Genomic DNA, 57671 nt, shown 5'->3' with positions numbered 1-57671 from the left:
GAGCAGAAGGGCTATGGCCTCATCGTCATCGTGGAGCACGCGTCGCTCTTGATTACCCTGTACGCGCACAACCGCGACCTGCGCGTGAAGACGGGGCAGAAGGTGCGGCGCGGGCAGGTCATCGCCACGGTGGGCGAGTCCGGCCGCACGTCCGGCCCGCACGTGCACTTCGAGGTGCGCGTGGACGGCAAGCCGGCGGATCCGCTGGAGTACCTGGGCGTGATGCCGTCCGCGAACGACTAGGTCGCCTCGGGCGCCGGAGGCGTCGCGCGGGGCGGGTAGCTTCCGGCGCTGCGGGCGCGCTCGCGCACCAGGGCGAGGATGTTCTCGCAGGTGGGCATGGGCCTGCCCACGAGCTGGCCCAGCTCCACCACGGCGCCCAGCAGCGCGTCGATCTCCATGGGGCGCCCGCGCTCCAGGTCCTGGAGCATGGACGTCTTGTGCGCGCCGACCTGGCCCGCGCCCTGGATGCGTTGGTCCACGTCGATGAGGAAGCGGGTGCCCAGCGTCTCCGCGACCGCCTGTGCCTCCACCATCATCGCGCGCGCCACGGCGCGCAGGTCCGGCTGGCGGGACAGGACGTCGAGCGTCGCACCGGTGAGCGCCGACAGCGGGTTGAAGGCGAGGTTCCCCCAGAGCTTCACCCAGATTTCATCGCGGATGCGCGGGCGCACGGGGGACTTGAGCCCGGCCTTCATCATGAGCTGTGAGAGGGCCTGCACGCGCGGGCTCTTGCTGCCGTCCGGTTCGCCCAGCGTCACGCGGTCGTTGTACGTGTGCACGATGACGCCAGGGGAGACGACCTCCGCGGCGGGATACACCACCGTGGCGATGACGCGCTCCTGAGGCAGCGTGCGCAGGAGCACGCCGCCCGGATCCACGCTCTCGATGTGGCGGCCCGCGTAGGGGCCTTCGAGTCCGTGGAAGTACCAGTAGGGCACGCCGTTGATGCCGGTGACGAGCGCCGTCTCCGGGCCCAGCAGCCGGGCAATCCGCGGCGCGGCGGCGGGCAGCGCGTGGGCCTTGAGCGTGAGGAACACGTAGTCCTGCGGGCCCGCGTCGTCAGGCGAGTCCGTGCAATGCGGACGCACCGTGACGGTCTCACCGCCGCTGGTGAGCGTGACGCCGTTCGCGCGCATCGCGTCCAGGTGGGCGCCTCGCGCGATGAAGGTGACGTCCGCGCCAGCCTGGAGCAGCTTGACGCCGAGGAACCCGCCGATGGCGCCCGCGCCGAAGATGGCGATCTTCATGACGTGAGCCCCAGCCGCTCCGCGAGCCCGATGCGCTGCACCTTGCCGGTGGGGCCCTTGGGCAGCTCCGCGAGGAGGACGATGAGGCGGGGCACCTTGAAGTCCGCCACGCGCGCCGCGACGAAGTCCCGCAGCTCGCGCTCGGTGGGCGTGTGGCCTTCGCGCGGGACGACGGCGGCGGCCACGTCCTCGCCGAGCTTCGGGTGGGGCAGGGCGAACGTCACGGCCTGCTGCACGGCGGGATGATCCAGCAACACGGTGTCCACCTCCAGCGGGCTGACCTTCTCACCGCCGCGATTGATCAGCTCCTTCAGCCTGCCGGTGAGGCGCAGATAGCCCTGCGCGTCGAGCGTGCCCTGGTCGCCCGTGCGGAACCACCCATGGGTGAAGGCGCGAGCGTTGGCCTCGGGGTTGTTCACGTAGCCGGACATGACGTTGGGACCCCGGATGACCACCTCGCCGAGCGCACCCGGGGGCAGCAGCGTGCCCGCGTCGTCCATGATGGCGACCTCGGGCCCGGCGGCGAGCCCCACCGAGCCCGCGTACCGGGGACGCGGGGGCAGCGGGTTGGAGGCCATCTGGTGCGCGGCCTCCGTCATGCCGTAGCTCTCGATGACGGGCACGCCGAAGACGCGCTCCAGTTCCTCCATCACCTGCGGTGGCAGCGACGCGGAGGAGGACCGGATGAAGCGCAGCCGGTGGTCCTTCAGGCTGTCCGTGTTGCGGCGGGCTCGCTCCACCAGGGACTGATGCATGGTGGGGACGGCCGTGTACCAGGTGGGGCGGACCTCCTCGAACCAGGAGAAGAAGCGCAGGGCGTTGAAGCCCGGCGAGCACACCACGCGGCCTCCCGCCCCCAGGCTGGACAGCACCGCCGCCACGAGCCCGTGGATGTGGAACAGCGGCATGATGTTGAGGCACGCATCCGTGGGCCCCAGCCCCAGCTGCGCGCCGATGTGCCGCGCGGAGGCGCAGAGGTTCGCGTGCGTCAGCGGGACCATCTTGGGCCGCGCCGTCGTGCCCGACGTGTGCAGCACCAGCGCGACGTCGTCCGCGACGGCGGGGCCGGGACGGTTCGCTGGACCTGAGAGCTCCGGCCCGGCCTTGAGCGTGAAGTGCCCCGCGGGGCCCTCCGGCGCCGGGCTCAGTTCGATGAGCGGGAGGCCGCGTGCGCGCGCGACCTCGCGGGCCGGTCCCTCCGCGCCTTCGAGCACGACGAGTGCACGGGCCTGGAGATCCTCCAGGTAGAACGCGAGCTCGTCCGAGCGGTAGGCCGGATTGAGCGGCGCGGTCGTCGCGGCGCTGGCCACGGCGACGAAGGCCGCCGCCATCTCCGGCCCGTTGGGCAACACCAGCGCGATGCGGTCGCCGTGTCCCAGGCCCCACGCGTTCAGTTGCTCGCGGGTCCTCGCGACGAGCTCCCGCAGGGCGCCGTACGTCATGCCCTGCCTGCCGGGCGCACCGAGCGCCACGTCGTCCGCCCGTCCGCGTGCAAGCAGTGCTTCGAGGGTGTCCATCCGCTCCATGCCGGGCTCCACGTCCTCGGGGTCTTCTTCCGAATATGGCCGTGGATCCGCGGGGGCAACCGCTTTGTGCGCGGGCCGTCCTGCTATATCGGCCTGCCGGGAGGCATCACCATGTCGCGGAAAATGGCGCTCATCACCGGCGCGTCGGCGGGACTCGGGGTTCACTTCGCGGAGCAGTTCGCGAAGGATGGACACGACGTCATCCTCGTGGCGCGCGGCGTGGCGAAGCTGGAGGAGCTGGCCCGCAGGTTGGAGCAGGCGCACGGAGTGAAGGCGCACGTGCTGCCGGCGGACCTGGGACAGCCCTCCGCGCCCGAGCAGCTCTTCGCGCGCGTGCAGGAGCTGGGGCTCGCGGTGGACTTCCTCGTCAACAACGCGGGGTTCGGCTCCTCCGGGGCGTTCCTGGAGCAGGACCTGGGGCGCGAGGCGGAGATGGTGGAGGTCAACTGCACCGCGCTCCTGAAGCTCACGCACCTGTTCGCGCGGCCCATGCGCGAGCGCAAGCAGGGGCGCATCCTCAACATCGCGTCCACGGCGGGCTTCCAGCCGGGGCCGTACATGGCCACGTACTACGCGACGAAGGCATTCGTGCTGTCGTTCACGGAAGCACTCGCGTTCGAGCTGGAGGGCACCGGCGTCACCGTGACGTGCCACTGCCCGGGCGCTACCAGGACGGAGTTCACCGCGCGCGCCGGCAACGCGGAGTCGCGGCTGTTCAAACGGGCCGGCGTGGCGGAGGCGCCCGAGGTGGCGAACCACGCCTACGCGGCGATGATGAAGGGGCAGGTCCTCTCCATCCACGGTGTCCTCAACCGGCTGGCAGCCTTCTCGCTGCGGTTCAGCCCCCGTGCCGCGGCGCGTTTCATCGCGGCGAAGCTCAACCAGCAGGCCTGAGCGGGCAGGGAAGCGGGCGCGGAACCCCTGGGCGCGGGCCGGGAGGAGGGTAGAGTGTCGGGCGTGTTTCGCCCCCCCTGGCTTCTCATCTCGTGCCTCGTGTCGCTCGCGTCACCTGCTCTCGCGCAGGAGGGGCCGGCCGCGGAAGTGACGCCGTCCACGGTGGCGGTGGTGCCCCTGGCGGCCAACGCGGCGGGGAAGGATGCCGCGCTGGGCATCACGTCGCTCATCGCGGGCCGGCTCGCGGAGTCGCCCCGGCTGCGCGTGCTGTCCCAGCGTGAGCTCCAGGTGAAGGTCGGCGCCGGGCGTCAGCAGGAGCTGGTGGGCGACAGCCCTTGCGAGAAGGGGGACTGCGTCCAGGCCCTGTCCTCGCTGACGGGCGCACGCTACGTGCTCACGGGCCGCGTGGACCGCTTCGGAGGGCAGTACCTCTTCACGGCCAGCCTCGTGGACACGACGGATGGCCGCACCCTTGCCCGGCCTCGCGCGGAGGCCTCCGAGGACGGCGAGCTGTTGCGCACGGTCGTCGCCGTCTCCGACGAGCTGAGCGTCGCGCTCGAGTCCCCCGGCGAGGTCGTCACCGCGCGGCCGCTCCTGGGTGGCGGCGCGGTCGCGTCGTCGCCGGGGGGCGGGCTGACGCTGGGGCTGCGCTTCAACAACAGCTTCATCGACAAGCTGGCGTCGTTGAACCCGGGCCTGGATCTGGAAGTGGGCTACTGGTTCCACCCGGAGTGGCAGGGCTTCGTCCAGGTGGGCTTCTCGCTGGTGCGCGCCGGCGGCACCGAAGAGGGCAAGGTCAGCGTGCTGCCCAGTATCGTGGGGGCACGGCACTACCACCGCCTGGAGAAGACCCTGCGGCCCTACTGGGGCTTCGGCCTGGGCGTGCAGCTTGCGTTCGGCGACTACGGCATCTTCCAGAACACGGGCCCGCTGCCGTCCGTGGTGGGCTTCGTGGGGTTGGAGTACCTGCTGGTGGGCCACGTGGCCTTCCAGATGGAGCTGGGGACGAACCTCGCGCAGGCAGTGCTGGGGCTCGCCGACGACGGCGCGGGCGACGGCCTCAATTTCGACGTCAACGCCGGCATCGCGTACCACTTCTGAAACCTCCGGAGCCTCTCATGTCCTCGCGTCTGCGCGCCCTGCCGCTCCTCGCCCTGCTGGCCTCCGGGGCCTGCACCGAAACGCCGAAGATGGATCCGAAGGACCAGGCGGAGGGGCTCTACCTCCGGGGCAACTCGGAGTACCTCCAGGGCAAGTTCGACGCCGCGCTCAAGTCCTTCGACGAGATGAAGGCCCTGGCGCCCGGGGACCCGCGCCTGCCCGCCGCGAGGGGCGAGGTGCTCCTGTCGATGAGCCGGCTGGAGGAATCCGAGAAGGAGTTCGCGGCCGCGCTGCGATTGGATCCGAAGCGCTCCACCAACTGGAGCCGGCTGGGGTTCATCCAGGCGCAGTTGGGCAAGAAGGACGAAGCGCGGCAGTCGCTGCAGAAGGCGCTGGCGCTGCATCCGAAGGACTTCAACGCGCTGGAGCAACTGGGCGAACTGGCCGAGGAGCGCGGCGACCACGACGAGGCGGTGCGCGACTTCACCCTGGCGGCCGAAGCCGCGCCGGAGGCGTCGAAGTCCGACCTGCTGGTGCGCGCGGTGGACGTGCTGACGAAACAGGGGCGGCAGGACGAGGTGCTCGGGGTCTTGCGCAAGGCGACGGGGCAGGGCGTGCGGACGCCGGAGGTGCTGACGGCGCTGGGCGACGCGGAGGTGCGCGCGGGCCGGTTGACGGAAGCGGCGGCGGCGTACGAAGAGGCCGCGAAGAAATCGCCCAAGGACCCGACGCTGTGGGAGCTGGTGGCGGAGATCCAGCTCAAGCTGGGCAAGCGTGACGAAGCGCTGAAGGCTTATGCCGAGTCGCTGAAGGTGAAGGACCGCGCTGTCGTCCACGTGGCGCTCGCGAAGGCACACCTGACGGTGGATGACCGCGCGGCGGCGGAAGCGGAGCTGCAGAAGGCCCTGGATACGGTGTCGGGGGCGGATGTGAGCGAGATGCAGGAACTCGCGGACCTGCTCTCGGCGATGGGGCGCAAGCAGGACGCCCTGCGCATCCTGACGAGCCTGGGCTCGGAGCCGGGGCACGCGAAGAACACGGAGCTGCAGTTGGCCACCGCGAGGCTCGCGCGTGACCTGAAGGACACGGCCACGGTCCAGGCCGCCTGCGCCCGCGTGGCCACGGCGGCGACGGATGGTGGCGTGGTGAAGTGCCCGTAGGCATGCGTCGTGGGTGGCTGTGCCTGCTGCTGTCGTTCCTGCTGACCGGCTGCGCGTCGGTCCGGGTCGTGCGTCTGGAGACGGGGAGCGCTGAGCCCGTCATCGTGACGCCCCGGGTGGACGACGAGGCTCCGCTGGAGGACGCGGAGCTGGAGCCGGATGAGTTCGAGAGAACGGTCGCGGTGCTCGCGCGGGATGTCCGGCCGTTCTCGCATCCGCTGCGGGAGGCTCGGGCGTTGTTCGGCGTGCCGGAGCGCAGTGGCGTGTTCGGGTATGAAGCGCGCACGCATCGGATCCGCCCTCTGGGGGAAGCAGAAGCACGGGAGCTGCACCTGCTGGACGATGCGTCGGCGGAGCTGACGCGTGCCTATGGGCGCTGGTGCGAGCGAAAGAAGCAGGGACGGGACTGTCTCTCGCTGCTGGAAGAAGGACCGATTCTTGGAAGCGACGGCCGCTATTCCCTGGCGCTGGCACTGGCGATGGACTCGGTGTGGGATGAGACGGCGGAGGCCCTTCGCGGCGTGGTGAATCCGCGAGCGGTGCTGGCCACGGTGACGGCTTCCGTCACGGTGTACCTGCTGCTGTGGTCGTTGCCGGAGCCCGTGTCCAAGGGCCTCGCGGCGCTGATGACCGCGACCGCCATCGCGTACCTGGGCGTGGACACGGTGTGGGGGCTGCTGGATGGGTGGTTGACGTTGGTGAAGCAGGCCGACCGCGCGATGACGTTCGACGAGCTGCGCGAAGCAGGGGAGGGCTACGGGAAGGTGCTGGGCAAGAACGCCGCGCGGGTCTTCGTGATGCTGGCCACGGCGGCGCTGGGCAACACGGTGGGGCTCGCGGCGAAGGCACCGGGGCTCCCGGGCTCCGCGCAGGCGGCGCTCGCGGTGGAGGCCCAGGCGGGCTACGCCTACGCGGGAATTGGAGGCGTGCGGTCCGTTGCCATGACCGCGGATGGCTTCACCATCGCCCTCGCGCCCAACGCGGTCGCCATGTCTTCACGAGGTGACAGCCAGAAGCACCACCTGGCGACCCTGCGGAACAGTGTGTCCACGCAGCGTGGCGGACCGTGGACGCCTCGCTTCCAGCGCATCTTCAAGAAGGCCGGGATGGAGCTGAAGGATCCGGAGAACGTCGTCGAAGTCCCGGGACATCGCGGCCCCCATTCGCAGCGGTACCATCAGCGCGTCTACGACCGATTGGAAGACGCAACGCGAGGGTGTCGGAGCATCGAGCAGTGCCGTGAGTTTCTCGTCGCCGAACTCAGGAAGCTGGCGCAAGAGGCCACCACGGAAGGCTCAAGCCTCCACAAGCTGCTCATGCGAAGCGAGTGATTCCGGAGCCATCCATGCCACGTCGCTACTTCCGGCTTCTCGATGACGTCACCCTCCCAGGACGATGGGAGCTGGGCATTCCCCTGGATGGTCATGGGTATGAGGTGGACGACCCTTGGATGTTCAGGGCGGGCCAGCCTGTCCCTTCACAACAAACGCTGAGCATTCCCGTGGAGCAGCCGGGAACGTCCCTCGACTTCTCCCTTGCTGGCTTCAGTACGCCCATTGTCAGTGCGCGGGTCGCAGTTGTTATTTCAGAGCTGGCAGCGCAGGACATCCAACTCGTGTCCGTGAACGTCGAGGGGCATGCGGAGCCGCACTTCATCCTCGTGGCGACCCGGCTCATTCGCTGCATTGATGACGCAGCATCCGAGGAGGTGATCCGGTGGACGCCTCAAGATGGCCGGCCGGATCGGGTGGGGCAGTATCGCGATGTCGAGGGCTTGCGCATTGATCCGACGCGGGTCGGGGATGCGAAGGTGTTCCGGACGTGGGGATGGTCCATCGCCCTCATCGTCTCCGAGGACATCAAGCTCGCCCTGGAGCGCATCCGCGCCACGGGAATACGGTTCACTGAAGTCTGATTGTCACGGCGTCACGAAGCTCCGAGGGGGACGACACATGCTGCGCCTGTGCGGTCTGCTGGTCCTGGGCCTGATGCTGGCGTGCTCGGAGTTGCCGCCTCCACCTGCTCCCCGGGCCTGGCCGCGCTCCCAGAACTCAGACCTTGGCACCGTGACGTCGGTGGAACGTGTGCACATCACCCGGGGCTTCGGGGTTTTTCGCGGCGCGACGCAGGAACCGACCACCGTCCACGAGGGGCTGTTGATCAGGCTCAGGGGCCTGAGTCCGCTGGAGTTCATGCCCACGGCCCTCATGCCACCCGCGCTGATGCTGGGGGAGAGCCAGGCACTGCTGCTGTCCATTCCGTATCAGGACTTTGAAGGCGGGGACTTCGTGCTCCTCACCGAGGCGCCACCGCCCGGCACCGAAGTGGGGCTGTGGCTGACCTCCGAGCGCTCACTGGCCCCGGCTGGACACCGGGGCGTGAACATCCGCACGCCTCCCGCCGAGGCACCCGTCGCTTCCTACCTCTCGCTGGAAGTACTCCGGGAGCAGCACGCCGGGCGCATGCGCATGGACGGCGTCTCCGCGCCCGAACTCTGCGCCAGCATCCAGATCGCTTGTGGCTTCGCGGAAACCACCCACGGCCGCATCGACTGCGGCCTGTGTCCCCGGGGGCAGACCTGCACCGCGGACAACACCTGCTGCACACCCGGGACCTGCGCCTCGCTGGGGCGCTCCTGCGGTACCGTGGTGCCGGACGGCTGCGGCCACTCGCTCGACTGCGGGGCCTGCCCCGTCCCTTGAGGCCTCCCGCCCGGGCCCACCCTGCCCGGGCGGTGTCACCGCTCCTTACGTCCTGCCGCCCTGCAGCTTCCGGTACACGCCCACCACCTGCCCCAGGATCATCGTGGAGCGGAAGTCCGAGCGGTTCACGTAGATGGGCTGCATCGTCGCGTTCGCCGGCTGGAAGCGGATGCGGTCCTGCTCCGGGTAGTAACGCTTCACCGTGGCCTCGTCCTCGATGAGCGCCACGACGATCTCACCCGGCTGCGCCGACGGCGTCTTCTTCACGAAGAGGTAGTCCCCGTCGTGGATGCCGTCGTCGATCATCGACTGGCCCTTGACCCTCAGCGCGAACACCTCCCGGCCGTTCACCCCGCCCAGCAGGAAGCTGTCGATCTTGACCGAGTCCTCCATGTGCTCCTGGGCCAGCGCCGGCGCACCCGCCGCCACCTTGCCCAGCAGGGGGATCTCCACCATGCCGGACTCCCGGCTCTTCATGCCGAGGCCCAACAGCAGCCTTGCCCGCTTGGTGGGCACCAGCGAGCGGCTCTGCTGCTCGCCGCGGGTCAGGTAGCCCTTGCGCTCCAGGGCCTTCAGGTGGTCGTTCACCCCGTTGGTCGAGCGGATGTCCATGTGCTCCCCAATCTCCCGGATGGTCGGGGGGAAGCCTCGGACCTCCGTCTCCTTCACGATGAAGGTCAGGATTTCGCGCTGGCGCTCCGTGAGCTCTTCCATGGCCGCACTCCTTCGCTCGGTCGCCCGCCTGCTCTGGCGGTGATGGGCAACAGAATTTCAGTGTCCCATGCTCCCTGAACATACGTGTAGAGTCAATCTGTTCAGTACCCCCACCCATACCCGCCGTGCTGCCTCGGGCCCGTCGTTCTCGCAGCTTGAGGAGGCGCGTTGATCTCGGCGTACACTTGGCGCCGCCGTGTCCGACCTCCGCCACACGCTGCTCTTCGTCGATGACGAGGCTGACGTCCTGGACATCCTCAACCGGATGTTCCAGCGACGCTACCGCGTCCTCACCGCCCCTCACGGCAAGGCAGCCCTGGAAATCCTGCGTACCGAGCCCGTGGACGTCCTCGTCACGGACCAGCGCATGCCGGAGATGACCGGCATCGACCTGGTCAACGCCGCGCGCTCGGAGGGCATCGAAGTCACGACGCTGCTCCTGACGGCGTACACGGATCCGCAGGACATCATCGCGGCCATCAACCAGGGCCAGGTGTACCGCTACGTCACCAAGCCCTGGGACGTGAACGACCTGCTCATCACCGTGAAGAACGCGGTGGAGTTCGCCCAGCTCAAGAAGGACAAGGAGAAGCTCATCCGCCAGCTGCACCAGCGGGTGGAGGCCCTCTTCGTCCTCTACGAGGTCAGCCGCGCCAGCGCGAACGACCCGGCCAGCTACGACGCCATCATCGACCGCGTGCTCACCGCCGTGGCCCGCGTGCTGCCGTATGACTGCGGCGCGGCCCTCATCGCGCCGGACGGCCAGCGCGGGGCCACGCTGCGGCTGCGCTGCGTGGGCAACGTGGGCGAGGAGGCCCTGCTGGGCGTCAAGGAGTCCATGCTCGGCGCGTACCGCAAGAGCAGCGGCCTGACGCTCCCGGAGGACCGGGTCATCACCCGCGTCACCGGCACCACCACGAAGGACTCCGCGTCCCCCGTCGTCTACCCCAACCAGCTCACGGTGAACCTCACCGCCGCGGGGAGGCCCGTGGGCATGCTGTCGCTGTTCTCCCACCGCGCGGATGCGTTCACGGAGGACGACGGGCTGCTCCTGGACGTGCTCGCCAACCAGACGGCGGACGCCATCCAGTCCCTGCGCAGCGCGGAGGAAGAGGCCCGCCACCGCATGGAGCGCATGGTCGCGTCCATGGCGGACGGCGTGGTGCTCACCGACGAGAAGAACGACATCGTGGTGATGAACCCCGCGGCCCGCCGCATCCTGCGCGCGGGGGAGGAAGGGCAGGGCCCCTCCAACCGCCTCCTGGAGGAGCGCCTGGGCTTCCAGCCGTTCCAGTTGGTGCGCAACCTGGAGTACAGCGGCCACCAGGTGCTGCGCGAGGACGTGAAGCTCTTCGACCGCACCGTGCAGACCACCGTGACGCCCGTCAACGACGCGCGCGGCACCCTGCGCGGCGTGTGCGTGGTCTTGCGCGACATCACCGACCAGAAGCGGCTGGAGGAGCGCAAGGACACCTTCGTCTCCATGGTGAGCCACGAGCTGCGCACGCCGCTCACCTCCATCACCGGCGCGCTGGACCTGGTCCTCAACCGGATGGCCGGGGACATCAACGAGCGGCAGCACCGCTACCTGTCGTTGGCGAAGGACTCCGCGGAGAAGCTCAACAGCATCGTGGACGACCTGCTGGACCTGTCGAAGTACGCGCAGGGCCGGCTGAAGATGAGCTTCGAGCGCATCTACCTGGAGGAGCTGGTCCAGCGCGTGGTGGAGAAGTACGGGCCCGCCTTCGCGGAGAAGCGCATCCGCGTCGTCCCCATGCTGCCGCAGCACCCGCTGCGCGCCATGGTGGACCCCAACCGCGTGAACCAGGTGCTCAACAACCTGCTCAACAACGCGGTGAAGTTCACGCCCGAGGGCGGCGAGGTGCGCGTGGAGCTGCGCGCCACGTCCAGCCTGCCCGGCTACGTGGTGCTGTCCTGCTGGAACAGCGGCGACCCCATCCCGGAAGAGAGCCTGGAGCGCATCTTCGACCGCTTCGAGCAGGCCCGCACGCAGGCGAACCGCACCGTGCGCGGCACCGGCCTGGGCCTGCCCATCTGCCGCAACATCGTGGAGGCCCACGGCGGCCGCATCTGGTCCGAGCCCTCGCACGACGGCGTGCGCTTCATCGCCGTGCTGCCCACGGAGCCGCCCCAGGACGTGCTGTCGCAGGCGGCCGTGGACACGCTGCTGCCGTCGCCGCAGCCCATCCGCGCGGACTCGCGCGGCAAGGTGCTCATCATCGAGGGCGAGCCCGAGGTGGGCCACATCATGAAGGCCCTGCTGGGCGCCCGGGGCTACCGCGTGCGCCTGGCGGGCTCCGCGGAGGAGGGGCTGTCCGCCGCGCGCAACATGCACCCGGACGTGCTGCTGGTGTCGGTGCGGCTGCCGGATGTGGACGGCCTGCGGCTGGCCGAGATCCTGCGGCATGATCCGGAGACGCGCCGCGCGCCGCTGCTGCTCACCTCCGCGTTCGACGAGCGCCAGCGCGCCTTCCGGGCCGGCGCGGACGCGTTCCTCGTGCGGCCGCTGGCGGGCGACAAGCTCCTGGCCACGGTGGACTCGCTGGCGCGCGGGCGGGCCGGGGCGCAGCACGGGCGCGTGCTGGTGGTGGACGACGACGTGAAGATCGCCTTCATCTGCCGCGAGGTGCTGGAGGGGCTGGGCTTCGAGGTCGGCGTCGCGCACAGCGTGGAGGAGGGCCGCCGTTCGCTGCGCGAGCGCAGGCCGGACGCGGTGCTGCTGGACGTCACGCTGCCGGACGGCGACGGGTTCGCGTTCCTGGAGGAGATCAAGGCCGAGCGCGCCAGCGGCCACATCTCCGTCATCTTCATCTCCGCGCGCACGGAGACGTCGTCCAAGGTCCGCGCGCTGAAGCTGGGCGGGGACGACTACATCACCAAGCCCTTCGACGCGCTGGAGCTGGGCGCGCGTGTGGAGAGCATGCTGCGGCGCAAGGAGCAGGAGCTGTCCTCGTCGCCCACCACGCAGCTGCCCGGGTCCACCGCCATCGAGCGCGAGGTGCAGCGCCGGCTGGGCGCGCGCCAGCCGTTCGCGTTCTGCTACCTGGACCTGGACAACCTCAAGGCCTACAACGACTACTACGGCTTCGCGAAGGCAGACGGCGTGGTGCGCCAGACGGGCGACCTCATGCGGGAGATCTTCCAGCAGGAAGGCGCCCCGGGGGACTTCCTGGGCCACGTGGCCGGCGACGACTTCGTGTTCATCACCTCCGTGGAGTCCGTGGACCGCGTGTGCCAGCGGGCCATCGAAGCGTTCGACCGGATCATCCCGCTCTACTACGACCGGCACGACCGGGAGCGCGGCCACATCGAGGCGGAGGACCGCTTCGGGGAGAAGCGCCAGTTCCCCATCATGAGCGTGTCCGTGGTGGCGGTGATGACGGACGGCGTGGCGCATGACCACGCGGAGCTGGCGCGCCGGGCCGCGGACATGAAGAAGCGGGCCAAGGCGATTCCTGGCTCCGTCTTCCTGCGCAGCGACTTAGAGCGCGTGGTCCGGTCCGTCACCGGATGAGGCTCTACCAGCAGCTCATCCTCTTCATGCTCGCCGCGACGGTGCTGCCCCTGGCCATCGTGGGTTTCCTGCTGTTGTCGCGCTCGGAGCAGGCGCTCGCGCAGCGCATCGATGATCAGCAGCGCGCGCTCGCCACGGCCACCGCGGAGGCGGTGGAGGCGAACCTGATGGAGGTGGTCAACGGCCTGGCCCGCTCCGCGGAGCTGTTGCCCTGGGAGCGCGCCACGCCGGACGAGGTGCGCGGCATGCTGCTGCTCCTCTACGGCCAGTCCACCACGGTGAGCGCGGTCATCCAGGCGGACGCGCACGGCAAGCCCCTGGGGCCGGCCGTGTTCCGGAGCGCCGAGCCGCTCGAGCGCCACCCCGCCTTCGACGCCGCGAACGTCCCGCAGCTGGCGAACGCGGTGCCGGTGGAGCAGTTCCGGGACGGGGGCAAGGGACAGGCGGCGCTGGGCACCGCGTACGTGCACCCGGGTTCGGGCGCGGCCGCCGTGGCGGTGGCGGTGAAGCTGGGGGCCTCGGAGGAGGCGCCGTACGCCATCGCGGAGCTCGTCTTCACGCAGCTGGAGGCGCTGCTCGCGCGGCGCGCGGACGATGGGCAGCAGCTGGACGTGGTGGACAGCGAGGGGCGCATCCTGGCCAGCTCACAGCCCTCGCGGCGCATGGCTGCGCTGGAGCCGGAGCTGCGCGAGGCGCAGGCCTCCGCGCAGGGGACGGACACCGGGCGCAGCTTCCAGCTGAAGGACCCCGCGCGCCGGGCGAGCGTGGCCTGGGTGAACACGCTGGAGATGGGCGTCGTCGTGACCGAGGACGAGGCCCTGGCGCTGACGCCGGTGCGGGAGCTGCGCACCACGGTGCTCGCGTCCGTGGCGGGCGCGCTGCTGGTGCTGCTGGCGCTGGGCGCGCTCTTCACCCGGCGCCTGGACCGGCGGCTCGCGCAGGTGGTGCAGGGCGCGGAGGCCTATGGCCGCGGCGAGCTGGAGCGCCGCCTGCCGGTGGAGGGCCACGACGAATTGAGCGAGCTTGCGTCCACCTTCAACCGAATGGGCGAGGAGCTGGAGGCGTCTCGCGCTCGGCTGATGAGCTGGAACGACGACCTGCGCGTCCGGGTGGAGGAGGCCACGGCGGACCTGCGGGCGGCGCAGCTCCAACTGGTGGAGGCGCAGAAGCTGGCGGCGGTGGGCCAGCTGGGCGCGGGCGTGGCGCATGAAATCAACAACCCGCTGGCCGGCATCCTGGGCAACGTGCAGCTCCTGCTGCTGGACCGGGGCGCGGACGACACGGACTTCGAGACGCTGCGGAAGATTGAACAGAGCGCCAAGCGCTGCAAGGACATCACCCAGAACCTGCTGCGCTTCTCCCAGCAGCGCGAGCGTCCGGACCTGCGGCCCGTGGACCTGAACGCGGTGGTGCGCGACGCGCTGAGCCTCACGGAGAACCAGACGCGCGGAGAGGGCGTCGACCTGGTGACGGAGCTGAGCGCGGAGGTGCCTCGCGTGAAGGCGGACCCCGGGCACCTGTCACAGGTGGTGCTGGCGCTGCTGTCCAACGCGCGTACGGCGATGCTGAAGACACCCGTGAAGCGGCTCACGCTGCGCACCGGGGAGCGCGATGGCATGTGCACCCTGGAGGTGGAGGACACCGGCAAGGGCATCGCGGAGAACATCCGGCCGCGCATCTTCGAGCCCTTCTTCACCACGAAGGACGTCTGGTCCAATGTGGGCCTGGGCCTGAGCGTCGCGTGGCGCATCATCACGGAGGCCGGGGGGACGCTGGAGGTCCGCTCGGAGGCAGGGCAGGGGGCCCGGTTCACCATCGTGCTGCCCCGGGCATAGAATCCACCGTGTTGTGCTAGCTAGGGCCCCCGCATGGCCGCTCCCTCCTCCCGCAAACGACAGGTGCCGTTCCTCGTCGGGCTCGTGCTCATCCTGGCCGCGCTGCCGGTGGGTTGGTTCGTCTTCCTGAGGGAGACGCCCGCGCCGCTGCCGCCCGCCGCGCCGCCTCGCGCCGTCGTCGCGGCCGCGGAGGCGAAGAAGGTCGTGGAGCTGGTGCTGAGCCAGTTCGACGGCAACGTGGAGGTGCGGCACGGTGAAGGCGCCTGGGAGCCCGCGCGCAAGGACATGCCGTTGCGGCCCACGGACGTGGTGCGCACCGGCCGCGGATCCTGGGCGGTGGTGCTCAACGGCGAATCCGTGGAGCTGCGCATGGAGTCCGACACGGAGATCTCCGTGGAGCAGCTGTCGAACGAGCTGTCGAAGGTGCTCCTGAGCAGCGGTCTGGCCACCGCCACCGTCCGGGGCCGCCCCAACGTCCGCCACACCTTCATCCTGAAGGCGAAGAACGGCGACGCGGAGGCCAGCACCTCCCAGGGTACCTTCACCATGAGCAACAACGGCAAGGGCACCGTGAGCGTGGGCACCCGCGAGGGTGACGTGAAGCTGACCGGCAAGGAGGGCAAGTTCGTCATCGTCCGCGCCGGCCAGCGGTCCATCGTCCGGCCCGGCCAGGCCCCCACCGAGCCCGCGCCCATCCCCAGCACCGTGTTCGTGAAGATGGACTGGCCCAAGGCCAAGAAGCAGCGGGAAGCGAAGCTCGTCGTGACCGGCCACACGGAGCCGGGGACCCGGGTGATGATGAACGGCGCTGTCGTGGCCACGGACGCGGACGGAGGGTTCACGCTCGACCTCGACCTCAAGGAAGGCGGCAACCCCGTCCGGGTGACCGCCGTGGGGGTGGGCGGTACGCCCCAGGAGGAGAAGCGCGAGCTGATCCTGGACACGAAACCCCCGATCGAGGTCGATGCCGGGACGCTCTGGTAGGGCCACCGGGGGCCACCGCACTGATCCGTCGGGCGGGACTCCAGGTCCTGTGCTGGAGGGCCCACCTCCTGGGTGGGGCAGAGAGGGGCCGCCGGCTCCGGCCCCGATGGGGGCCGCCTTCCTGCCGCCAGTGGCAGCAAAGTGGTGCAGTCCCGGTGGAGGGCCCTGTAGAGTCGGGACGCCCTGGAACGTCTCCTGCTCACCGCGCTGGTGTTGGTCTGTGCCCCGGTCTGGGCGGCTTCGGTGGAGCTGCTCGGCCCGGACGTGCCCGTGCCTCCGGAGGGCTTCACGGTCGCGGCGGTGCGCCGGAACGCCGGGGGCCAACCGGGGGCGTTCACCCCGTCCTCGGTGACGGCGGAGGGCGCGGAGCTCAAGCCCGGACCCGAGGCGCCTCCCCTGCGCACCTGGGTCGTGGTGCCGAAGCCCAAGGTGCGCGAGGTGGTGGTGCGCGTGAAGGGCGACGGCGAGGAGGCCCAGGCCCGCTATGCCGTGGGGCCGCCCGCGAGCCACATGGAGCTGTCGCTGGAGCCCGCGCTTCCGGTGAAGGGGCGCGACAAGCAGGCGACGCTCACGGTGCGGCGGCTGCGGCCGGACGGCACTCCGGACGACAGCGGCGCGCCCCCCGTACTGCGCGCGAGCACCGGGCAGGTGGAGGGGCTCCAGCACACGGGACCGGGCACGTACACCGCGCGCTATGTGCTGCCTCCGACGCGCCTGCCCGAGGTGGCCATCCTGGTGGCCCTGTCCGCGTGGCCGCATCCTCAGTCGGTGCACGGGACGTATGGGCGACTGCTGGTGCCACTGGCGTCGTCGGTGAACCTGCCTGGCCGCAGCGAGCCCGGGGGAGAGGTGTCGCTGGAGGTGGCGGGGAAGCGCTTCGGGCCCGTGCCGGTGGCCGCGGACGGACGCTTCGTGCTGCCGCTGGTGGTGCCTCCGGGCCATCCCATCGCGCGGGGCGAAGTGAAGGACGATTCGGGCCACGTGGAGCGCATCGCCATCGACCTCCAGCTGCCGCCCACGGATGGCCTGGCGTGCGTGCTCAACCCGCAGCGGCTTCCAGCGGACGGCGTGTCCCAGGCCCGGCTGTTGTGCGCGACGAGCGATCCGAAGGGGCTCCCCGTGGCGGATGCGCGCGTCACGGTGAAGGCGAAGCATGGCCGGCTGGAAGGGCCCCAGCGGGATACGAACGGCATGCTGGAGTGGCGCTACACGGCGCCGGGCACGCTCGCGGAGGATGAGCGCATTGAAGCGGCGTGGCCGCAGCGGGGCCCGGGCTCGCGCGAGTCGCTGCCGATGCAGCTGGTGCAGGGTGCCGTGCGCGACGTGACGGTGTCGCTGTCCGAGCCGATGGTGCACGCGGGCACGACGGCGCGCGTGGTGGTGACGGCGCGCGATGCGGCAGGGCAGCCCCGCGCGGAGGCGAAGGTGGTGCTGTCGTCACCCGTGGGGACGGTGGGCCCGGCGGTGGAGTCCCCGCCGGGGACCTTCACGCTGCCGTGGACCGCGCCGCAGGAGATGCCCGGGCCGAGCACGGACGTGACGGTGCGGGCCTACGGTCCGATGGGCACGGAGCCCGCGCGGCTCGCGGTGTGGCGGCGGGAGCAGACGCTGGTCGCGGGCGTGGTGGACCTCGCGGGATGGCCGGTGCCCCGGCAGCCGCTCCGGGTGGACGGCGTGGAGAAGGTGACGGGGGAGGACGGGACGGTGGACGTGGGCTCGATCTGGACCCCCAAGGTGCGCGTGTCGCACGGCGTGTGGCCGGGGCTCGACGTCACGGTGTACTCGCTGGGGGCGCAGCGGCTCGTGTTCCCGCTGTCCCCGCCGCTGGTGCCCGAGCCTGTCGTGAAGCGGGTGGAGCTGGCGCCGCCGCTGCCGGTCAACGTGCGGGTGCGCGTGGAGGGCGCGCGGGTGACGTGCTGGGTGGAGGACTCGAGCGGCCAGGTGCTGAAGGACCGGCCGGTGCACGTCGCGCTGTCCGAAGGCGAGCGGAGTGACGAGTCGGTGCAGGACGGGCTCACGCGCTTCACGGTGCGGGGTGCCCGGGGGCTCGTGAGCGTGTCCGTGGCGGACGTGCGCACCGGCGTGACGGCGGTGGAAGAGGTGCGGCCTTGAGGTCCCCGCGCCCGGCGCATCGCGAGGTGCAAGCGGCCGGGAGCGGCCGGGACGGGGCACCTGCATGCGGCGAGGCGGCTGGATCCACCGCAGTGGTCGCGTCCGGGGCAGGTGACATCCGAACAGGACCGCTTCCGCGCCAGGATGTGCTCACGGGCTTGCCCGTGCCCAGCACGCCGACGCGCGATGTCCGGGCAGGAGCACGGGCGTGGCGGATGGCGGCAGGCCACGTCCTCGTGCTCGTCCTGCTCCTGCTGTCGTCCGGGGCGTCCGCGCAGGCGCTGTCCGCTGACCTGCCCGCGCAGGCTTCGACCATCGCGGGGCGTGTCTGTGTCGACGTGGACGGCGATGGCCTCTGTGGACCCGATGAGCCCGGGCTCGCGGATGTGCGGCTGGTGCTGGCCACGGGTCGTGAGGTGCGCACCGATGCGTTCGGCCGCTACCACCTCACCGGCGTGGACTCGCGCGTGCCGGACCTGACCGATGGCCCGCACCTGCGCCCCGGACGCCATGCGCTGAAGGTGGATCCGCGCAGCCTGCCGCCCGCCAGTCAGGTGGTCCCCCGGACCGCGACCGTGGAGGTGCCTTGGGGCGCCGCTGTCCTCCAGGACTTCGCCGTGCGGCCTCCGCCCACGCGCCCGTCCGCGCCCGCTCTCTCCGCCCCCAGTCGTCCCCCCGAGGCCCGCGTCGCGAACGGCGGACTCCGTTTCGTGATCAGCGGCAAGGCCTCCCCCGGCGACCGGGTCCGCGCGGGCGACGTGGACGCAACGGTGGAGGAGTCCGGCGCGTGGCTCGCGACCGTTTCGCTCCAGCCCGGAAGGAACGTCGTCACCCTCACCACCACCTCGCCGGGTGGGGCGGTGGAGTTCACCCAGCAGTCCTTCGACGTCGTGCGACGCGGTGAGCACGGCTGGCTCGTCATCCCCCGCGAGCGGCAGCGCCTGGGCGCCGTGCGCGGGCTCTCTGCCTCCGCGCCACTGGCCGCGGGAGACACGTTCCTGCGCCTGGAGGTGCCCCCCGGCACCGAGGTGACGTCTCCTGGCGCGAGCCTCCACGCGGGCCCCGACGGTGAGGTCCGTCTGCCCGTGCGGCTCGTGCCGGGACGCAACACCGTCCCCATGACGCTGGCTCCGCCGTCGCAAGCCCCGAGCACCGTGACGGTGTCCGTGGAAGCGCGGGCCCAGGCCTTCGCCGTGGGCCTGCTCGACGTGGAGGCCAGCATCGCGCCTGCTGGCGGTGGCTTCCGGCTGCGGGGGCGCGGTGCCCTTCACGGTGAGGCCCAGCTGGGGCCCATTCAGGTCGTCGGCGAGCTGGACCTGAACGACAACGACCTGCGCCAACTGCACGACGCGCCGCTCGCGGACTGGTTGCGTCCCCGGCTGCCCGAGCGCTACGACCGCTGGCCCGACCCCGACCTCGTGCCGGCGGAGTGGGGCGATGCTTCCGTGTCCCTCACGCCCAACCCCACCGAGGGACGCCTGCGCCTGGAGGCCCGGCACGAGCAGTACGGCCGCGCGGGCTTCGGCACCTGGCGCGCGCTGCTCCAGGACCGCGAGGTGGGCCGCTACCACCGCCCGCTCTTCGGCCCCTACGCGGAGCTGCACGAACACCTGGGCCCCGTGCGCGTGGGCCTGGACGTGTTCGCTGGCGGGCTGCTGGACCCCACGCGCGGCTTGGCCGCGACGCCCGCGCACGAGGAGCTGCGGGCCACCGGCGGCAGCCTCTACTACCTGGGCGGCGGCACCGTGGCGGAGGGCTCCGAGCTGGTGCGCGTGGAGGTGCGCGACGGCGTCACCGGCCTGCCCCTGGGCGAACAGCACCTCATCCGGGGCCGCGACTACGACATCGACTACCTCGCGGGCCGCATCCTGCTCGCGCGCCCGCTGTCGTTCATGACCGGCGCGTCGCTCCTGCGCACGGACGCGCTCACCCAGGCGCCGGAGCCGGTGCTCGTCGTGGACTACGCCGTGCTGCACACCGGGGACCCTCGCGACTCCGTGGGCGGCGAGGCCTGGGCGCGCTGGCGCGACTCCACCGTCGGCCTGTCCGCCGTGCGCGAGCGCCGTCTGGGGGCTCCCTTTCAACTGCTGTCGGGGCGGGGCCAGACGAAGCTGGGCGGCTACTCGCTCCTCGCCGAGGCCGCCAGCAGCCGGGGCCTCGCGGTGGAGTCGGGCGTGTTCGGCGTGTCGGACGACGGCGGCCTGTCCTTCCTCCGGCCGGTGGGCACGCAGGACGACCACGGCGGCGCGGTGGGCCTGCGCCTCAGCGGGCCTGGCGTCCTGGGCCCCGCGCATGGCGGCTCCGTGGATGCGGCATGGCGTGAGCGCTCGCGGGGCTTCTCCGATGGCGCGCACCTGGACGCCGCGCGCTTCCGGCAACTGTCCCTGCGCGTCACCCAGCCCGTGGGCCCGGTGGAGTTCACGCTCCTGGGCGACGAGCGCCGCTCGGCGGATCCGCGCCTGCCCTTCGAGGACACGCCCTTCGGCGCCCGCACGCTGGGCGCCGCCGTGGGCTACGACCGCGATGAATGGGGCGCGCGCGTGGAGCTGCGCGACAGCTGGCTGCGCGCCACCGAGGTGCCGGGTGAGGGCGACGCGCTCGATGGCGGCCGCACGTCCCTGGGCGTGGCGGGCCACTACGCGCTGTCCTCGCGGCTGACCCTGTCCGCGGGTCACCGGCAGCAGCTGAACGGGCGTGGCGCCGGCCTGGGCAAGAGGGACGACACCTTCACCTCCGCGGGCGTGGACGTGTCACTGGACGAGGACACCACCGTCGGCGTGAAGGGCGGCTGGGGCCCCGAGCTGGGCCCGCAGGCCTGGCTGGATGCTCGCGTGCGGCGCGGACGGGAGACGTACTACGGCGGCTACTCGGTGGACGTGGACGGGCCGGACTTCGGCGCGGGCCGCGCGGTGACGGGCGCGCGCACGGAGGTGGGGGACGGCACCACCGTGTTCGTGGAGGACGTGAGCGCGCATGACGCCATGGCGGTGCGGCGGGCCCGCGCCGTGGGCTTCCAGTGGGAAGCAGGGCGCAGCGGCATCAGCGCGGGCGTCCGCTACGAGCGCGGCGTGCGCCACCCGCTGGACATCGACAGCGACCTCACGCGCGACGTGGCCAGCGTCTCCGCGCAGTGGCTTCGCGAGCGCTTCCGCGCGGACGTGCGCGCCGAGCTGCGCCACGAAGAGGGCACCCCCGCGCGCGGCGCCTCCGGCCCGGTGGATCGCACCCAGGTGGTGCTGGCGCTGGCCGCCGAAGCCCAGTTGATGAAGGACGTGACGGCCTCCGGACGGCTGGACTTCGCGCACACCGTGGGCCGCGAGGGACTGGAGGCCCGGTTCGCGGAAGGGTTCGCGGCGCTCGTCTGGCGGCCCGGCCCCTGGCTGGTGGTGGCCCGCTACGGCCTCACCCGCGAGCTGTCCCCCGGCGCCCGCTTCGTGTTTGGAGACCGGGTGCTCCAGACGGTGTCGCTGATGCCGGCGGTGCGCCTGGGCGAGCGGCTCTCCGTGGCGTCGGGGCTGCACGTCGGGCGCTCCAGCCTGGGCGCGTCGTCGCGCTGGGTGTGGACGGGCACGCTGCGGCCCTCGGTGCGGGTGCTGGGCGGACTGGAGGTCGCGGTGGAGGCCGCTCAGCGCACGTCCGCGGCGGATGACCGGGGGTTGAGCGCGCTCCGGCCGGAGGTCGCCTGGCGCATGGACGAGCGCATGCGGGTGGCCCTGGGGTACACCGTCCTGGGCTTCAGCGGCTTGGGTCTGGAGGGCAATCCGGAGGATGCTCCGGACCGCCTCTATCTCCGGGCGGAAGTGGCCTGGTAGTCGCCGGGCAGAGGGACGTCGAACGTGCGAGTCGGGTGGATCATCCTGGGGCTGGGGTTGTGCGCGGGCGCGGCGCACGCGAAGTGGACCCTCGTCCAGACCCAGACGGGCATCCCCAAGAGCGTGACCGTCTTCCGGCCCGGCTTCTTCGCCGTGGCGACCGACACGCAGCTGTACGTGTCGCGCGACGGCAGCGTGACGACCCTGAACGAGGGCATGGCGGGCAGCTTCCTGCGCGGCCCTGACTGCGTGGTGGGCATCCGCACGGACGGCACGCTCCAGAGCGTGAACGGCTGCTCTCCCTCGGACAACGGCCGGCGCCTGTTCCCCGACGACGGTAACGAGTACGCGGTGAGCGCCGTGCGCGTCACGGCGGACGGAGGCGTGGGCTACGCCGTCGCCGCGGAGCTGCCCTTGAAGACCCCGCAGTTCCGTTCCTCTCTGGTCCCTCCGGACGGCGGCACGGCCGAGTGGGGCGTCCTGGCGCCTCCCCAGCCGGGGCAGAATCCGCAGCCGCAGCTGGCGGTGCTGCCCCCGCAGGCGGATGGACTTCCGCACGCGCTGTTCTCCGTGTCCTCGGCCAGGGCCAACTTCGTCTGGTACCGGGGGACGACGGGGGTGCCCTACACCGCCATGGGCAGCCCCGCTCCGAACTCGGCTCACAGTGTGGCGCTGCTGCCAGGCGCGACGCCGGACAGGCCGCTCGCGTTCTTCGGCAACGACCTGGGACTGTTCCGGGGCATCCTGGGCAGCGCCGCCAATCCGTTCGAGCCCATCCCGCTGGCGCCCGGTGCGGTGGACGCGCTCGCGTTCGACGTGGCGAGCGGCTCCAGCGCGGGGACGGGCTTCGGTCTGCTGCTCCTCAAGCAGGCCGACGGCAAGGTGCTGGCGTTCAGCGCGGAACCGGTCGTACCGCTGGCTCTGCCCGGTGCGCTCTGGCGGCAGAACACGGACCTGCCGCCGGGCATCACCCAGTCCGCGCTGCAGCTGGCCTGCGCGGACGCGTCCTACTGCGTCGCCGTCCTCAACGCGCCCACCCAGAACGTCCTCATCTACGAGAACGCGAACGCCCCCAATGTGAACGAGCTGCCGGCCAGCATCCGCGTGGACGAGGGCACGACGCAGGACGTGCAGCTCAAGCTGCGCGACGGCGACGGGGACGCCGTGCGGCTGTCGGCCACGGTGCGCGCGCCGGGCGGTCCGCTCTCCGTCGACCAGGAGCCGCTCGACTCGCGCGAGGACAGCGGGCTCAAGCTGAAGCTCACCGCGCCCCCGGCCATCTGCGCGAGCCAGACGTCGTACCTGGACGTGGTGGCCTCCGACGGACTGCGCACGCACGACACGCCGAAGGCCATCGCGCTGGAGCTGCGCCACGCCGTCGCGCCCGGCGCGCCCCAGGGGGCCACGCTGGCCGTGGAGACCGGCGCCTTCTTCATGGGCGGACCCGCGGGCACGCTCACTCCCACGCGGGGCCTCACCGGCTGCGAGCCCGTCAAGTACACCTGGACGACGCCGGCCCGGGCGCCGGTGCTCACCGAGAACGCCGTGGGCGTGGCCACGCTCACGCCGCCCTCCACCCGGGCGGACCGCTGCAAGGACGGCACGACGACCTTCAACTACGAGGTGCGCGCGTACGACGGCGAGCTGAGCTCCCCGCCGACGGTCGTCCCGGTGCCGCTCCTGCCGTGGGGCCCCCCCGACGCGCCGTTCACCAGCGGCATGCGCGAGGTCTACTCCGGCACGGCCCTGGCCCCCCAGGCGACGCACCTGTGCGCGGCGCCTCCGGGGACTCCGCCCACGCCGGGGCTGCCGCCGGTGTCCACGTTCTGGTCGGTGCTGGAGAACTCCTCGGGCGTGTCGGTGTCCGCCGTGCTGGGGAACGACCGGCGCCCGGTGGGCTCGCAACCGCTGGAAGGCAACTCCGTGCTGCTGGCCTCCGCGACGTGCGTGGACACGCTCCAGCTGAAGCTGCGCGCCTTCAACCGCATCACCGTGGACGGCCATGTCCTCACCGGCCCTCCGTCCGACGTGGACATCGCGGTGAAGCCGCGGTGGGTGCCGGTGGACGTGGTGCGCGCGGAGGTGGCGTTGGATCCGCCGGAGGAGCGCAAGGTGCGCGGTCGCGTGACGACGAACCCGCCGGTCAACTGCACGGGCACGCGGGCCCTCTCCACGGTGGTGACGCTGGAGGACCCGGCGGACCCGAAGCGCGTCTTCGCCACGCGGACGTACCCGTGGGCCGCGGGCACCTTCGAGCTGGACCTGCCCCCCACCTGCGGCAGCGCCAGCTACACCGTGCGGGCGCGCGTGCAGGAGTCGTTGGGCGAGAGCACCATCAAGACGCCGGACGTGCTGACGTCCGCTTCGCGCGACGCGCGCGACGTGGAGCTGGGGGAGCTGGACGGCGAGCTCATCGCCACCTGCGGCCAGGGCGCCCGGGGCACGCTGCGCCAGACGATTCCGGAAGGGGCCTGCTCCGCGGTGGACCTGAGGTGGGCGCATGGCGGCGGCCCGGCGCTGGAGCCGCTCGTGTCGCAAGGGGACTCGGTGTCGCTGGCCACGGTGGACACGCAGCTGGAGACCCTGGTGGGCGAGCGCGTCACCCTGGACGTGACGGCCACGGGCGAGGGCGCCAGCGGGGCGGCGCGCCAGCACGCGGTGCGCATCGGCGCCCGGCCCTTCGTGACGGTGGACCGGCGCACGGAGACGACGGGGCTGGGCAACGACTCCGGCCAGTTCGGCGTCACGGTGACGCTGCGCAACGACACCGCCTGCGACGTGAGCTCCATCCGCTACGCGGAGACCGTCACCGGCGCGCAGGTGCTGCCCCAGAGCGTGACGCTGAACGGCCGGCCGGTGACGCCGGTGAACGTGACGGAACAGCACTTCGAGGTGGAGCCGGTGCCGCTGCCCGCGGGCGCCACCGCGAAGCTCACGTACGTGGTGCGGCCGGCGCTGCTGACCCCGCCGACGTACTCGGGGACCGCGACGCTGCGCGACGTCGTCGTGTCGCGGATGGAGCCGCCGCCGGAATCCACTTCGGGCTGCGGGTGCTCCGGCGGGGGCTCGGGCGTGACGGCCTTCGGGCTGGGCGCGCTGGCGTGGGCCGCGCGGCGCAGGCGCGGCGTCAGAGCCCGAAGCTGATGCGCTGGCGGCGGTTGGGCGTCTCCTGACGCTCCTCCAGCACGCCGGACAGCTCCAGGCCGCGCAGGGTGGCCAGGGCCTCGCGCTCCGACAGGTCCGTGAGGGCCAGCAGGTCCTCCACCGTCTTCGTGCCGTCCGCGAACGCGAGCAGCAGGGCCTGCGGCCCGTTCAGCTTCAGCTCGTGCAGGCCGTAGGGCGGATCCGCCGCGGGGAACAGGCGGCGTCCGGGCGCCATGCGCTGGCGCAGCGCCACCAGCGTCTCCGTGCGCGCGACGCCCTCCAGGATGAGGTCGCCCGGGAAGAGCGACAGCGGCACCAGGTCCGCTCGCTGCGGCCGCATGGGGCTGAAGCCGTAGCCCCCCTCCGTCCACGCGAAGGTGGACCAGAGGATGTCCTTCACCTGTTCTTCCAGCAGCTGGCGGCGCTGCTTGGGGCTCAGCAGGCCGCGCTTGAGCAGCGCGTCGCCGGTGCGCAGCGAGTGCTCGCGCGCATAGCCCGCGGCCTCCGCGAGCTGGCTCTCCGTGAGCGCGCCCTTGCGCAGGCAGAAGCGGCCGAAGCGCTCCGGGGCCAGGTTGGAGGCGGCGTACACGACGCGGCCCGCCTCGAAGTAGACGACCTTGAGCACCGTGCCCTGGCGCAGCTTCAGCTCGCCGTGGTGGCGGGCCTCGTAATAGGCGTTGAGCAGGCGCGGCACCGACGTGTGCGCCAGGTCTCCGCCGAGCGACCACTCCGGCAGCTGGCGGCGCTGGCGCGCGGGGGCGGGCGCGGCCTCCGTCCACACGGCGCCGCGCTGGGCGAAGGGCAGGGGCAGGGCCTCGGACACGCCGGAGGCCTCCTCCGGGAGCGCGGGCTCCTCGGACGGTTCGGACGGCTCGGAGGGTGCGCCGACGGACTCGAGCGCGGGCTCGTCCTGCGAGGGGGACTCCTCCTGGACCAGCTCCTCCAGGACGAGCAGGTCCACCTCGTCGAGCAGCTCCCCGTGCGTCACGGGCGGCACGCCGGCGGCCTCCTCCAGCGCGTCGAGCACGGCGTCCAGCTCGAAGGGCTTCTCGAAGAAGGTGCGTGCGCCGTGGACCTGCGTGGCCTCCTGGGCGAAGCGGTCGCCCTTGTAGACGCCGCTGACGGCGATGGCGGGGATGGCGTGGGCCCGCAGCGCGCCCAGCACTTCGCTGCCGCGGATGTCCGGCAGCAGCAGGTCCACCAGCGCGGCGTCGAAGCGGGTGGTGGGGCCCAGGGCTTCCAGCGCGGACTCGCCGGTGAAGACGGTGAGCGCCTCATGGCCCCGGTTCTGCGCCACCGTGGCGATGAGGGAGGCGAGTTCCTGGTTGTCCTCCACGATGAGCAGTCGCGCCATGGGCGGCCAGACCCTACCATCAACCCCATGAAGGACGTTCAGGGCTTCCACCACGTGGCGATCCAGGCGAAGGACGTGGAGCGCGTGACCGCGTTCTATCGCGACCTGCTGGGCTTTCCGGAACTCAAGCGCCACCAGCGGGAGGACGGCACCCTGCGGAGCGTCTGGGTAGGCGTCCCCGGGGGGGCCTTCCTGGCCATCGAGGCGGTGGACGGGATGCCGGAGGTGGTGCCCTTCCGCCATCCGGCGCCGGGGCTGCTGATGTTGGTGTTCCGGATTCCCCGTGAGGCGCGAGGTGGGGTGGTGGAGACCTTGGCCCGGGCGGGGGTGCCGCTGGAGCACGAGACGCGCTGGACGCTCTACGTGCGGGACCCGGAGGGCAACCGGGTAGGGCTGAGCCACCATCCAGACGACTAGGGGGGCGTGCCCGGCCGGGTGCTTGCGGAGGGTGACGGGGCATGGCTACAAGCGGCCCCATGCGCCTGGGTGAACTGCTCGTGAAGGACGGCCTGGTGTCGGCGGCGGCGCTGGAGGAGGCGCTGGAGTCGCAGGTGGTCCACGGCGGCCGGCTCGGGACGAACCTGGTGGAGCTGGGGCTGCTGTCCGAGCAGGACCTGGCGAAGGCGCTGGGCAAGCTGCACAACTGCGCCTACGCGTCCGGGGAGATGGTGCCCGACCCGAAGGCCGTGGCGCTGGTGCACCCGAACGAGGCGGACGACAAGGAGTTCCTGCCGATGCGGGCGGACGCGACGCGGCTGAGCGTCGCGGTGGTGAACCCGCATGACTTCCCGACGTTGGACGCCATCGCGTTCAAGACGGGCAAGCGGGTGGTGCCGGTGGTCATCCCGGAGTTCCGGATGAACCAGCTGCTGCGGCGGCACGCGAAGGCGTTCCGGCAGCTGCGGGCCATCGACATGGAAGCCGTCCGGCCGAGGCCCGCGAAGGGCGCGGCGGTGGAGCTGGCGAAGGCGGCGGAGCGGCCGCCGGACCTGATGAGCGAGGAGGAGTTCCAGTCCGTCTACGCGCAGGCGCTGCGAGGTGGTTCGGACGCGGAAGCCGAAGCGGACGTGCTGGAGGGGGAGATCATCATCACCGGGGAAGAGGTGATGGAGGCGCCCGTGGCCGCGCCGCCCCAGGGCCGGCCCGCGGTCCCAGCGCAGCCGCGTCCCGGAGCGCCGCGAGTGGACATCCCCGCGCACGTGGCCCCGTCGGTGCCAGCGCCCGGAGTGCCCGCGCAAGCCGCCCGGGCCGCGAGCACCCAGGGCCAGCCCGGAGCACAAGGAGTGCCCGCGCACCTCGCGGTGCAGCCCGGAGCGCAGGGCGTGCCCGCGCACGTCGCGGCGCAGATGGACGCGCAGGGAGTGCCCGCTCAGTCCGCGACGCACGGAGTGCCTGCACACCTCGCGGGTCAGGCTGGAGCGCAACGCGCTCCCGCGCATCTCGCGGGTCAGGCAGGCATGCCCGCTCATGTCGCGGGTCAGGCTGGAGCGCAACGCGCTCCCGCGCATCTCGCGGGTCAGGCAGGCATGCCCGCTCATGTCGCGGGGCAGTCCGGAGCGCAGGGTGTGCCGGCGCATCTCGCGGCTCAGGCCGGAGCGCAGGGCCTCGCGGCTCAGGCTGGAGCGCAGGGGGTTCCTGCCCACCTCGCGGCTCAAGCTGGAGCGCAGGGGGGGCCTGCTCACCTCGCGGCTCAGGCCGGAGCGCAGGGCGTGCCCGCGCATGTCGCGGCGCAGGTCGGTGCTCAAGGAACGCCGGCTCATGTCGCGGCCCAGGTCGGAGCGCAGGGCGTCCCCGCGCAGGCGCGTGGTGGTGCTGGCGTGCCTGCTCACGTCGCGGGCCAGGCGAGTGCCGGTGTGCCCGCGCACGTCGCGGCCCAGGCTGGCGCTGCGGGCGCGGTGCCTCCCGGTGCTGTCGCTACTCCCGTGGCCGCGAAGCCGGCGGCTCCTCCTCCGACGCCGCTCACGTTCCCGGAGGCCCAGGCGGAGCTGGGGCGCAGCTCGGACCGCGAGGACGTGGCCCGGACGGTGCTCCGCTTCGCGATGGGCAAGTGGCGCCGGTGCCTGCTGCTGTCCGTGCAGGGCAACCTCGTCACCGGCTGGCACGGCATGGGGCAGGGCGTGAGCGACGAAGGTGTCCGCCGCATCGGCGTGCCGCTGCGCGACCAGAGCACCTTCCGCCTCGTGCGCGACCTGCGCTCCCACTACGTCGGGCCCGTGAAGCGCGACGCGGCGATGGGCATGTTCTACCGCCTCATCGGCGGAGGCTTCCCCTCGACGGCGGTCATCCTGCCGCTGCTCGTGCGCGGCAAGGTCGTGCACCTGCTCTACGTGGACAACGGCGCGGAGCAGTTCACCCCGCCGGACGTGGGCGAGCTGCTCATCCTCTCCCAGGGCGTGGGCCGCTCGTACGAAGCGATGATGCGGCGGCGCAAGAGCGCGTAGCGCCGCCCACGCTCACCCGTTGCCCGTGGACCGCTCCGTGTCGCAGGCCAGCACGGGCAGCGCATCCGGCCGGTCCCACAGGACGAAGTGGCTGCACCCGTCCAGCTCCACCACGTTCAGCCCCGGCTTCGCGCGCACGGCGCTCTCCCGCATGGAGGCGGACTCCAGCACCCGGTCCTTCCCTGGCACGAGCACCGTGCCGCGCCGCACGTTCCCGAACAGGGACGCGTCGCGCGACTGACTCCAGGCCTCGATGTCCCGCAGGTTGGCCATCATCGTCGCCACCCGCTTCGGGTTGAACGGGAAGGCCATGATCAGCTCTCGCTTGCGAGCATTCTCCAGCGGCCCCCACGCGCCCCGGTTGTGCCGGGCAATCGGCGCCATGCGCCACAGCGGGATGAGGAACGGCAGCAGCCAGAGCTGTGACGGCGTCAGGCTCCGGTAGGGACGGGCCTGCGGGAGCACGGGCGCCTCCAGCACCACCTCCACCCGCTCGAACAGGTCCGGCCTCAGCTTCGCGGCCTCCAGGACGACGGCGCCTCCGCGCGAATGGCCATGGACGCGGATGACGTCCGTGCGGGGCAGGTGCTCCAGGGCCTGCACCAGCACGCCAGCGTCGTGGGCGATGGTGCCCTCCGGCTCGGCGGGGACCTTCGCCCAGGGCGCGGGCTCCTCGCGGTGGCCCGAGATGGGCAGGTGGTAGTCACAGCTCGTCAGCAGGATGAGCTGGAGGTCGGGCTCGCGGTAGTGGTGCGTGAAGTAGCGCATGTCGGCCACGAAGCCGTGCATGACGATGACCGTGGCGCGGGGCTGCTCGCATCTGCGCTCGGCGATGACGGCCTTGCCCACCCGGTAGACGTGGCCGTCGAAGGGCTCGCTCGCGCGGGGCACGCCCACGCGGTTCATCAACCACCAGCGCGCGGCCGGCACGAGGACGGCGGCGCCAGCAAGGACTCCAAGAGCCACGGACATGCATTCACCCCGGGCGGGAAGGCACCGGTCGACGGCCGGCCCCGTTACAGGGCGGCCATCATAGGACGGCGCTGAGGTCTTGGATCCGCGCGTGGATCCACGGGATGTAATGGGAAACCCGCGTGTAGATGCCAGGCAGCCCTGCGCGCGCGCAGCCCACGCCGAAGCTCACGATGCCCTGGAGCACGTAGCCTTGCGGGCCCTTGACGACGAGCGGTCCGCCGCTGTCGCCCTGGCAGGCGTCCTTGCCCCCTTGCGGATACCCCGCCCCGAACATGGCGTTCTCGTCGATGACGATCCCTTGGGAGCTGTAGCTGCTGGCGACGTCCTGATGCGTGAGGACGGGCACTCCCACCTGCAGCAGGATGCTGGACGTGTCGTAGCCTCCCTCCCGTGTCAGGCCCCAGCCCGAGACCGTCGCCATCGTATTGGCGGCGACGCGCTCCCCGGTGGCCGGGAGGCAGACAGGGACGCGCGTGTTGCCGTCCCCGAGTCGAGGGGACAGGTTGGGGCGCATGCCCGAGGACTGGCCGCAAGCCCCGGCGACGGTCGTGTCGAACTTGATGGGCTTCTCGAGCTTGAGGACGGCGATGTCGTTCATCGTCGTGTCCGGATTGTACTGGGGATGGGAGACGGCCTTCGTCACCCGGACGGTCACTTGCGTGGACGTGGGGCGACCCAGGTCATGCGCCCCGGCGGACACCGTGGTGTTGAAGAGACCGTCGTACACGCAATGGGCCGCGGTGACGACGATGTCGCTCTCCTCCTTGTCGCTCACCCGCACGAGGCTGCCCCCGCAGAAATGGCTGTGGTCCTGCTGCAGGCTGACAATCCAGGGGATGGAGTTCGGCCGGGCCTCGATGCCTCCCACGATCTCCTGGTCCCTCTGGCCCACCGTCTCGAAGGGGACCTGCCCGGCCTCCGGCCCACCGCATCCGAGAACACCCACCGCGACGGCCACTCCGCTCATGAAGCGCATGCATCCTCCTGGTTCACGTACGGAGGGAGCGAGTCAGCAACCGACATGCCACGTTCGTGTTCCCTGGGGGCCTGGAGGCGGCCTGGACGAAGCGCGCGCCTGGGCGCGTGACGGCACGTCCGCCCTGGACGTGTGACACGTCGGCAGAGGTGCCTGACGCGTCAGCCGTGTCGGGCCGGGAGCGCCAGGGCTCAGCGCTCCATGGGGAGGGCGGGATCACGGCTGTGCAGCGTGGGCGTCCCGGGCACCACCAGCCTCCGGGCCTTCTGGAACAGCGGCACGAGCGGCTCCTCCGCCACGTACACGCCCCAGTAGTACTCGCCCGGAGTCAGTCCGGGCAGCACCACCTGCTGCGGGCTGCCCTCGCGCACGAACACCGGATGCCGCAGCTCCCGGTCGCGCGCGACGACCAGCCGGTAGCGCGGCTCGCCGCCGGTGGACTGCCACGCGAAGACGAGGTCCTCGGCGGCCAGGGCATCCGGGGCCTCGTAGCCATCCCGTGGCGTGACGAGCAGCCCGCGCGGCGGCTGGCGGTCCACGAAGATGCGGCGGGCGAAGCCGGACTCACCCGGCCGTCCCTCCGCGTCCAGCGCGGACACGCGCCAGACGAACATGCCCGGCTCCGGCGGGAGGAACGTGAAGCCCTCGCCCTCGACCGGCGTGTCCACGATGCGCCGGGTGAAGCCCAGGTCGCGCGCCACCTGCACCTGGTAGCGCCGCGCTTCGTCCAGCGGCCCCCAGCTCAGCGGGATGCTCAGCCCCGGGCTCCACGCGATGCGCGCGTCCACGCCCGGGGAGAGGCTGGTGGGGAAGGGCGGGCCATCATGTTCCGCGTCCTCCAGGCCGCGAGCCACGTCCAGCCAGTTGCCGGCCGCGAGCGTGCGGCGGTGCGCGCCCTCGGACAACAGCAGCCGTCCCCGGGAGACGCTCAGGTGCATGCCGCGCCCGGTGCGCGTGACGCGGAACTCCGTGGGGCCGGCGTGTGCCTCCACCGTCAGCGCCACCTGCCGTCCGTTGTCACCGCGCAACACGAGCGGCCCATCCGGCAGCGCATCCTCCGGCAACAGCCCCCGGGCGGTGCCTGACTCCAGCGCCACCACCGAACCCCCGCCGCTCGGAGGCTCGGGACGCTCCACCCTCACCGCGGTCCGCTCCTCCAGTTCGATGCGGCCGCCGCCCCGGAACTCGATGCGCACGGAGGCCTTGGGCCCGGTGCGCACCCAGTCACCGGAGCGGAAGGTGGCCCCCGCCTCGAACGGCTCCCAGTACGCATTCTCCGTGCGCATCGTATCGACGGGGCCACGCGCCACGGCGCAGGTGGCCACGATGGAGGACAGCTCTCGCGACACGGTCTCCGCGGCGCCAGCGTCCTCCGCGGTCCGAGCGCAGCCCGCGACCATCAGGAGCACCGCCCACCCCGCGGTGCCCCAGCGCGGCAATCCGGATTCACGCGTCATGTCATCCCTACGGAACCCCGGCGTCCGGTGGATCGCCTGCGCCGCGCGTGCACGCGGACGCGCCGTGCTCATCGCACCCTCCATCCCGAAGGGGCCTTGCGCAGCTCATCCTCCAGGAACCGCAGCCGGACGCGCGGCGCGCTGCGCTCCGGTGCCGCCTCCATCGCGGCGCGCAGGTGCGCCATCGCCTCCGTCACGTCCCCGCGCTGCGTGGCCTCCGCCGCCATCCGCTCGAATGCATCCGCCAGTGCCGCCAGCCGCGTGCGCACGCGCGGATCCTCGGGCCGGAGCGCTCGCGCGGCCTTGAGCTGCGCCAGCGCTGTGTCCTCTCCCGCGCCCGTCAGCTTCGCCACCGCGATGAGCCGATCCGCGCGGGACAGATGCCCGGCCAGCGTCATCTCCCGGGCATGCAGCGGCCACATCAATGCCGCGCCCGTCGCGCAGAGGACGGCGAGCGCCAGCGCGCCCCACCGCAAGGCCCGGCCATTGCGCGCGACCGCCAGCCTCGCGGCCACCGGGATGCGCTGCTCCACGGCGAAGCGCCAGCGGCGGTAGCGCGGGAACGCCTGCGGCCGGTCCCTGCCGCGCGCAGCGCCCATCAGCGCCTCCGTCTCGCGCCGCGTCCGGTCCAGCGCTTCGCCGAACAGCTCGCGCATCGTCTGAACCAGGTCGAAGGGGGGCAGGGTGCTCCGCACGCGCTCCAGCGCCTGCCGCAGCACCTTCGCGCTGGGCGCCCGGGCCGTGGGATCCGGCGCCGTGGCCCACTGCACCAGCCGCTCCAGCTCCGGCGTCACCTGGGGATTGAGGAGGGACGGCCTCAGCGCCCACGGCCGCCCCTCCGCGCCGGGGATGGCTTCCGAGGCCCGGTGCAGCGTGAGCAGCTCGTGGAGCACCAGCCCCATGCCGTACACGTCCCACGCGGGCTCCGGACGTCCTCCGGCGGCCTGCTCCGGCGCCATGTACGCGCGCTTGCCCACCACCAGCAGGTCATTTCCGCTGGCGATGCTGGCGGACGCCACCCCCATGTCCACCAGCTTCACCTCGCCGTGCAGCCCGACGAGCAGGTTGCCCGGGCTCACGTCGCGGTGCACCAGGTGCAGCACACGCCCATCCAGGTCTCGCTGGCCGTGCAGGTACTCCAGCGCCTTGCCCAGCTCGATGGCGAGCGTCACCGCGAGCGCCACCGGCGGAGTCCGGCCCCGCTGCCGCAGCTCCTGCACGATGTCCGCGGCGTTGCGGCCGTGCACGTACTCCATGGCCATGAAGGGCCGGCCCGCGGCGCTGCCCATGTCGAACACCTGGATGACGTTGGGGTGCTGGAGCGTGGCGCTCAGCCGCGCCTCCGTGAGGAACAGCTCCGACAGGCGCGGGTGCCGCGCGTACTCCTGGAACACCAGCTTGAGCGCCACCAGCTTGTCCACGCCCCCCGCCATCGTGCGCCGCGCGAGCAGGACCTCCGCCATGCCGCCCGCGCCCAGCCGCTGCAGCAGCTGATACGGCCCGAATGTGTCGAACGGCCTCAGCCCGCCCTGCCACGCCTCCGGGTCGCGCGCGTGCAGCAGCTCCAGGTGCGAATAGTCGTTCAGCGCGGACGCGCCGCTGACCGTGGAGCGGGGCCGGATGCCCACCGGCGTGGGCTCCTCGCGCCAGGAGTGCTCGGTCACTCCGGCATCGCTCACGGGCGCGCCCGCGGGAGGTGTCCCTGCCGTCGCGGGCACGGGCGGCGCGCGCGGGCTCAAGGGGAGCGGGAGGCTGCCTGGGTCCAGCTCGACGAACTTGACGAAGTAGCCGCGCACCCAGCCGGACACGCCGTGCTCCATCACGCGCACGCGGCCGGAGACGGCGGGCCCGTCCCCCTGGAAGGCCACCTGCAGCGCGAACTCCGTCCCGATGGGCTGCGGCGAGTCCTCGGGGACGAAGAGGCCGTGCTCCGTCATGCTCTTCCACAGCCGCGCGCGGGACTCCGGCGCGTCCGCGAACGGCAATCGGAACAGCCGGCCCTTCCTCTTTGGCAGCTTCACGCCGGTCCTCCCCCCGCGAAAATGGCGGTGCGTTTCGCGTTCGCGGCCTGCTTCGCTTCACGGTGAAGCGGTCAACGTCACCTGGATGGGCTCGGGCCGGTCTCCCACCACCACCTCGGCCCGCCACGTGGCGTGGCCCTCCAACCGGACGCTCACCTGGTGGACGCCGGGCGCCAGCGGAAGCAGCGTGCCCAGGTGGCGCGCCAGCCCCATCGCCCGGCCATCCACGAAGACGCGCGCCTGCTCCGGCATCACGTCCAGGCGCAGCCCCGTCGCCGTCGAGCGCTCCACCCGCGCCGTGCGCCCCGCGGGCAGCGCCGGACGCAGGGCCTCCACGCTCAGCAGCGCCAGGGCATCGCCGTCCCGCGAGACGGGGTGGCTCGCACAGGCGCAGGTGGCGGTCATCAGCGCGGCCATGAGCAGACGTCTCGCATTCGGAGGCATGACAGGGATTGGAGCGCGAGCGCGGGGGCCTCCGTCAAGGCACCGGCCCCCACGTCGCAATCGCTGTTCCCACCCTTACAAACCAGCGAAAGCCGCGCTCCCAGAGGTGCTTTCCGGACCCACCAGCCCAGGTCGTCGTCCCGAGTGGAGAGGAGGTGTTCCCGGGTGGACGGATGGCCCGCGTCATCGGCTCGTGGCGCACGGTTTCGTGAGCGACGGCGCGTGCGTGTCAGGTGACCTGGGAGGTGGCTGGGTTTGAGAGGAATTGGCGCGGGGACGGGTCCGGGCGGATCCGCGCATGTCAGACGCCACCCGTAGCCTGCGACACGTTCCAGCCTGATTCCCACCCATGACGACCCGACATCCCATGCCCGCCATCGCGCCCCGGACACCGGCCCCGTCCCTGCCTCCCAGACCCTTCACCTCCGCGCGGGATGGACTCGTGCGCAGACAGCCCCAGCGCTTCACGGACATCCGGCCGCTCAGGCTGGAGGACTTCGTGTCCGGGACGCCGCGCCAGCGGGAGTCCTTCGCGCGGCGGCTGATTACCCACCTGTCGGAGCGCGGCTTCTTCTACCTGGAGCGTCCCACGGCCTTCCTGGAGCGCCACGCCCTGGCGGGGCTGTTCGAGCGCTACGAGGCGACCTTCCAGCACGCCCTCCTGGCGCACCCGTACCTGCACGCGCTCCTGCCCGCGGCCACGGTGTTCCAGACGGGCTACAACGCCACCTGGTACCCGGAGTCGTCGGTGGTGCGGCAACCCATCGAGGCGTTCATGGCCAAGCCCGCGACGTGGACGGGCTTCCGCCGCCGCGTGGTGCCGGAGCCGGTGCGGGAGCTCCTGGAGGCCTCGGAGGACGCGTACGACGCCTGCCACGCCGTGGGCATCGCGCTGCTGGAGGCACTGGAGCTGGGCTACGGCCTGCGCGCCGGAGGGCTCACGCGGCTGTTCCGCCGCCGCACGGAAGGGGCGGTGCGGTTCGTGAAGTACCACGCGCCCAGCACCGCGCGGCGCAGGCGGGAGGTGGTGGCGCACGCGTCGGAGCCGCACTCGGACAAGAGCTTCTTCACCTTCAACCTGGGGGAGTCGCGGCCGGGGCTGGTGTGGCTGGACGGGAACACGCCGCGCCTCATGCCCAACGACTCGGGGCACTGGCTCATCACCTCCGGACGGTTCTCCGAAGGGCTGACGCGCGAGCTGGACGCGCCGGTGCGCGCGTTCCGGCACACGGTGCACAACGACGGGGAGCGCGTGGTCATCCTGGGCTTCGTGACGCCCGAGGGCGACCTGCATGACCTGCCCCTGGACGCGTGGCCCGCGCCGGCGCTCGCCACGGGAGGCGCCCGTGGCTGAGCGCGCACGCGGACGCAGGCCCGGTGAAGAAGGGCCGGCGCATGTCTTCTTCTCCCCGCATCCGGACGACGTGGCGCTGGGGGCATACGCGAGCCTGCTGGCCGTGCCCCGGGGCATCGTGCCCACGCTCGTCACGGTCTTCTCCCAGAGCTGCTGGGAGTTCGTGCTGCCGGTGCAGCCGGCGCGGGCCATGGCGGTGACGTCGCTGCGGATGGGCGAGGACCGGAGGTTCGCCCGGGCGCACGGCGCGGACCTGGTGCACCTGGGCTTCCGCGACACCAGCCTGCGCTCGCCGCCGGGGGGGCCCTCGGAGCCGGAGGAGGCCCGCGCGGCGCTGGCCGGGCGCGTGCGGCTGGCCCTGGAGGAGGTGCTGGCCAGCGTGTCCGACGACGCCATCTGCTACGTGCCGCTGGGCATCTCCAGCCACGCGGACCACCTGATGGTGCGGGACGCCGTGCGGTCGCTTCGCGGCGAGCGGGGCGTCGTCTACTACGAGGACCTGCCGTACTCCGCGCACCACCCGGAGGACGAGATCGTCGACTACGCGTGGGCGCTCGGGCTGTCGCCCCGGTGTCTGGACATGACGGCGCAGTGGCCCGCGAAGCTGCGGGGGCTGTCCTTCTACGCCAGCCAGCTGGAGCCCCAGACGCTGCCCGCGCTGGAGTCGCACGCGCGCCGGCTGGGCGCCGGCCGGGGGCTGTGCGAGCGCGTCTGGACGGTGGCGCCATGAGCGCGAGGGCACCCTGGGCCGAGGGGGACCTCCTGGTGCACCTCTCCTACGAAGCGACGCGCACGCTGGGCGGGATGGGCGTGGTGCTGGAGCACCTGCTGTCCGCTCCGGAGTACCGGCAGGCCTTCCCGCGCACGCTGCTGGTGAGCCCCACGGTCCGGCCGTGCGGGCTGGGGAGCTACGCGCCGGAGGAGTCGCTGGCGCGCGACCTGGAGGCGCACGGCGAGGTGTTCTACAGCGGCCTGCGCCCGGACAACCCGGAGCGGTGGGCGCGCGTCTTCCGGCCGGTGGAGGAGAAGCACGACGTGTCGTTCGTCTACGGACGGCGCGACGCCCCGGGCGGCCCGGTGGAGGTGCTGCTCGTGGACCTCACCGACGTGCTCCGGGGCTACCGGGTGCGGATGGGCACGATGCCCCGGTTCCTCGCGCGGCTGCACACGCTGCTCGGGGTGGACCTCCCGTTCGACTGCCGGGGCCCGCGTCCGGCGGCGTGGCGGGGGCTGTCGCGCGTGTGGCGCCAGCGCTTCGGCACGCGGCTGGGCGCGGCGCCCTGGGTCAACCGCCTGTTCCGCAAGGCGGTGCGGCACGGCCTCCTGGACGCGCCCGCGCTGGACCATGACGCGATGCTGGCCATCGTCCTCGCGGAGCCCGTCTTCGACGCGCTGGAGCGGCTGCGCCCGGCGAAGGAGGGGACGGGGACGGTCATCCTGGCGCAGGAGCACCTGTCGCTGCCGCTCGCGTACAAGGCGCTGCTCGACGGCCGGAGCTGGTGCCGCACCGTGTACTACGCGGGCGAGGTGCGCACGCCCCGCGTGCTGGTGGAGTACGGCGAGGCAGGGCAGGGCGCGTCCGACGCGCGCTTCTACAACATCCAGCGTCTGGGATTGGAGCAGGGGCTGACGCTGGAGCAGGTGTACCCCGTGGGCACCTGGCCCAACTTTCAAATCCTGCGCAACGGCCACCTGTGCGACCGCGTGGGCGCGGTGAGCGCCTCCGTGGCGGACGAGCTGCGGTTCCTGGACGCGCGCTACGCGCTCCAGTCCGTGACGGTGGTGCCGCACGGGCACCGGCCCATCGAGACGGGCTGGGACGCGAAGGAGGCGGCGCGGGCGCGGGTGCTGGCCCATGCGCGCGGACAGTGGGGGAAGGACTTCCGCCTGCTGCTCACGCACATCGCGCGGGACGAGGTCTGCAAGGGGCTCTGGCGCGACGTGGACGTGTGCGAGCACCTGGCCACGCTGCTGCCTCCGGAGCGCAAGCCCGCGCTGCTGGTGATGGTGACGGAGTGGAACGAGGCGGAGCCGTCCGACAACCTGCGCGGCCTGAAGGCACGCGTGGACGCGTTCAACGCGAAGGACACCGGCCTGCACATCGCGCTGGTGAACCAGCCCACGTGGCCCGCCGGCCTGGACTTCACGCGGGACGACCTGCACCGCGCCACGGACGTGTCCCTGGGACAGTCGCTGTATGAGTCCTATGGGCTGGCGCAGCTGGAGGCCCTGGGCTGCGGCGCCATCTGCGTCATCTCCGGCGTGAGCGGCGCCAGGCGGGCCCTGCGGGAAGTGTGTCAGCGGCAGGGCCTGTCGGAGGCCGCGCACCCGAACCTCGTCGTCTCCGACGCGGCGGCGGACGCAAGGGAAGCGGGCCTGGCGCACTCGGTGGAGGGCTGGAAGGCGCTGCCCCCCGCTTTGCTGCGGGAGCAGGAGCTGCGCACGGCGGAGCGCGTGGCGGAGGAGGTGGTGCGCCGCCTCCCGCGCGACGCGCACGAAGGCCGCCTGCTCCTGGCGACAGGTTGGGCGCTGTCGGAGCGGCTGCGCTGGGAGCCGCTCATCCGCGAGCAACTGCTCCCGCTGCTCCGCTTCCCGAAGCACGAAGCGGAAGCCGTGTCCGACTGGAGCGCGGCGCTCGGCTGAAGGCCGTCACGCAATCACTTTCAAACAGGAGTGCGGCACATGGCTGAGAACAACAAGGCCCCGGCGCTCATCGTCGTGGCCCACCCGGAGGACGTCGTGCGCCTGTTCAGCACGGTGGCGCCGGGGGCGGACCTGGCGGTGGTGACGGAGGACGGTGGCGCGGGCCGGGAGCTGGAGGCGGTGGGCCGGGCCCTGGGCGCGCGGAGCACGCACCTGCTGCTGTCGCCCTCGGAGGTGGGGCCGTGGTGCCGCGAGCAGCGCGACCGGGGCGACGTCCGCGTCTTCACCCACAGCCCGCAGGAGGATGCCCCGCTGCACCGCGAGGTGGCGCTCCTCGTCAGCCGCGTGTTCGACCGGCTGTGGGTGCCCGCCACGGGCGCCCGGCCCACGGCCTGGACGGTGCTGGACGACGCGGCCTTCCAGCGCAAGCTGGGCCTGCTCAACGCGCTCTACCGGGAGCGTCCGGACGGGGCCAGCTCAGGGGCCTGCACGGACCCTGTCCGCGACGGGCCCGGCATCGAGGCCTTCACGGAGGTGCGCGCGGGAGACGTGGTGCGCGCCCTGTCCCTCACCAAGCCCGAAATCTTCTCCGAGCTCGCGGACCCCTGGGGCTTCGCCCAGTCCACCTACGAGGGCGAGCGCTTCGCCCTCACCGCGAAGGTGCTGGGAGCGCTGCGCCACGGCGTCCCGCCCCGGCGCGTGGTGGACGTGGGCGCCTGCGAGGGAATGATGACCGAGCACCTGCTGACGCTCTTCCCCGACGCGAACGTCCACGCCGTGGAGTCCGAGCCCCGCTTCGTCACGCGCCTGCGCGAGCGGCTGGGCGGGCACGCACGCGTGCGCATCGTGGAGGCCAGCGCGGAGGACGTGGCGCTGGAGGCGGACCTGGTGCTGCTCGCGGAGGTGCTCTACTACCTCTCCGAGGACGCCAGCCGCGACCTCCTGGACCGGCTGCGCGCGTCCCACCTGCTGACTTCATACGGCGGGGGCTTCGGCGCCTGGCTGCACGCCTCGCTCGCCGGACGCGGCTGGAGATGCGTCCAGTCCGCGACACTTCCGGGCCGCATCGAACCCGTGGATGGCGCCGGAAGCCCGCTGCTCGTGCGGCGCGCGGGCACCGAAATCCGCCTCTGGGCGCGGTGATAAATCGCATGTTCTCAGGGTTTGTCTAAATTCCCTGGTCAAGGATTGTATAGACTTGCTTGCTTGAATATGTATTGCCAATGCCACGGGAACTCTTCAGCATGACCGTGCATGGCCGCCCCGGATGTCTCGCCTGGCCCCCTGGATGCCCCGGCCCGGGCATCTCCTGAAGCGGGTCTGAAACACGCTGCGCTCCGGCGCTGGCGCCTGCCGTGGTGGATGGCCGGGTGGCTGCTGGCGAGCGTGCTGGGGCTGGGGCTCGTCTGGTCGCACGCGAGCGCCGAGGGACGCGCGGCCACGCCGCCCTCCCGCCTGCCGGAGCACTTCCTCCGGACGCCGGGGACGTGGACGCTGTTCGTCCTCCTGCATCCCCGCTGCCCGTGTTCCCGCGCGACGCTCACGGAGCTGGCGAAGCTGCTGGACCGGGACGGCGCGCGGGTCGCCACGCGCGTGTTCGTCTGGGCTCCTCGTCAGGCGCCGCCGGGCTTCGAGCGCGCGGAGCTGTGGGCGCGCGCCGAGTCCCTGCCCGGCGTGGAGGTGGTGGCGGACGTGGACGGCGCGGTGGCGCGCGAGCTGGGCGTGAGCACCTCTGGCCAGGTGGTCCTCTATTCGCCGGACGGCGTGGCGCGCTTCAGCGGAGGCATCACCCCCGCGCGAGGCCACGAAGGTGACAGCGCGGGGGCCCGCGCCATCCGCGATCTGCTTCACGCGGAGGCCCCCAGCACAGGCACCGCGCCTGTCTTCGGCTGTGCCCTCCAGACGCCCTCCACGTCGTTCCGGTGAGACCCCGTGATGAGAATCCAGCTGTCCGAAGCAGCCGTGACCGCGCGCTCGCGCCAGCTCTTCGAAGCGCAGCGTCTGGCATTGGGCCGGCGGACGGACCGGACCTTCGTGGTCCTGATGGTGCTGCAGTGGCTGGGGGGCATCCTGGCGGCGGTGTACCTGTCGCCACGCGCCTGGGCGGGTTTGGAGAGCACGGTCCACTCCCACGTCATCGCCGCGGTGGGGTTGGGGCTCGTGCTGGGCAGCCTGCCGGTGGTGCTCGCCCTCACGCGGCCGGGGCTTGAGTCCACGCGGCACGTCATCGCGGTGGGGCAGGCATTGATGTCCGGGCTGCTCATCCACCTGATGGGCGGACGCATCGAGACGCACTTCCACATCTTCGGCTCGCTGGCGCTGCTCTCCATCTACCGGGACTGGAAGGTGCTGCTCACCTTCAGCGGCGTGGTGGCGGCGGACCACTTCCTGCGCGGCATGTTCTGGCCGGAGTCCATCTTCGGCATGCACGCCCACGAGTCCTGGCGGTGGATGGAGCACACGGCGTGGGTGCTGTTCGAGGACGTCTTCCTCGTCGCCTCCTGCGTGCAGGGCCAGCGCGACCTGCGGGCGGCGGCACAGCGGGAGGCGCAGCTGGAGCTGTCCCGGAGCGCGGTGGAGGAGCGGGTCGTCCGGCCGCTGATGGGCTCCGCGGACGCGCTGCGCGACTCCGTGCGGACGCTGTCGGAGTCCACGAGCGAGCAGCGCCAGGAGCTCTCCCGGCAGGCCCGGGCGCTGGATGAGACGCGGGTGACGGCGGAGGAGATCCGCCACACGTCGCTGGTGGCCACCGAGCAGGCCGCTCGCGCGCTGGGGGCCACGCAGGAGGCCGGGGACGTGGGCGCGGCGGTGGAGGAGGCCCTGGGCCGGAGCGTGGAGGGGCTGGCGGACCTGCGCGCGCAGGCGGCGGACCTCTCCGAGCGCATCCAGGGACTGGCGACCTCCACGGATCGGATCGCCGGCATCACCCGGACGGTGCAGGACCTGGCGGACCAGTCCAACGTGCTGGCCATCAACGCGGCCATCGAGGCGGCGAGGGCAGGGGAGGTGGGCCGCGGCTTCGCGGTGGTGGCGCGGGAGATCCGGGGCCTGGCGTCCCAGTCCGTGGCGGCCACGCAGCAGGTGCGCACGGTGCTGGACGACACGCGCTCGCGCATCCAGGGGGTCGTGGATCTCACCCGGCAGGGCGGCGAGCGCATGGGCCGGGGCATCGAAACCATCCGCGCCTCCGGCGAACAGCTGGGCATGCTGTCCGGCCTGGTGAAGGGCAACGCGGACGCCGTCCGCCGGATTTCAGCGTCGGTGAGCCAGCAGTCCGCGGGCGTGTCTCAAATCTTCACCGCCGTGTCGGACCTGACGGCGCTGATGCAGGCCTCCGTGGCCCGAGTGGAGGCCACCCACGCGGCGGCGGACCGCCTCCAGCAGGTCACCGGCCAGGTCCACGGCGTCATCGCGCTGTATCAAGACAGGACCTGAACGGTCACCGACACGCGGCCCGGCATGGAGTACATGGAGCCCATGAACTCCAGACTCCGTCGTTTTCTGTCGTTTTCCTCGGTTCCCCTCCTCCTGAGCTGCGGCGCGGCCGCGGTGTCGGACACGCCGGCCGCCGCGCTGGCCACGCAGGCGCAGGAGCTGGCCTCGGGCACGCCCGCGGGCAATGGCGTGGTGCTGTTCCTCAACGACTGGAACACCACGTTCGCCGTGCTCGACACGCAGGTGCCGCTCAACTCGCAGGCGGCGCAGAGCATCGCCGACTGGCGCGAGGGCCCGGACGGCGTCCTGCACACGGCGGATGACCGCCGCTTCGTCTCCATCGAGCAGGTGGACGACCTGATGTACGTGGGGCCCGCGGCGCTGAGCGCGCTGGAGGCGTACGCGCGGGGCACGGGCCGGGTGGAGCTGCCGGTGGACGGCTGGGTGGGCACGTACCACGGCGTGTCGTTCAACGTGGCGGAGGCGCGCCGGGCGCTGGCCGTGGTGAACACGCAGTCCGCGGCGGCGTTGCAGTCGACGTACAACGTGCCCGCGGTGGCGGCGAACGCGATGGTGGCCGCGCGGCCGTTCTACGACATCCTGAAGCTGGGCCGGCTGCCCGGCGTGGACGCGACGGCGCTGCAGAACCTCAAGACGGCCACGCAGGCGGGTGAAGAGGGCGACCCGTGCACGGCCACGACGACGTGCGGGCCCACGCTGATGTGCGAGGGCATCCCGAACGACGGCTCCAGCCCCTATGGCCGCTGTGTGACGGCGGTGAGCACCCCGGGCGACGGCGCGTCGTGCTCGCGCTTCGTGCCGTGTCAGGACGGGCTGGCGTGCCACGGCCTGGACTCCGGCGCGGTGGAGGGCTGGTGCCGGCCGGCGTGGATGTCGGGCGAGTTCACGGCGTACCCGGACCTGACGCTGCAGGGGAACACGACGGCGCTGACGACGACGCAGCCGGTGGTGGGCCTGGCGACGGTGCCGGAGGACATCACGGTGGAGCTGGACCTGGCGCACAACAACCCGTCCCGGCTGGTGCTGACGCTGGAGGATCCGGGCGGTGAGACGGCGCTCCTGTGGGACGGCCCCAACGAGGGCACGCCGCCCAAGCGCATCCCGGTGACGCGCGGCATCCCGCGTGACGGCACCATCAACGGCCTGTGGAAGCTGCACGTGGTGAACCCGTCGGGCGTGGGCAACGGCAAGCTGCGTGAGTGGAAGCTGAAGCTGACCAGCCGCTGGGACTGACGGCCCGGAGGATGTGACGCCCGCGAGGCCTGTCCTCGCGGGCGTGCAGAACGACACGAGATGCCTTCCGGAGGTTTCCCGATGACCCCGCCTGACAACGCACGCCTCGCGCACGCCCTGGCCCTGTTGCTGACACTCGTGGGGTGCGGGCCGGAAGCCCGCGGGCCCGTGGCGGCCCCGCGTGAAGCGGCGTCTTCGCTGGCGCTCGGAGCGGGCGGGGACACCTCCTGTGTCTGGGGGAGCCCGGACTGCAACCTGTGCATCCCCGACGTGCCGCTTCGCTTCCAGGAGCTGAGGGACCACGGCGAGGTGCTGGGCTTCCATCCCGGGCCGTTCCATCTCAACGTGGCCTATCCGGGCGCCAATCACTGGCAGGGCATCCAGCGTCTGTCGATGGGCTCCGGCCGCTATCTCGTCATGTCCAAGCGGGATGACGCGCCCGGAGGCAGCGTGGGGCACCTGGTGCACCTGGCCAGCCGTAACGGGGAAGGGCGGCGCTTCCGCTCCAACCGGCTGAGCCCGGCCATCCAGGAGCCCGAGGACACCCTGCCGCCGGTCACGGACGCCGCGGTGGCGGCGCTGCCGGTGCTCGATGGCTACCGTCACGGCGGCGGCATGCAGGCCGTGGGCAACATCCTGGCGCTGCCCATGGAGGAGGGGCCCGGTCCGGGGCGCGTCGCGCTCCATGATTACAACCAATCCCTGACGCCGGCCCCGTTTGCCTTTGTCGATGGCCTCACGGCGAACGCGGGCACGGCGTCGCTCACGAAGCTGTCGGATGGGCACTTCCTGCTGCTGCTCGGGCACTTCGACGCGAAGGCGCTGGAGGTCTTCCGCTCCACGGAGCCGGACATCCGCTCCGCGTCCAATCAGTGGGAGCGCGTGGACCTGTGGCAGGCGTCGGAGCTGCCGCAAGGGGAGTGGGGCGCCTTCCAGGGCCTCAACTTCGTGACGGACTGCAATGACTCACGGCTCTACCTGGTGGGCACGCGGCTGGGAGGCCTGCGTTGGGGCGCGGTGAGTGACGACTACGCGCACCTGTACCGGGTACACCTGGATGGCCACCTGCGGCTGGAGCACGTCGCCTCCAAGCACCTGTACTGCAGCAACGACGGCTCGCGGCAGTGCAACCTGGACGCGGCGGGCGGCGTCTTCGTGGGCTCCGACCGGAGCCTCATCCTCTACGCCACCGAGCACGCGGATGACGGCCCCGGCTCGACAGTGAAGCTGGTGGAGTTCCGTGGCATCTGGGCGGACGCCGCCTGCCGCACGGACGTCCGGCGCGCCTACGTCGACTTCTACGACGACTCCGACTTCAGCGACCGGGGCGTCATCTTCGATTACGAGGACCAGGGCCTGAAGAACTGGGCGCGCTTCAGTGACGTGGACGCGTTCAACGACAAGGCGTCGGCGGTCCGCTGGTGCATCCCCCCGGGCCACCGCGTGCGGCTCCACGGCGACTCGAATTACAAGGGCAGCGCCAAGGACCTCGTGGGCGACGGGCTGCCCCACGAGGTCAACCTGAACAGCTGGGGCTTCGGCGACAAGGTGTCCTCCGCGCGCTGGCTGGCCCTCTGACGGGAGTTATGCTGCTCACCCCCTGAAGGCCGAGGTGAGCCATGCATCCCGTCGCAGGTGTCGTCTGGTACGCCCTCGGACGCTTCTATGAAGCGCTCGACGGCAAGGTGCAGGACGTGGGCTACTTCGCGCACCTGGGGGACGTGGAGGGGCCGCTCTTCAACGGCCCACCCGGCGAGGCCCACGCCTTCTTCACCTTCCGCGCGGAGCCCTTCACGCCGCAGCGCCTGAGCAACGGGGACCTCACGGTGTCGCTGGATCCGGTGGGCCGCTTCACCCTGTACTTCAACCCGGAGCCTTGCGGAGACTTCTCCGCGCCGGAGAGCTTCGCGGTGGGCCAGCCCATCGCGACGCTCCAGCGCCTCTCCACGGTGGTCGGGACCGCGGTGGGCCCGCTCTCCAGCAACCTCTTCTCCGCGGTGCTGTGCTCCAGCGAGGACTTCCACTTCCGGGGCCGGACGTGGAACCTGGGGCGCAGCCTGCCCCGGGGCATCACCCAACTGGGAACCGGCAGCACCGCCCCGCTGCAGCCGGTACCTGCGGGCTACCGGAGCGTCACGGCCTTCGTCGGCTCGGCCATGGCGCTGGGCGGCGAGGTGCGCGCACCATGAGCCGCCTGGCCGCGCTGGTCATCTTGCTGCTGGTATGCGCTTGCGCCGGCGGCCCACCGTCAAGGAACACCGTGAACCTGAATGATCCATCCCTCCGCCGGGGCGAAGCGCTGTTGCGCCATGGCGCGGGCAGCGCCGAACTCTCACCGATGGATCCGGTCCCCTCTGTCCAGGAACTCGGCGCCCAGGCGGGCTTCGGCCGTGCCTGGAAGGCGAGGTCGGTCCGGGCGTCGGTCTACCTGTTCGACAGCTACACGGAAGCGAGCGCGGCGGAGGACACGCTGAGGGCACGCGTGCCCGAAGGCCTGCGAGGCTCCGGAACGGTCAATGGCAACCTGCTCGTGTGGGCGACCGCTGACGCAACGGACGAGGCCGGTCAGGCCATCATCAACGATGTGCTCAGCGCCTTCGCGGGCGAGGAGTGAGCAGGAAGAAGCGGGGCGACTGACAAGCCGCCCCGCTCCGTTCAACCTTGGATCAGCAGAGCCCGGCCCAGCGGACGTAGCCGTAGGCGTCGTCGCCAAGGCGGGGGCCTCAGGGGCCGTGGAGGAGGGTGCCCCCGGCTCCGACAATCCACACATCCGTCGGCCCCGTGCCGGAGACTCCGTACAGCTCCTGTGTGGTCGGCGAGTTCACCTGCGTCCAGCCATCGCCGTTCCAGTGCATGATCACCCCGCCCGAACCGACGGCCCAGACGTCGCTCGGGCTGCTTCCCCAGACGCCGTGGAAGAAGGGGAAGGGGGCCCGCTGCTCCAGGGTCCGGCCGGCGGTGGACGTCCACCGCATGAGCACCCCCGAGGAGCCCACGGCGAAGACCTCGTCGGCGGAAGAGGCCCAGACCCCCTGGAGGAGCGTCGTCGTCGGAGTGGTCAGCGACTCCCAGTCGGTGCCAGTCCACCGCGTGATGCTGCTGTCCTGGGCAGCGAAGGACGTGCCGTCCGCGAGCCTGAAGACATCCGACACCTCCGTGTTCGGGTTGGGCGCACCCGTGGCGAACTTCGTCCACTGCGCGCCGTTCCAGACGAGCGCCTGGCGCTGATCTCCCTCCTTGCCGACCGCGATGGCGCTGCCGGTGGGCACCGCGGAGACGCCCGTGAGCAGGGCCCCTGTCGGAGAGTTGCCAGCCACGGACCAGGTGCTGCCCGTCAGGGACAGGATGGTGCCTCCCTCGCCCACCGCCCAGCCTCCGCCCCCGGCGAGCGTCACCGAATAGAGGTTCATGGACGTCGGCGAGCCGGCGGCGCTCCACTGGATGCCATCCCACCGCAGCACGGTGCCGCGGAACCCCACGGCATACGCCTCCGTGGGAGACACGGCGGCCACGTCCCGCAGGGTCGCCGTGGTCGTGCTGGGCACAAGCTGGAACCCGCCCGGCGAGCCCGCGTCAATCGCTGTTCCCGCGTCCGTCCCAGCGTCAGTGTCCGTGCCCGCGTCAGTGTCCGTGCCCGCGTCAATCGCTGCCCCTGCGTCCGTGCCCGCGTCGGGCTCCGCCTGCCTGCAGGCGCCCGCCTGACACACGTTTCCGTTTCCACATGCGACGCAGGCCTCGCCAAAGGAGCCGCAGGCTGAATCCTCCGTACCGCGGAGGCAGACGCCGCGCTCGTTGAGACAGCCCTCGCATCCGTTCGGGGAATTGCACGCCGCGGCCAGGACCGCGCCCACGCTCACGCCCAGGAACAAGGCCAGTACACTTCCTCGAATTGTCGTCATCGTGACCTCGGAACGCCTGCCCCCGGCCGGTCAGGTGTCCTCCACCCTAGCAGACTCAGCGGGCGCCCTCCCGGCTCCGTGCCATGCAGTCTGTGCGGCATGTCTTCGCACTGGACGCGACAGGCCGCCCTCGGCAGCCTTCAGCCCGGGCACCCTTCCCCCTGGAGCCCAAGGAGTCCTACGGATGAAGCTCAAGGCGTTCTGCATCGCCGTGTCGCTGTTGGCCGTCCCCGGCGTGGCCGCCGCGCAATCCCCCTTTGATTCCCTGAAGAAGGCCGCGGGTGACGCGGGCAAGTCCACCGTGGAGAAGCGCGTCAACACGAAGCTGACGGAGGAGGGCCGCGCCAACCAGTGCAGCTTCAAGACGGGCACCGCCGAGCTGACGCCCGGCTGCGACGCGAAGCTCAAGAAGCTCACCAACGCCCTCGTGGACGCGAAGAAGCAGCTCGTCGCCGCCGGGGTGAAGAGCTACAAGTTCGAGGTCTCCGGGCACACCGACTCGACGGGTGACGCCGCGAAGAACAAGGCGCTCAGCGAGCAGCGCGCGGAGACCATCGTCAAGGAGCTGGTCGCCCGGGGCATCCCCCGCGCGGAGATCACCGCGGTGGGCTACGGCTCCGAGCGCCCCCTGGTGAAGCCGGACAACACCGAGGCGAAGCGCGCGAAGAACCGCCGCTACGAGCTGCAGGTCCGCCTGTAGCCAGCACTCGGCCTCTTCCGGCGGCCCACACCCTGGGTGATGTCTCTGATAGGCTCCGTGGAAAACCTGTCAGTCAGCGACTGCCCGCGAGGCTGGATGGCCTCGGGGCATGTCCTGGGAATGCCCGTCCACCATGTTCCACTCCTCCGTCGCGCGGCTGAGCCCGCTCCTCGGTGTACTCGCTGCCCTGACGCTGTCCTCCTGTCAGGCCACCTCCGTCCCGGAGGATGACTCGCCCGCGGTGGCGCCCTCCGCGCCCCCCGAGACCCGCGCCCCCTTCGATGTCTCGGCGGTCATGCGGCAGGTTCACTTCGCCTACCGGCCCGACGGCGCGGCCTGGAGTGGAGGGCACTCCACCTACGGCGTGAAGGTCGGGACGGAGGGGCTGACGCTGACCCCCTTCGCCTCGCTGAACGGGACCGTGAAGGGCGCGCCGCTCTCGCTCGGCGTCATGCGCTGGCAGCGCGGAGGACGGAGCGCCGGGCTGAACGCGGCCCAGGCCCGTCTGGAGCAGGCAGGACACCTCACCCTGGCCCGGGAGGGCTTCACCGAAAGCCTGCGCAACACGGAGGAGGGCGTCCGTCAGGAATGGGTCTTCTCCGAGGCGCCGGAGGGCGCGGGCGCGCTGGTGTTGACCGTCCCTGTGAAGGGACTGGTCTATGTCGGGAGCACCGAGCAGGGGCTCCACTTCAAGGATTCGCGGACGGGCCTGGGCTTCCGCCATGGCCATGCGGCCTGGGTGGAGGCCTCGGGCCGCAGCACGCCGCTGCCCGCGCGATACGTGGCGGGCGCCATCCAGTATCGCGTCCCCTCGGCGGTGCTGGAGGCGTCCGTGTTCCCCGCCACCGTGGCGCCTGTCATCTCGCCGGAGTTCGGCATGGACCAGCCGGTCCCGGCTCCCCAGCAGGGCATCCAGATCAACCCCGCGGTGGCCTCCAATGGAACGGGCCAGCTCGTCGTCTGGGAGGATCGCCGTCAGGGCACGGCGCAGCTGGTGGGCACCCGGGTGTCGAACAGGGCCGAGGTCCAGGATGTCTTTGGCATCGTCCTCGGGCCGGTCCAGGCCTTCTCCGACCTCTTCGCGCTGGCCTCGAACGGGACGGACTACCTCGTCGTCTGGAAGCCCACGAGCGACGGCAAGCTCCAGGCCCGTCGCGTGTCCCCGGCGGGCGAGCTGCTGGACACCGCGCCCATCATCCTGTTCCCCGCCTCCAGCGAGACGCAGACCGCCCCGGCGGTGGCCTCGGATGGCACGGACTACCTCGTCACCGCGTGGAGCTCCAGCACCGCGGGGCGCCGGGTGGTCGGTGCACGGGTGACGGGGGCGGGCGCCGTCCTGGAGCCCGCGGGCTTCACCCTCGCCACGAGCGCGGTCACGAGGGGCCGGCCCGCCGTGGCCTCCAATGGCACGGACTACTTCGTCGCCTGGGAGGACTCGCCCGACTCGCAGGAGGGCAGGGTCCTCGGAGCGCGGGTCACCCGCACGGGCACCGTGCTCGACGCGCAAGCCCTCCCGCTCGCGGCGGGCGCCCCCGGGTTGCGTGCCCCGGCGGTGGCCTCGAATGGCACCGACTACCTCGTCGCCTGGCGCGAGCAGGGCGCGGACCCGGAGAACCGCCTCCTGGGGACGCGGGTCACGAGCGCGGGCACGGTGCTGGATGGTCCGGGGTTCGAACTCTCCCCGCCGGGCGCTCTGCCCTCCGCGCCCGTCATCGCGTCCGACGGGGAGGGCTATCTCGTCGTCTGGTCGGTTGACCGCTCGGGCCAGGACGTCCTCCTGGGCACGCGCGTCACGAGCGCGGGAGGCGTGGTGGATGGGGGGGCGCTGGACCTCTTCGCCGCTCCGGGTGAACACACCGAACCCGCGGTGGCCTTCAACGGAACGGACTACTTCGTGGCCTGGGAGCGCGCCTTCGACATCCTCGGCATGCGCGTGACGCCCGCGAGGGAGGTCCTGGATGCCTCCGGCGTGGTCCTCTCCACGTCGGCCAGCACGCAGACGAAGCCCGTCGTGGCGTCGAACGGCACGGACTACCTGGTCGTCTGGTCCGACACCGGCCACGGTGGACAGAGCGTCGTCGGCGTCCGGGTGACCGCCGAGGGCCAGGTGCTGGATCCATCCGGCCTCGCCATCGCCTGGGGGGCCGGGGACACCGGGGGAGGTGTGGATCCCGCGGTCGCGTCGAACGGAACGGACTACCTCGTCATCTGGGCGCATTACCGTGCATGGTCCCCGGAGATCCTTGGCACCCGGATCACGAGCACGGGGGAGATCCTGCACCCGTCAGGACGCCGCCTCTCCCCGGAAGGGGGGCTGGGGGCCCGGTCGCCGGCACTGGCCTCCAATGGAACGGACTACCTCGTCACCTTCCTCCAGTCCCAGGAGGAGGGTGCCTCCATCGTCGCGGGCGTCCGGGTCTCGGGCCAGGGCGAGGCGCGGGATGCCTCGGCGTTACGCATCGCCGAGGGCACCGGCTATCCCTCGGACCCGCGGGTGGCTTCCAACGGGAAGGACTACCTCGTGGTCTGGGCGGACTCCCGCGGCAGCGACGTGGACATCCATGGCTCGCGGGTGACGTCCGAGGGCACCGTCCTGGAGCCCTGGGGGCTTCCCATCTCCACCGCGAGATACGACCAGAAGAGTCCCGCGGTGGCCTCGAACGGAACGGACTATCTCGTCACCTGGGCAGGCTTCAGCGGGAACAACATTCCCCATATCCAGGGCGCGCGTCTGACGGGCACGGGGACGGTGCTCGACCCGGCGGGGTTCGTCATCTCCACGAACCGCTACCAGCAATTCCCCTCGGTGGCCTCGTTGGGGACGGAGTACCTGGTCACCTGGCAGGACAGTGTCGTGAACAGCCCCAACTCCAACGTCTACGGGGCGCGGGTGACGGGCGCGGGCGTCGTGCGTGAGCCGCAGGGAATTCCCATCGCGGCCAGCACCGACAAGGAGGGCACGCCCGCCGTGGTGGCGCCTGGAACCGGAAGGACGGCCTTCGTCGTCTATGACCACGAGGACACCGCCGCGCCCTACTGGAGTCACCGGACCCGCGGGCGGCTCGTGACGTTCAATGACAACCGTCCGCCTTCCGCCATGGCGCAAGCCGTGTCCACGAAGGAGGACACGCCCGTGTCCCTGACGCTCCAGGGAACGGATCCGGACGGCCAGGGCCTGAGCTACGTCATCATGTCGCCGCCTCTGCACGGCACGCTGAGCGGCGAGGGCCGCGACCGGACCTACCAGCCCACGGCCCGGTACTCCGGTCCGGACAGCTTCACCTTCCGCGTGTCGGACGGGGAGTTCTTCTCCGCGACCGTCGCCGTGTCCATCCAGGTGACGGGCGTCAATCATGCGCCCTCCGTCCCCGTGCTCCTCGCACCCGAGGCGCAGGCACGCCTGGAAGAGGGGACCGTCACGTTCCAGTGGGGCGCCTCCGCGGATGTCGATGGGGATGCCGTCACCTATGCGCTGGAAGTCCTCCAGGAGGGCACCCGCCTTCGCCTGTACAAGACGGCGCAGACGACCGGGTCCCTGGGAACGGACGAGGCGCTGCCATTGGGGAACTACACCTGGCGCGTCAGCGCCGTGGATTCGAAAGATGCCTCCAGCGGCGCGTCCCCCGAGCGCGGCTTCACTGTCACGGGCGAAGAGACCGCTGACGGGGGCTCCCTGGATGGTGGCGGCGACACGGACGCAGGTATTCCTGACGCGGGTCCTGCGAGCGACGGTGGCGTCAAGCCGGCACCGGCTCCCCTGCCTGAAGACACCTCGGGCTGCGGCTGCAGCCCTGTCTCGGGGGCGGCTCCCATGGCGCCGATGATCCTGGCGGCCCTGGGGCTGCTGGTGGGAAGGTCCCGCCGCCGCCGCTGAATCGCCTGGAGAGGGTGTGCGGAATGTCTGCGCAATACGATCAGATTGGCGTGAAGGTGGCGGACTGGGATGTCCTTCCAGTCCGCTCTGGCGTGTGGCGACGGGCTGTACACGCGGCAGCTCAAGGCGCGCGGCGCCCAGCGGGTGGCCGGCGTGGACATCTCGGAAGAGATGGTCCGCGTCGCCCGGGAGTACGAGGCGGCCCAACCACTGGGCATCGAGTACCACGTGGCGGACGTGGCGGACATGGCCCCGCTGGGTGTCTTTGATTGCGTGACGGCCATCTATCTCTTGCACTACGCGCACTCGCCCGAACACCTGCTGCGCATGTGCCGGAGCATCCACGCGCACCTGAAGCCCGGTGGCCGCTTCGTCACGTATTCCTTCAACCCGGGGTTCAGCGCGAAGGGGCCCAACAGCACGCGCTACGGCATCACGATGTTGGACTTCCCGGAGTCCCCCGGGAAGGACAGCCCATCTCCGCGGAGCTGCACACGAAGACGCCCTTCACCATCCACTTCTCCCACTGGAGCCAGGCCACCTACGAGAACGCCCTGCGCGAAGCAGGCTTCCGGAACATCACCTGGACGCGCCCGGAGTGTTCCGCGGAAGGCATTGCGAAGTATGGCCAGGCGTTCTGGCAGGACTCCCTGGACAACCCACACGCGGTCGCGCTGAGTTGCGAGCGGTGAGCCTCCCCTGCCTGCGAGGCTTTGAAGACCGGTGCGATGATGCGACTGTTCGTGATGCTGGTCCTGATGGGAGTCGGCGTGGTGCTGGCGGTCGCCGGAGGCAAGAACGTGCTCCGCGCTCACGCGAGCCAGACCTGGCCCTCGGTGCGCGGGACGGTGATCTACTCGTACGTGGAGAAGACGCTGCGGGACGACGACCCGGAGTACTACGCCCACCGCACGGCGGATCAGTACACCTACCGCCCGGTGGTGAAGTACGCCTACTCGGTGCAGGGCACCCCGTACACCTCCGACACGTTTGCCTTTGACCGCACAGGCACCGGGGGACCGTTTGATGCGCAGGCGGTGTCCCGCCAGTATCGGAGGGGCCAGCCGGTGACGGTGCATTACGAACCGGACGACCCTGCCGTGGCGTGCCTCCAGTGCGGGAGCACCGAGCCCGTGAACCACGTCGCCATGCTGGGCGGCGGGGTGTTCGTGCTGCTGGCCATCGGGAACCTCGTGGAGATCTGGCGCCGCGCGCGGGCCCCCATCCCGCAGCCGCCGCCTGACGCGGTGCGATAGGGCCGAATGGACGCAACTCCGGTTCTCAGCGGACGAGAATCGAGAAAACCATGCGCACCCAAGCCAACCACCGCTCCCACCTCCACGCCGGCTCCACCGGCAACCGCGCTCAGAAGGCCGAGGAGCGCCTGAAGGCGCAGGGCTCCCTCAAGGGTGCCGCTGACGACCGCTTCGACGCCAAGATCACCAGTGGGGGCTGCGGCACCGTTGCCCAGACCCAGCAGCTTGCCGGCGGCGGCAAGAACGCGACCCCGTCCAAGCTCAAGGGCGCGACCTACAACGTCGAGCGCGACCGCAACCCCAAGGACGTGCAGCAGTGGCTGGGCAAGTTCGCCAAGAGCAATGACCTGGACTTCGTCCAGCTCCAGGAGATCAACGGCTACCACAAGGCCCTGGAGAAGATCCCCGGCTACCACCTGGTGACCTTCCCCGGCGCCAAGGACCACGGCGAGACGGGCATCCTCGTCAAGGACGGCCTGATGGAGAAGCAGGCCCTGTCCATCCAGGGCGAGGGTGGCGGCTGGGACACCGTGCGCGGCGGCCACGCCCCTCCGCGCGCGGCCACCGCGGTCCAGCTCGCGGGTTGGCTCAAGGTGGTGTCGGCCCACCAGCCGCCGTCGGTGGACTGGAACTCGAAGGGTCAGATGATCGGGCCGCCGAAACGGGTGAGCACGTACAAGTCGCTCTCCGAGAAGCTGCTCGCCTTCGCGAAGCGGCAGCTCGAGCGGAACCCTGACCAGGCATTGCTCATCGGCGGGGACTGGAATGAGCCGGCGTCGACGAAGGGGAAGTTCTCCCCCGGCTGGATCGCCCAGCAGGCGGGCATGAAGACCCACGGCGGCGTGGAGTCCCATGGCCACGGGAAGATCGACTACGCGATGTCCGCCGGGTGCCAGGTCTCGAACGTCAGAGCAGGGCCGACCGGCGGCTCGGATCACAACATCGTCATGTTCACCGTGCGCCGGCCGAAGGGCCAGGAGGACTGACCCCGGTCCGTCATCGCCTCACGACACGGGCACGGGCTTGGGGCTCACCTCCACCATGCCGAGGTTGCCGTCCACGTACTCGGCCATCTGCTCCGGCGTCACTTCGATGGGGCCCTTGGGGCAGAGCGGATCATTGACGATGTAGTTGCCGGACTCCGTCATGCCCGTCACGGTCACCCAGTGCCCCCCGAAGTTGTGGTCCATCAGGTAGTTGTCCGCGGCGCTCGCCGTGGGGCCCCAGGCCTGGTGCTCGGGGTCGTAGCCGAAGGGATTGCCTCCGAGGATGACGGGGTGTCCGCGCGCGAGCGCGTCGTCCACGGCCGCCACGTCGACGTGGTTCTTGCGCACGAGCGTGGCCACGGCGCCTGCATCCGTCACGCCCTCGGCGACCTGATCCACGGTCATCTTCGTGGACGTCTTGGAGTTGTAGTCGAGGATGTTGTCCCGCACGCCGTCAATGGCCTCGCCCGCTCCGGCCGCGTCCGGGTGCTCCATCGCGCCCACGGCCGTCGCCGCGATGAGCACCGAGGTCGGCCCGCAGTCGTTGCCGCCGTAGTACTCGCTGGCGTCGTTGAAGTCCGTGTAGCCGGTCTTGCCCCACTGGGCGACGTGGAGGGCCTTCGCCTCCTCCAGCGTCGAGACGGTGCTCGGGGGCGTGGGGGGCACCAGGTTCTTGCCGGACAGGTCCTGCACCCGCACCTCGCCGTCCGGCATGCGCGTGAGGGTGCCGCGCTCGAAGCGCTGCACCATCGCGCCATCCTTGCCCGGCTCCAGCGGGCTCATGGGCCGCCCCAGTTGTGGCGCGTAGGCCTCCGCCAGGACGCCCATCGTGGGGTCCGTGGCCGGGTACTGCGGGCGCTGCATGGCGGCCACCGTGGCCGGGCTCATCTTGCCGTCCGCGGGGGTGATGCCCTCCGCGGTCTGGAACTCCTTGAGGGCCTTCTGGGACTTGGGCCCGAACGTGCCGTAGGTGGCGTTTCCCATGTCCAGGTAGCCCGCGCCCTCGAGGAACTTCTGCAGGCGCGTGACAGGGCCCTCCGCGGCCTTGTCGGTCTGGTTGGCGATGACGTCGCCCACGCCCGTGGCGTCGGTCAGTGACGGCGGGCCGCCCGTCGGCTGGGGCGCCGCCGGGACGGGGGCCTGCCGGGGCACGGTCACCTGCTTCGCCACCCCCTGCAGCCACCGCATCGCATCACCGTTCACCGCGCTCTCGAAGGCGTCGCGCACGACGTTGCGCGGAGGCGCGGGCGGTGGCGGCGGCGGGCACTGAGGCGCCGTGCTCGGCGCGCCCCCCGTGGCGGCCGACGGCGTGAAGAATGAAAACGGATTGTTCTGGATGCGTGACATGGCTTCCCCCTCTGGGCCCCCCAGGGCCCCGATGAAGCCAGTATCGAGTCCGTCCGTTTTCCGGTGGAGTTAAGCCGAGTTAAATCTTTGCCGGCAGAGCGCTCAGGCCTTCACGGCTTCGATGATGCTGACCCCGCTCCGGGTGGGGGTGATGCGCTCCACCTTCCAGGAGGTCGCGGTGAGCAGCGCGCGGAACTCGTCCGTGGTGCGCTCGCGCCCGTCGGCGACCACCAGCATGTTGAGGTCGATGAGGTGCATCGGATCCGGCGTCCGGTTGTCGGGGATGACCAGCTCCAGCACGAAGAGCCGGGCGCTGGAGGGCGCCGCCTCGTGGAGCCGGCGCAGGATGTTGAGGGAGGCGTCGTCCTCCCAGTCATGGAGGATGTGCTTGAGCAGGTAGGCGTCGGCGGGCGGAATGCCGGGCTCGAAGAAGCTCCCTCCCACCACGTCCACGCGGCTCGTGAGGCCTTTGGACTCCAGCGCCGTCTTCGCGGCCTCGGAGACCTGGGGCAGGTCGAAGAGGATGCCCTGGCAGGAGGGCTGGGCGGTCAGCACGTGCGCGAGCAGATCGCCGTGGCTTCCGCCGATGTCCGCCACGCGGGCGAAGCGGGAGAAGTCGATGTGCTGCGTCACCTCGCTGGCCACCAGGGCGGACAGGTTGCCCATGGCCTGCGCGAAGTAGGCCGCCTCTTCAGGATTGCGAGCGAAGTGCCCCCAGACGTCCGAGCCGAGGGCGGCCTGCACCGGGGACTTCCCCGTGCGGATGGCTTCGGTCAGCAGACCCCAGGGCAGCCAGTGCGCCGGGGCGGCCTGGGTGATGGCCATTTCCCTGAGCGAACCCGGGACGTTCGAGCGCAGCCCTTCGCCCATCGGCGTCAGCGCGAAGGTCCGCTCGGAGGTGGACTCGAGGATGCCGACGGTGAGGCCGCCGCGCAGCAGCCGGAAGAGGGCGCCGGGGTGCACGCCGAGCTCGGCCGCCAGCGAATCACTGTCGCGGGGACCTTGCGAGAGCAGGTCCGCGATCCCCAGACGCGCCACGGTGCCGATGACCTGGGTGCGCCAGTAACTGGTGATGGCCGCGTGGAGCTGCAGCGCGGCGAATGGAGTCGTGTCGGGCGTGTTCTTCATGGCACGAGTTTAATCCCGTCCCATGCAGCGGGTGCCGCCTTTCCTGCGGTGGGTTGACGTCTGGATTTGACCGGGAGTACGACCGGAGCATGACCCCTCCGTCCGTGCATCCGGCGCAGCGCATCGTCGATATTGGCTTTGGTTTCATCCTCTCCGGCGCGCTGGCCACGGCGGCGGAGCTGGGTGTCGCGGACCACCTGGAGCAGGGGCCGAAGAGCGCGGCCCGGCTCGCGGAGGACGTGGGCGCGGACCCAGCGTCGCTGTACCGGGTGATGCGGCTGCTGGCGAGCGAGGGCGTGTTCTCCGAGGACGCCGACGGGAACTTCGCGCTCACCCCCGCCTCCGACCTGCTGCGCTCGCAGGTCCCCGGCTCCCTGCGCAGCGCGGTGTTGATGCTCACGCAGGACATCTTCTGGGCGCCCACCGGAGCGCTCACGCAGACGGTGCGGACGGGGACGAACGCGTTCGAGCGCATCTTCGGCAAGACCTTCTTCGACCACCTCACGAGCAACGCGGCGGCGGGCGCCACCTTCCACCGGGGCATGTCCAGCCTGTCGGACCTGGAGAACGCCTCCATCGCACAGAGCTATGACTTCAGCGCCTGCCGGCAGGTGGTGGACGTGGGCGGCGGCCACGGCGGCTTCCTCATCGAAGTGCTCAAGGCCTCACCGTCGCTCCGGGGCGTGCTCTTCGACCACCGGCACGTCCTGGACGAGGCGCGCATCGCGTCCGCGGGGCTGTCCGAGCGCTGCGAGCTGGTGGACGGGGACTTCTTCCAGACAGTGCCTTCGGGCGCGGACACGTATGTCCTCAAGCGCATCCTCCACGACTGGAGCGACGCGGTCTGCGTGGACATCCTGCGCCACTGCCGCCGCGCGATGGCGGACGGGGGCAGGGTGCTGGTGGTGGACACCGTCATCCCGCCCGGAAGCGCGCCGCACGGAGGCAAGGTGCTGGACGTGATGATGCTGGCCTCGCTGCCCGGCGGCCGGGAGCGCACCGAGGCCGACTTCCGCAAGCTCTTCGCGCAGGCGGGCTTGCGGCTCTCCCGCGTCATCCCCACGCCGGCCGCGCTCAGCATCACCGAGGCCGTGGCCGCGTAAGGCGGTCAGCGCCCCTCGAACTTGGGCGGCCGGCGCTCGGCGAAGGCGGAGAAGGCCTCCGTCAGGTCATGCGACTGGAGGAAGGCGGAGTTCCACACCGCCACGTAGCGCAGGCCGTCCGCGATGGACTTGTCCGCGCAGTACTCCATCACCTGCTTGGCGCCCTGGATGACGAGCGGCGGATTGTCGGCGATGCGCCGCGCCGTCGCTCGGGCCTCCGTGAGCAGGGCTTCGGGGGAGGGGAAGACCTCGTTG

At 71.5% G+C, this 57671-nt stretch carries 44 protein-coding genes (2 of these 44 cut by a window edge); 31 read left to right on the top strand and 13 right to left on the bottom strand.

The features are described from left to right. Positions 1-243: the 3' end of a M23 family metallopeptidase gene (locus JYK02_RS35190; RefSeq protein WP_347402656.1), read on the top strand. It extends 642 nt beyond the left edge of the window; only the last 243 of its 885 coding nucleotides appear in the window; the start codon falls outside the window, past its left edge; it ends in the stop codon at positions 241-243. Here the strand turns inward: JYK02_RS35190 and JYK02_RS35185 are convergent. Together JYK02_RS35185 and JYK02_RS35180 are read right to left on the bottom strand one after the other, a co-directional pair. After that, entirely contained in the window at positions 240-1250 is a 1011-nt protein-coding gene (locus tag JYK02_RS35185) for a 2-dehydropantoate 2-reductase (RefSeq protein WP_207057306.1), read from the bottom strand. The two genes, JYK02_RS35190 and JYK02_RS35185, sit on opposite strands and share 4 nt — an antisense overlap. Beyond that, a complete protein-coding gene (locus tag JYK02_RS35180; protein ID WP_207057305.1) occupies positions 1247-2776 on the bottom strand; it encodes an acyl--CoA ligase in 1530 nt (509 codons plus the stop codon). The genes JYK02_RS35185 and JYK02_RS35180 overlap by 4 nt, the downstream gene beginning before the upstream one ends. Before the next feature lie 111 nt (positions 2777-2887). On the opposite strand from JYK02_RS35180, the gene JYK02_RS35175 reads away from it, so the two are divergent. The 6 genes from JYK02_RS35175 to JYK02_RS35150 all read left to right on the top strand — a co-directional run bounded on the left by JYK02_RS35175 (position 2888) and on the right by JYK02_RS35150 (position 8633). After that, positions 2888-3670, top strand: a complete 783-nt coding sequence (locus tag JYK02_RS35175; RefSeq protein WP_207057304.1) for an SDR family NAD(P)-dependent oxidoreductase — start codon at positions 2888-2890, stop codon at positions 3668-3670. Positions 3671-3733: 63 nt separating this feature from the next. Then, entirely contained in the window at positions 3734-4771 is a 1038-nt protein-coding gene (locus JYK02_RS35170; protein ID WP_207057303.1) for a hypothetical protein, read from the top strand. 17 nt (positions 4772-4788) lie between these two features. Next, positions 4789-5931 (top strand): tetratricopeptide repeat protein, encoded by a 1143-nt coding sequence (locus JYK02_RS35165; protein ID WP_207057302.1) that lies wholly within the window; start codon positions 4789-4791, stop codon positions 5929-5931. Positions 5932-5933: 2 nt separating this feature from the next. Continuing rightward, positions 5934-7262 (top strand): AHH domain-containing protein, encoded by a 1329-nt coding sequence (locus tag JYK02_RS35160; RefSeq protein ID WP_207057301.1) that lies wholly within the window; start codon positions 5934-5936, stop codon positions 7260-7262. Positions 7263-7276: 14 nt separating this feature from the next. After that, entirely contained in the window at positions 7277-7846 is a 570-nt protein-coding gene (locus JYK02_RS35155; protein ID WP_207057300.1) for an imm11 family protein, read from the top strand. Between the two features lie 37 nt (positions 7847-7883). Further along, positions 7884-8633, top strand: coding sequence for a hypothetical protein (locus JYK02_RS35150; protein WP_207057299.1), 750 nt, complete (start codon positions 7884-7886; stop codon positions 8631-8633). A 45-nt stretch (positions 8634-8678) separates the two neighbouring features. Here the strand turns inward: JYK02_RS35150 and lexA are convergent, their stop codons facing one another. Next, positions 8679-9347 (bottom strand): transcriptional repressor LexA, encoded by a 669-nt coding sequence (lexA, locus tag JYK02_RS35145; RefSeq protein WP_120523468.1) that lies wholly within the window; start codon positions 9345-9347, stop codon positions 8679-8681. Positions 9348-9543: 196 nt separating this feature from the next. On the opposite strand from lexA, the gene JYK02_RS35140 reads away from it, so the two are divergent. The 6 genes from JYK02_RS35140 (at position 9544) to JYK02_RS35115 (ending at position 24769) form a co-directional block, all read left to right on the top strand. Next, positions 9544-12882 (top strand): response regulator, encoded by a 3339-nt coding sequence (locus tag JYK02_RS35140; protein ID WP_207057298.1) that lies wholly within the window; start codon positions 9544-9546, stop codon positions 12880-12882. After that, positions 12879-14717: a sensor histidine kinase gene (locus tag JYK02_RS35135; RefSeq protein ID WP_207057297.1), complete on the top strand. Its 1839-nt coding sequence runs from the start codon at positions 12879-12881 to the stop codon at positions 14715-14717. Before JYK02_RS35140 ends, JYK02_RS35135 begins: the two co-directional genes overlap by 4 nt. Positions 14718-14750: 33 nt before the next feature. Further along, entirely contained in the window at positions 14751-15701 is a 951-nt protein-coding gene (locus JYK02_RS35130; protein ID WP_207057296.1) for a FecR domain-containing protein, read from the top strand. A 243-nt stretch (positions 15702-15944) separates the two neighbouring features. After that, positions 15945-17813: a hypothetical protein gene (locus JYK02_RS35125; protein ID WP_347402655.1), complete on the top strand. Its 1869-nt coding sequence runs from the start codon at positions 15945-15947 to the stop codon at positions 17811-17813. Positions 17814-18028: 215 nt separating this feature from the next. Further along, complete coding sequence (locus JYK02_RS35120; RefSeq protein WP_207057295.1) at positions 18029-21625, top strand: flagellar motor protein; 3597 nt, start codon at positions 18029-18031, stop codon at positions 21623-21625. A gap of 24 nt (positions 21626-21649) precedes the next feature. Continuing rightward, positions 21650-24769, top strand: a complete 3120-nt coding sequence (locus tag JYK02_RS35115; protein ID WP_207057294.1) for a hypothetical protein — start codon at positions 21650-21652, stop codon at positions 24767-24769. Here JYK02_RS35115 and JYK02_RS35110 read toward each other — a convergent pair. After that, positions 24753-26123: a response regulator gene (locus JYK02_RS35110; protein ID WP_207057293.1), complete on the bottom strand. Its 1371-nt coding sequence runs from the start codon at positions 26121-26123 to the stop codon at positions 24753-24755. The two genes, JYK02_RS35115 and JYK02_RS35110, sit on opposite strands and share 17 nt — an antisense overlap. A gap of 27 nt (positions 26124-26150) precedes the next feature. Between JYK02_RS35110 and JYK02_RS35105 the strand changes: the two genes are divergently transcribed. Both JYK02_RS35105 and JYK02_RS35100 read left to right on the top strand, forming a co-directional pair. Beyond that, positions 26151-26540 (top strand): VOC family protein, encoded by a 390-nt coding sequence (locus JYK02_RS35105; protein WP_207057292.1) that lies wholly within the window; start codon positions 26151-26153, stop codon positions 26538-26540. A gap of 59 nt (positions 26541-26599) precedes the next feature. Beyond that, complete coding sequence (locus JYK02_RS35100; protein ID WP_207057291.1) at positions 26600-28564, top strand: general secretion pathway protein GspE; 1965 nt, start codon at positions 26600-26602, stop codon at positions 28562-28564. Between the two features lie 12 nt (positions 28565-28576). Here JYK02_RS35100 and JYK02_RS35095 read toward each other — a convergent pair whose 3' ends face one another. The 5 genes from JYK02_RS35095 to JYK02_RS35075 all read right to left on the bottom strand — a co-directional run bounded on the left by JYK02_RS35095 (position 28577) and on the right by JYK02_RS35075 (position 34410). After that, on the bottom strand, positions 28577-29536 hold the full coding sequence (locus JYK02_RS35095) for an alpha/beta fold hydrolase (RefSeq protein WP_207057290.1): 960 nt from the start codon (positions 29534-29536) through the stop codon (positions 28577-28579). 58 nt (positions 29537-29594) lie between these two features. After that, entirely contained in the window at positions 29595-30506 is a 912-nt protein-coding gene (locus JYK02_RS35090; protein WP_242589557.1) for a serine protease, read from the bottom strand. A gap of 200 nt (positions 30507-30706) precedes the next feature. Further along, positions 30707-31972 (bottom strand): hypothetical protein, encoded by a 1266-nt coding sequence (locus JYK02_RS35085; RefSeq protein ID WP_207057288.1) that lies wholly within the window; start codon positions 31970-31972, stop codon positions 30707-30709. Between the two features lie 68 nt (positions 31973-32040). Further along, positions 32041-33993 carry a protein kinase domain-containing protein gene (locus JYK02_RS35080; protein WP_207057287.1) on the bottom strand — a complete coding sequence of 651 codons (1953 nt, stop codon included), beginning with the start codon at positions 33991-33993 and terminating at the stop codon, positions 32041-32043. A 57-nt stretch (positions 33994-34050) separates the two neighbouring features. After that, positions 34051-34410 carry a PEGA domain-containing protein gene (locus tag JYK02_RS35075; protein ID WP_207057286.1) on the bottom strand — a complete coding sequence of 120 codons (360 nt, stop codon included), beginning with the start codon at positions 34408-34410 and terminating at the stop codon, positions 34051-34053. A gap of 376 nt (positions 34411-34786) precedes the next feature. Between JYK02_RS35075 and JYK02_RS35070 the strand changes: the two genes are divergently transcribed. From JYK02_RS35070 to JYK02_RS35025, 10 genes are all read left to right on the top strand, one after another. After that, positions 34787-35791 (top strand): hypothetical protein, encoded by a 1005-nt coding sequence (locus JYK02_RS35070; RefSeq protein ID WP_207057285.1) that lies wholly within the window; start codon positions 34787-34789, stop codon positions 35789-35791. After that, a complete protein-coding gene (locus tag JYK02_RS35065; RefSeq protein ID WP_207057284.1) occupies positions 35784-36521 on the top strand; it encodes a PIG-L family deacetylase in 738 nt (245 codons plus the stop codon). Before JYK02_RS35070 ends, JYK02_RS35065 begins: the two co-directional genes overlap by 8 nt. Continuing rightward, positions 36518-38434, top strand: a complete 1917-nt coding sequence (locus JYK02_RS35060; protein WP_207057283.1) for a glycosyltransferase — start codon at positions 36518-36520, stop codon at positions 38432-38434. Before JYK02_RS35065 ends, JYK02_RS35060 begins: the two co-directional genes overlap by 4 nt. Positions 38435-38473: 39 nt before the next feature. Continuing rightward, on the top strand, positions 38474-39577 hold the full coding sequence (locus JYK02_RS35055; RefSeq protein WP_207057282.1) for a class I SAM-dependent methyltransferase: 1104 nt from the start codon (positions 38474-38476) through the stop codon (positions 39575-39577). A gap of 219 nt (positions 39578-39796) precedes the next feature. Then, complete coding sequence (locus JYK02_RS35050) at positions 39797-40360, top strand: RedB protein (RefSeq protein ID WP_207057281.1); 564 nt, start codon at positions 39797-39799, stop codon at positions 40358-40360. 9 nt (positions 40361-40369) lie between these two features. Continuing rightward, positions 40370-41869: a methyl-accepting chemotaxis protein gene (locus tag JYK02_RS35045; RefSeq protein WP_207057280.1), complete on the top strand. Its 1500-nt coding sequence runs from the start codon at positions 40370-40372 to the stop codon at positions 41867-41869. Positions 41870-41911: 42 nt separating this feature from the next. Continuing rightward, entirely contained in the window at positions 41912-43123 is a 1212-nt protein-coding gene (locus JYK02_RS35040; RefSeq protein ID WP_207057279.1) for a proprotein convertase P-domain-containing protein, read from the top strand. Between the two features lie 81 nt (positions 43124-43204). Next, positions 43205-44701, top strand: a complete 1497-nt coding sequence (locus tag JYK02_RS35035; RefSeq protein WP_207057278.1) for a hypothetical protein — start codon at positions 43205-43207, stop codon at positions 44699-44701. Positions 44702-44742: 41 nt separating this feature from the next. After that, positions 44743-45312, top strand: coding sequence for a hypothetical protein (locus tag JYK02_RS35030; RefSeq protein ID WP_207057277.1), 570 nt, complete (start codon positions 44743-44745; stop codon positions 45310-45312). Continuing rightward, positions 45309-45737 carry a hypothetical protein gene (locus JYK02_RS35025; protein ID WP_207057276.1) on the top strand — a complete coding sequence of 143 codons (429 nt, stop codon included), beginning with the start codon at positions 45309-45311 and terminating at the stop codon, positions 45735-45737. Before JYK02_RS35030 ends, JYK02_RS35025 begins: the two co-directional genes overlap by 4 nt. Before the next feature lie 109 nt (positions 45738-45846). Here the strand turns inward: JYK02_RS35025 and JYK02_RS35020 are convergent, their stop codons facing one another. Next, on the bottom strand, positions 45847-46668 hold the full coding sequence (locus JYK02_RS35020; protein WP_207057275.1) for a hypothetical protein: 822 nt from the start codon (positions 46666-46668) through the stop codon (positions 45847-45849). A gap of 538 nt (positions 46669-47206) precedes the next feature. Here JYK02_RS35020 and JYK02_RS35015 point away from each other — a divergent pair. The 5 genes from JYK02_RS35015 (at position 47207) to JYK02_RS34995 (ending at position 53838) form a co-directional block, all read left to right on the top strand. After that, positions 47207-47722 (top strand): OmpA family protein, encoded by a 516-nt coding sequence (locus JYK02_RS35015; RefSeq protein ID WP_207057274.1) that lies wholly within the window; start codon positions 47207-47209, stop codon positions 47720-47722. A 109-nt stretch (positions 47723-47831) separates the two neighbouring features. Next, the gene (locus JYK02_RS35010) at positions 47832-51596 is read left to right on the top strand and encodes a cadherin-like domain-containing protein (RefSeq protein ID WP_207057273.1); all 3765 of its coding nucleotides are present in this window, start codon (positions 47832-47834) and stop codon (positions 51594-51596) included. 69 nt (positions 51597-51665) lie between these two features. After that, complete coding sequence (locus JYK02_RS35005) at positions 51666-52274, top strand: class I SAM-dependent methyltransferase (protein ID WP_242589555.1); 609 nt, start codon at positions 51666-51668, stop codon at positions 52272-52274. Positions 52275-52324: 50 nt separating this feature from the next. Then, the gene (locus tag JYK02_RS35000) at positions 52325-52852 is read left to right on the top strand and encodes a DUF3592 domain-containing protein (RefSeq protein WP_207057272.1); all 528 of its coding nucleotides are present in this window, start codon (positions 52325-52327) and stop codon (positions 52850-52852) included. A gap of 50 nt (positions 52853-52902) precedes the next feature. After that, positions 52903-53838 (top strand): endonuclease/exonuclease/phosphatase family protein, encoded by a 936-nt coding sequence (locus JYK02_RS34995; protein WP_207057271.1) that lies wholly within the window; start codon positions 52903-52905, stop codon positions 53836-53838. Between the two features lie 18 nt (positions 53839-53856). On the opposite strand, the gene JYK02_RS34990 is transcribed toward JYK02_RS34995, so the two are convergent. Further along, complete coding sequence (locus tag JYK02_RS34990; RefSeq protein ID WP_207057270.1) at positions 53857-55185, bottom strand: peptidoglycan-binding protein; 1329 nt, start codon at positions 55183-55185, stop codon at positions 53857-53859. A gap of 102 nt (positions 55186-55287) precedes the next feature. Beyond that, positions 55288-56313 carry a methyltransferase gene (locus JYK02_RS34985; RefSeq protein WP_207057269.1) on the bottom strand — a complete coding sequence of 342 codons (1026 nt, stop codon included), beginning with the start codon at positions 56311-56313 and terminating at the stop codon, positions 55288-55290. Between the two features lie 89 nt (positions 56314-56402). On the opposite strand from JYK02_RS34985, the gene JYK02_RS34980 reads away from it, so the two are divergent. After that, positions 56403-57416 (top strand): methyltransferase, encoded by a 1014-nt coding sequence (locus tag JYK02_RS34980; RefSeq protein WP_207057268.1) that lies wholly within the window; start codon positions 56403-56405, stop codon positions 57414-57416. 5 nt (positions 57417-57421) lie between these two features. On the opposite strand, the gene JYK02_RS34975 is transcribed toward JYK02_RS34980, so the two are convergent. Then, on the bottom strand, positions 57422-57671 hold the 3' end of the coding sequence (locus JYK02_RS34975) for a crotonase/enoyl-CoA hydratase family protein (protein ID WP_207057267.1). Its footprint extends 578 nt past the window's final position; the window shows 250 of its 828 coding nt (coding positions 579-828); its start codon lies off the right edge, out of view — the gene reads right to left on this strand; the stop codon is at positions 57422-57424.

The organism is Corallococcus macrosporus, assembly GCF_017302985.1.
Classification (GTDB): domain Bacteria; phylum Myxococcota; class Myxococcia; order Myxococcales; family Myxococcaceae; genus Corallococcus; species Corallococcus macrosporus_A.
Note: the sequence above shows the minus strand (reverse complement) of the source record. Positions and strands in the feature narration are given on the sequence as shown.

Excerpts from the sequence above, each read along its gene's own strand:
- JYK02_RS35185 (WP_207057306.1), bottom strand. The coding sequence starts at position 1,250 with ATGAAGATCGCCATCTTCGGCGCGGGCGCCATCGGCGGGTTCCTCGGC.
- JYK02_RS35180 (WP_207057305.1), bottom strand. The coding sequence starts at position 2,776 with ATGGAGCGGATGGACACCCTCGAAGCACTGCTTGCACGCGGACGGGCG.
- JYK02_RS35175 (WP_207057304.1), top strand. The coding sequence starts at position 2,888 with ATGTCGCGGAAAATGGCGCTCATCACCGGCGCGTCGGCGGGACTCGGG.
- JYK02_RS35165 (WP_207057302.1), top strand. The coding sequence starts at position 4,789 with ATGTCCTCGCGTCTGCGCGCCCTGCCGCTCCTCGCCCTGCTGGCCTCC.
- JYK02_RS35160 (WP_207057301.1), top strand. The coding sequence starts at position 5,934 with ATGCGTCGTGGGTGGCTGTGCCTGCTGCTGTCGTTCCTGCTGACCGGC.
- JYK02_RS35155 (WP_207057300.1), top strand. The coding sequence starts at position 7,277 with ATGCCACGTCGCTACTTCCGGCTTCTCGATGACGTCACCCTCCCAGGA.
- JYK02_RS35150 (WP_207057299.1), top strand. The coding sequence starts at position 7,884 with ATGCTGCGCCTGTGCGGTCTGCTGGTCCTGGGCCTGATGCTGGCGTGC.
- lexA (WP_120523468.1), bottom strand. The coding sequence starts at position 9,347 with ATGGAAGAGCTCACGGAGCGCCAGCGCGAAATCCTGACCTTCATCGTG.
- JYK02_RS35135 (WP_207057297.1), top strand. The coding sequence starts at position 12,879 with ATGAGGCTCTACCAGCAGCTCATCCTCTTCATGCTCGCCGCGACGGTG.
- JYK02_RS35130 (WP_207057296.1), top strand. The coding sequence starts at position 14,751 with ATGGCCGCTCCCTCCTCCCGCAAACGACAGGTGCCGTTCCTCGTCGGG.
- JYK02_RS35120 (WP_207057295.1), top strand. The coding sequence starts at position 18,029 with ATGGCGGCAGGCCACGTCCTCGTGCTCGTCCTGCTCCTGCTGTCGTCC.
- JYK02_RS35110 (WP_207057293.1), bottom strand. The coding sequence starts at position 26,123 with ATGGCGCGACTGCTCATCGTGGAGGACAACCAGGAACTCGCCTCCCTC.
- JYK02_RS35105 (WP_207057292.1), top strand. The coding sequence starts at position 26,151 with ATGAAGGACGTTCAGGGCTTCCACCACGTGGCGATCCAGGCGAAGGAC.
- JYK02_RS35100 (WP_207057291.1), top strand. The coding sequence starts at position 26,600 with ATGCGCCTGGGTGAACTGCTCGTGAAGGACGGCCTGGTGTCGGCGGCG.
- JYK02_RS35095 (WP_207057290.1), bottom strand. The coding sequence starts at position 29,536 with ATGTCCGTGGCTCTTGGAGTCCTTGCTGGCGCCGCCGTCCTCGTGCCG.
- JYK02_RS35090 (WP_242589557.1), bottom strand. The coding sequence starts at position 30,506 with ATGAGCGGAGTGGCCGTCGCGGTGGGTGTTCTCGGATGCGGTGGGCCG.
- JYK02_RS35085 (WP_207057288.1), bottom strand. The coding sequence starts at position 31,972 with ATGACGCGTGAATCCGGATTGCCGCGCTGGGGCACCGCGGGGTGGGCG.
- JYK02_RS35075 (WP_207057286.1), bottom strand. The coding sequence starts at position 34,410 with ATGGCCGCGCTGATGACCGCCACCTGCGCCTGTGCGAGCCACCCCGTC.
- JYK02_RS35070 (WP_207057285.1), top strand. The coding sequence starts at position 34,787 with ATGACGACCCGACATCCCATGCCCGCCATCGCGCCCCGGACACCGGCC.
- JYK02_RS35060 (WP_207057283.1), top strand. The coding sequence starts at position 36,518 with ATGAGCGCGAGGGCACCCTGGGCCGAGGGGGACCTCCTGGTGCACCTC.
- JYK02_RS35055 (WP_207057282.1), top strand. The coding sequence starts at position 38,474 with ATGGCTGAGAACAACAAGGCCCCGGCGCTCATCGTCGTGGCCCACCCG.
- JYK02_RS35050 (WP_207057281.1), top strand. The coding sequence starts at position 39,797 with ATGGCCGGGTGGCTGCTGGCGAGCGTGCTGGGGCTGGGGCTCGTCTGG.
- JYK02_RS35045 (WP_207057280.1), top strand. The coding sequence starts at position 40,370 with ATGAGAATCCAGCTGTCCGAAGCAGCCGTGACCGCGCGCTCGCGCCAG.
- JYK02_RS35040 (WP_207057279.1), top strand. The coding sequence starts at position 41,912 with ATGAACTCCAGACTCCGTCGTTTTCTGTCGTTTTCCTCGGTTCCCCTC.
- JYK02_RS35035 (WP_207057278.1), top strand. The coding sequence starts at position 43,205 with ATGACCCCGCCTGACAACGCACGCCTCGCGCACGCCCTGGCCCTGTTG.
- JYK02_RS35030 (WP_207057277.1), top strand. The coding sequence starts at position 44,743 with ATGCATCCCGTCGCAGGTGTCGTCTGGTACGCCCTCGGACGCTTCTAT.
- JYK02_RS35025 (WP_207057276.1), top strand. The coding sequence starts at position 45,309 with ATGAGCCGCCTGGCCGCGCTGGTCATCTTGCTGCTGGTATGCGCTTGC.
- JYK02_RS35015 (WP_207057274.1), top strand. The coding sequence starts at position 47,207 with ATGAAGCTCAAGGCGTTCTGCATCGCCGTGTCGCTGTTGGCCGTCCCC.
- JYK02_RS35010 (WP_207057273.1), top strand. The coding sequence starts at position 47,832 with ATGTCCTGGGAATGCCCGTCCACCATGTTCCACTCCTCCGTCGCGCGG.
- JYK02_RS35005 (WP_242589555.1), top strand. The coding sequence starts at position 51,666 with ATGTCCTTCCAGTCCGCTCTGGCGTGTGGCGACGGGCTGTACACGCGG.
- JYK02_RS35000 (WP_207057272.1), top strand. The coding sequence starts at position 52,325 with ATGATGCGACTGTTCGTGATGCTGGTCCTGATGGGAGTCGGCGTGGTG.
- JYK02_RS34995 (WP_207057271.1), top strand. The coding sequence starts at position 52,903 with ATGCGCACCCAAGCCAACCACCGCTCCCACCTCCACGCCGGCTCCACC.
- JYK02_RS34990 (WP_207057270.1), bottom strand. The coding sequence starts at position 55,185 with ATGTCACGCATCCAGAACAATCCGTTTTCATTCTTCACGCCGTCGGCC.
- JYK02_RS34985 (WP_207057269.1), bottom strand. The coding sequence starts at position 56,313 with ATGAAGAACACGCCCGACACGACTCCATTCGCCGCGCTGCAGCTCCAC.
- JYK02_RS34980 (WP_207057268.1), top strand. The coding sequence starts at position 56,403 with ATGACCCCTCCGTCCGTGCATCCGGCGCAGCGCATCGTCGATATTGGC.